49 protein-coding genes and 2 pseudogenes (2 of these 51 only partly in view) are annotated in these 57177 nt (G+C 65.1%); 37 read left to right on the plus strand and 14 right to left on the minus strand.

The genetic code is table 11. The annotated features are described in order from the left end of the window. The 15 genes from ACSX1D_RS11560 to nuoN form a co-directional block, all read left to right on the plus strand. Positions 1–133: the final stretch of an isocitrate lyase gene (locus ACSX1D_RS11560; RefSeq protein WP_439858662.1), read on the plus strand. Its footprint begins 1463 nt before the window's first position; 133 of the gene's 1596 nt are visible here — the last part of the coding sequence; its start codon lies off the left edge, out of view; the stop codon is at positions 131–133. Between the two features lie 219 nt (positions 134–352). Next, positions 353–2359 carry a PhoX family protein gene (locus ACSX1D_RS11565; RefSeq protein ID WP_439858663.1) on the plus strand — a complete coding sequence of 669 codons (2007 nt, stop codon included), beginning with the start codon at positions 353–355 and terminating at the stop codon, positions 2357–2359. Positions 2360–2603: 244 nt separating this feature from the next. Beyond that, positions 2604–3017 (plus strand): NADH-quinone oxidoreductase subunit A, encoded by a 414-nt coding sequence (locus tag ACSX1D_RS11570; protein ID WP_439858664.1) that lies wholly within the window; start codon positions 2604–2606, stop codon positions 3015–3017. A 10-nt stretch (positions 3018–3027) separates the two neighbouring features. Further along, a complete protein-coding gene (locus ACSX1D_RS11575; protein ID WP_439858665.1) occupies positions 3028–3705 on the plus strand; it encodes an NADH-quinone oxidoreductase subunit B in 678 nt (225 codons plus the stop codon). Between the two features lie 64 nt (positions 3706–3769). Continuing rightward, positions 3770–5551, plus strand: coding sequence for an NADH-quinone oxidoreductase subunit C/D (gene nuoC / locus ACSX1D_RS11580; protein WP_439858666.1), 1782 nt, complete (start codon positions 3770–3772; stop codon positions 5549–5551). 1 nt (position 5552) lies between these two features. Continuing rightward, a complete protein-coding gene (gene nuoE / locus ACSX1D_RS11585) occupies positions 5553–6053 on the plus strand; it encodes an NADH-quinone oxidoreductase subunit NuoE (RefSeq protein ID WP_439858667.1) in 501 nt (166 codons plus the stop codon). Further along, positions 6050–7405 carry an NADH-quinone oxidoreductase subunit NuoF gene (gene nuoF / locus ACSX1D_RS11590; RefSeq protein WP_439858668.1) on the plus strand — a complete coding sequence of 452 codons (1356 nt, stop codon included), beginning with the start codon at positions 6050–6052 and terminating at the stop codon, positions 7403–7405. Before nuoE ends, nuoF begins: the two co-directional genes overlap by 4 nt. Positions 7406–7499: 94 nt before the next feature. Next, positions 7500–10229 carry an NADH-quinone oxidoreductase subunit NuoG gene (gene nuoG, locus ACSX1D_RS11595; protein ID WP_439858669.1) on the plus strand — a complete coding sequence of 910 codons (2730 nt, stop codon included), beginning with the start codon at positions 7500–7502 and terminating at the stop codon, positions 10227–10229. Continuing rightward, complete coding sequence (nuoH, locus tag ACSX1D_RS11600) at positions 10226–11218, plus strand: NADH-quinone oxidoreductase subunit NuoH (protein WP_439858670.1); 993 nt, start codon at positions 10226–10228, stop codon at positions 11216–11218. Before nuoG ends, nuoH begins: the two co-directional genes overlap by 4 nt. A gap of 11 nt (positions 11219–11229) precedes the next feature. Next, positions 11230–11778: an NADH-quinone oxidoreductase subunit NuoI gene (gene nuoI, locus ACSX1D_RS11605; protein WP_439858671.1), complete on the plus strand. Its 549-nt coding sequence runs from the start codon at positions 11230–11232 to the stop codon at positions 11776–11778. 10 nt (positions 11779–11788) lie between these two features. After that, on the plus strand, positions 11789–12298 hold the full coding sequence (gene nuoJ / locus ACSX1D_RS11610) for an NADH-quinone oxidoreductase subunit J (protein ID WP_439858672.1): 510 nt from the start codon (positions 11789–11791) through the stop codon (positions 12296–12298). Further along, on the plus strand, positions 12295–12603 hold the full coding sequence (gene nuoK, locus ACSX1D_RS11615) for an NADH-quinone oxidoreductase subunit NuoK (protein ID WP_439858673.1): 309 nt from the start codon (positions 12295–12297) through the stop codon (positions 12601–12603). The genes nuoJ and nuoK overlap by 4 nt, the downstream gene beginning before the upstream one ends. Further along, positions 12600–14447, plus strand: coding sequence for an NADH-quinone oxidoreductase subunit L (gene nuoL, locus ACSX1D_RS11620; RefSeq protein ID WP_439858674.1), 1848 nt, complete (start codon positions 12600–12602; stop codon positions 14445–14447). Before nuoK ends, nuoL begins: the two co-directional genes overlap by 4 nt. 39 nt (positions 14448–14486) lie before the next feature. Continuing rightward, a complete protein-coding gene (gene nuoM / locus ACSX1D_RS11625) occupies positions 14487–16016 on the plus strand; it encodes an NADH-quinone oxidoreductase subunit M (RefSeq protein WP_439858675.1) in 1530 nt (509 codons plus the stop codon). Between the two features lie 22 nt (positions 16017–16038). Then, positions 16039–17517, plus strand: a complete 1479-nt coding sequence (gene nuoN, locus ACSX1D_RS11630; RefSeq protein ID WP_439858676.1) for an NADH-quinone oxidoreductase subunit NuoN — start codon at positions 16039–16041, stop codon at positions 17515–17517. A gap of 66 nt (positions 17518–17583) precedes the next feature. Here the strand turns inward: nuoN and ACSX1D_RS11635 are convergent, their stop codons facing one another. Next, the gene (locus ACSX1D_RS11635) at positions 17584–18903 is read right to left on the minus strand and encodes a Na+/H+ antiporter family protein (protein ID WP_208706938.1); all 1320 of its coding nucleotides are present in this window, start codon (positions 18901–18903) and stop codon (positions 17584–17586) included. 490 nt (positions 18904–19393) lie between these two features. Between ACSX1D_RS11635 and ACSX1D_RS11640 the strand changes: the two are divergent. The 4 genes and pseudogenes from ACSX1D_RS11640 to ACSX1D_RS11655 all read left to right on the plus strand — a co-directional run. Then, positions 19394–20413, plus strand: a pseudogene (locus tag ACSX1D_RS11640) (cache domain-containing protein); the annotation flags it as partial. A 393-nt stretch (positions 20414–20806) separates the two neighbouring features. Next, positions 20807–21319 (plus strand): annotated as a pseudogene (locus ACSX1D_RS11645) (methyl-accepting chemotaxis protein); the annotation flags it as partial. A gap of 239 nt (positions 21320–21558) precedes the next feature. Then, positions 21559–22638, plus strand: a complete 1080-nt coding sequence (locus ACSX1D_RS11650; protein ID WP_439858677.1) for a patatin-like phospholipase family protein — start codon at positions 21559–21561, stop codon at positions 22636–22638. Between the two features lie 72 nt (positions 22639–22710). After that, on the plus strand, positions 22711–23556 hold the full coding sequence (locus ACSX1D_RS11655) for a hypothetical protein (protein ID WP_439858678.1): 846 nt from the start codon (positions 22711–22713) through the stop codon (positions 23554–23556). A gap of 127 nt (positions 23557–23683) precedes the next feature. Here ACSX1D_RS11655 and ACSX1D_RS11660 read toward each other — a convergent pair whose 3' ends face one another. After that, positions 23684–24355: a hypothetical protein gene (locus tag ACSX1D_RS11660; protein ID WP_208706942.1), complete on the minus strand. Its 672-nt coding sequence runs from the start codon at positions 24353–24355 to the stop codon at positions 23684–23686. A 569-nt stretch (positions 24356–24924) separates the two neighbouring features. On the opposite strand from ACSX1D_RS11660, the gene ACSX1D_RS11665 reads away from it, so the two are divergent. The 3 genes from ACSX1D_RS11665 to ACSX1D_RS11675 all read left to right on the plus strand — a co-directional run bounded on the left by ACSX1D_RS11665 (position 24925) and on the right by ACSX1D_RS11675 (position 26919). Beyond that, positions 24925–25194: a hypothetical protein gene (locus tag ACSX1D_RS11665; protein ID WP_208706943.1), complete on the plus strand. Its 270-nt coding sequence runs from the start codon at positions 24925–24927 to the stop codon at positions 25192–25194. Positions 25195–25370: 176 nt separating this feature from the next. Continuing rightward, positions 25371–26366: a GlxA family transcriptional regulator gene (locus tag ACSX1D_RS11670; RefSeq protein WP_439858679.1), complete on the plus strand. Its 996-nt coding sequence runs from the start codon at positions 25371–25373 to the stop codon at positions 26364–26366. A gap of 43 nt (positions 26367–26409) precedes the next feature. Continuing rightward, entirely contained in the window at positions 26410–26919 is a 510-nt protein-coding gene (locus tag ACSX1D_RS11675) for an HPP family protein (protein ID WP_439858680.1), read from the plus strand. Between the two features lie 72 nt (positions 26920–26991). Here ACSX1D_RS11675 and ACSX1D_RS11680 read toward each other — a convergent pair whose 3' ends face one another. The 3 genes from ACSX1D_RS11680 to nfuA form a co-directional block, all read right to left on the minus strand. After that, entirely contained in the window at positions 26992–27954 is a 963-nt protein-coding gene (locus tag ACSX1D_RS11680; RefSeq protein ID WP_208706946.1) for a sensor domain-containing diguanylate cyclase, read from the minus strand. Between the two features lie 2 nt (positions 27955–27956). Then, positions 27957–28958: a response regulator gene (locus ACSX1D_RS11685; RefSeq protein WP_208706947.1), complete on the minus strand. Its 1002-nt coding sequence runs from the start codon at positions 28956–28958 to the stop codon at positions 27957–27959. A gap of 140 nt (positions 28959–29098) precedes the next feature. Further along, positions 29099–29683, minus strand: a complete 585-nt coding sequence (gene nfuA / locus ACSX1D_RS11690) for a Fe-S biogenesis protein NfuA (RefSeq protein WP_208706948.1) — start codon at positions 29681–29683, stop codon at positions 29099–29101. Between the two features lie 143 nt (positions 29684–29826). On the opposite strand from nfuA, the gene ACSX1D_RS11695 reads away from it, so the two are divergent. Together ACSX1D_RS11695 and ACSX1D_RS11700 are read left to right on the plus strand one after the other, a co-directional pair. Then, complete coding sequence (locus tag ACSX1D_RS11695) at positions 29827–30582, plus strand: DUF1223 domain-containing protein (protein ID WP_439858681.1); 756 nt, start codon at positions 29827–29829, stop codon at positions 30580–30582. A 122-nt stretch (positions 30583–30704) separates the two neighbouring features. Then, on the plus strand, positions 30705–31121 hold the full coding sequence (locus tag ACSX1D_RS11700; protein WP_208706950.1) for a universal stress protein: 417 nt from the start codon (positions 30705–30707) through the stop codon (positions 31119–31121). 16 nt (positions 31122–31137) lie between these two features. On the opposite strand, the gene ACSX1D_RS11705 is transcribed toward ACSX1D_RS11700, so the two are convergent. Beyond that, positions 31138–33417, minus strand: a complete 2280-nt coding sequence (locus ACSX1D_RS11705) for a fatty acid cis/trans isomerase (protein ID WP_439858682.1) — start codon at positions 33415–33417, stop codon at positions 31138–31140. A gap of 123 nt (positions 33418–33540) precedes the next feature. On the opposite strand from ACSX1D_RS11705, the gene metH reads away from it, so the two are divergent. After that, positions 33541–37302, plus strand: coding sequence for a methionine synthase (metH, locus tag ACSX1D_RS11710; protein ID WP_439858683.1), 3762 nt, complete (start codon positions 33541–33543; stop codon positions 37300–37302). Positions 37303–37463: 161 nt separating this feature from the next. After that, entirely contained in the window at positions 37464–37829 is a 366-nt protein-coding gene (locus ACSX1D_RS11715; protein WP_439858684.1) for a RidA family protein, read from the plus strand. Between the two features lie 242 nt (positions 37830–38071). Here ACSX1D_RS11715 and ACSX1D_RS11720 read toward each other — a convergent pair whose 3' ends face one another. Further along, complete coding sequence (locus tag ACSX1D_RS11720; protein ID WP_439858685.1) at positions 38072–38374, minus strand: DUF1883 domain-containing protein; 303 nt, start codon at positions 38372–38374, stop codon at positions 38072–38074. A 196-nt stretch (positions 38375–38570) separates the two neighbouring features. Here ACSX1D_RS11720 and ACSX1D_RS11725 point away from each other — a divergent pair, with 196 nt between their 5' ends. Together ACSX1D_RS11725 and ACSX1D_RS11730 are read left to right on the plus strand one after the other, a co-directional pair. Then, on the plus strand, positions 38571–39461 hold the full coding sequence (locus ACSX1D_RS11725) for an alpha/beta fold hydrolase (RefSeq protein ID WP_439858686.1): 891 nt from the start codon (positions 38571–38573) through the stop codon (positions 39459–39461). Positions 39462–39704: 243 nt separating this feature from the next. Continuing rightward, a complete protein-coding gene (locus ACSX1D_RS11730; protein ID WP_439858687.1) occupies positions 39705–40736 on the plus strand; it encodes an RNA methyltransferase in 1032 nt (343 codons plus the stop codon). 54 nt (positions 40737–40790) lie between these two features. On the opposite strand, the gene ACSX1D_RS11735 is transcribed toward ACSX1D_RS11730, so the two are convergent. After that, the gene (locus ACSX1D_RS11735) at positions 40791–44033 is read right to left on the minus strand and encodes a DUF1631 family protein (protein ID WP_439858688.1); all 3243 of its coding nucleotides are present in this window, start codon (positions 44031–44033) and stop codon (positions 40791–40793) included. Between the two features lie 201 nt (positions 44034–44234). On the opposite strand from ACSX1D_RS11735, the gene ACSX1D_RS11740 reads away from it, so the two are divergent. Both ACSX1D_RS11740 and ACSX1D_RS11745 read left to right on the plus strand, forming a co-directional pair. After that, positions 44235–44702, plus strand: coding sequence for an OsmC family protein (locus tag ACSX1D_RS11740; RefSeq protein ID WP_439858689.1), 468 nt, complete (start codon positions 44235–44237; stop codon positions 44700–44702). Between the two features lie 111 nt (positions 44703–44813). Further along, positions 44814–45038, plus strand: coding sequence for a DUF2970 domain-containing protein (locus ACSX1D_RS11745; RefSeq protein ID WP_439858690.1), 225 nt, complete (start codon positions 44814–44816; stop codon positions 45036–45038). On the opposite strand, the gene ACSX1D_RS11750 is transcribed toward ACSX1D_RS11745, so the two are convergent. After that, on the minus strand, positions 45039–46148 hold the full coding sequence (locus ACSX1D_RS11750; RefSeq protein ID WP_439858691.1) for an ABC transporter substrate-binding protein: 1110 nt from the start codon (positions 46146–46148) through the stop codon (positions 45039–45041). Positions 46149–46624: 476 nt separating this feature from the next. Between ACSX1D_RS11750 and ACSX1D_RS11755 the strand changes: the two genes are divergently transcribed. Both ACSX1D_RS11755 and ACSX1D_RS11760 read left to right on the plus strand, forming a co-directional pair. Further along, a complete protein-coding gene (locus tag ACSX1D_RS11755) occupies positions 46625–48283 on the plus strand; it encodes a nitrite/sulfite reductase (protein ID WP_439858692.1) in 1659 nt (552 codons plus the stop codon). Next, entirely contained in the window at positions 48267–48764 is a 498-nt protein-coding gene (locus ACSX1D_RS11760; RefSeq protein ID WP_208706971.1) for a DUF934 domain-containing protein, read from the plus strand. The genes ACSX1D_RS11755 and ACSX1D_RS11760 overlap by 17 nt, the downstream gene beginning before the upstream one ends. Before the next feature lie 253 nt (positions 48765–49017). On the opposite strand, the gene ACSX1D_RS11765 is transcribed toward ACSX1D_RS11760, so the two are convergent. Together ACSX1D_RS11765 and sohB are read right to left on the minus strand one after the other, a co-directional pair. Further along, on the minus strand, positions 49018–50010 hold the full coding sequence (locus ACSX1D_RS11765) for a YhdH/YhfP family quinone oxidoreductase (RefSeq protein WP_208706972.1): 993 nt from the start codon (positions 50008–50010) through the stop codon (positions 49018–49020). Between the two features lie 27 nt (positions 50011–50037). Then, positions 50038–51057, minus strand: a complete 1020-nt coding sequence (gene sohB / locus ACSX1D_RS11770; protein WP_208710015.1) for a protease SohB — start codon at positions 51055–51057, stop codon at positions 50038–50040. Between the two features lie 212 nt (positions 51058–51269). Here sohB and ACSX1D_RS11775 point away from each other — a divergent pair, with 212 nt between their 5' ends. The 4 genes from ACSX1D_RS11775 (at position 51270) to ACSX1D_RS11790 (ending at position 54428) form a co-directional block, all read left to right on the plus strand. Next, positions 51270–51980: a histidine phosphatase family protein gene (locus ACSX1D_RS11775; RefSeq protein WP_439858693.1), complete on the plus strand. Its 711-nt coding sequence runs from the start codon at positions 51270–51272 to the stop codon at positions 51978–51980. Positions 51981–52039: 59 nt separating this feature from the next. Further along, a complete protein-coding gene (locus ACSX1D_RS11780; protein WP_208706974.1) occupies positions 52040–52351 on the plus strand; it encodes an SCP2 sterol-binding domain-containing protein in 312 nt (103 codons plus the stop codon). A 207-nt stretch (positions 52352–52558) separates the two neighbouring features. After that, the gene (locus ACSX1D_RS11785; protein WP_439858694.1) at positions 52559–53626 is read left to right on the plus strand and encodes a phosphotransferase family protein; all 1068 of its coding nucleotides are present in this window, start codon (positions 52559–52561) and stop codon (positions 53624–53626) included. 34 nt (positions 53627–53660) lie between these two features. After that, positions 53661–54428: an SDR family oxidoreductase gene (locus ACSX1D_RS11790; protein ID WP_439858695.1), complete on the plus strand. Its 768-nt coding sequence runs from the start codon at positions 53661–53663 to the stop codon at positions 54426–54428. A 62-nt stretch (positions 54429–54490) separates the two neighbouring features. Here the strand turns inward: ACSX1D_RS11790 and ACSX1D_RS11795 are convergent, their stop codons facing one another. Continuing rightward, the gene (locus ACSX1D_RS11795) at positions 54491–55138 is read right to left on the minus strand and encodes a hypothetical protein (RefSeq protein WP_439858696.1); all 648 of its coding nucleotides are present in this window, start codon (positions 55136–55138) and stop codon (positions 54491–54493) included. A 100-nt stretch (positions 55139–55238) separates the two neighbouring features. Between ACSX1D_RS11795 and ACSX1D_RS11800 the strand changes: the two genes are divergently transcribed. Then, complete coding sequence (locus tag ACSX1D_RS11800; RefSeq protein WP_439858697.1) at positions 55239–56024, plus strand: TSUP family transporter; 786 nt, start codon at positions 55239–55241, stop codon at positions 56022–56024. On the opposite strand, the gene nudC is transcribed toward ACSX1D_RS11800, so the two are convergent. Both nudC and ACSX1D_RS11810 read right to left on the minus strand, forming a co-directional pair. Beyond that, on the minus strand, positions 55992–56822 hold the full coding sequence (gene nudC, locus ACSX1D_RS11805) for an NAD(+) diphosphatase (RefSeq protein ID WP_439858698.1): 831 nt from the start codon (positions 56820–56822) through the stop codon (positions 55992–55994). The two genes, ACSX1D_RS11800 and nudC, sit on opposite strands and share 33 nt — an antisense overlap. After that, positions 56823–57177, minus strand: partial view of a ferrous iron transporter B gene (locus ACSX1D_RS11810; RefSeq protein WP_439858699.1) — the 3' end only. It continues 1325 nt past the right edge of the window; only the last 355 of its 1680 coding nucleotides appear in the window; the start codon falls outside the window, past its right edge; it ends in the stop codon at positions 56823–56825.

The following is a 57177-nucleotide window of genomic DNA, read 5'->3' on the forward strand; positions in this document are numbered from 1 at the left end:
TCAGGGCATCGCCTGCGTCAAGCACCAGAACATGGCTGGCTCCGACATCGGCGACAACCACAAGGAGTACTTCGCTGGCGAAGCCGCTCTGAAGGCCGGTGGCAAAGACAACACCATGAACCAGTTCCACTAAGCGGAACCGGTGCAGACAGCGGGAACCCCGCATTCCCACTGAGCACGGTGTAAGGAAACCCCAGCAGAAATGCTGGGGTTTTTCTTTTTCCGCCGCTTGGCGCTCGCCCGGGTGACTGCAGAAGCCTGGTTTTGTCGACCGGGCCACAAGGGCTGTCATCGTTCCGTCGTTTTCCTTGGTTAGCTTCTTGGCTCCGTCGATTAGCCCCAAGGAGCCTCCATGCGCCAGGAAGATGACAACAGCGTGCTGTTCGGTAATGGCGATGAGCTGCCCAGCAACCACTCCAGCAACCCGCACTTCAACCAACTGATCGAGACGCGTCTCGCGCGCCGGCAGGTCCTCGCCGGTGGCGCAGCGCTCGGTGCCCTGGCCTTCTTCGGCGCCGCCGTGCCGGGCATCAGTAGCGCCGCACCAGCGGCCGGCCAGCCACAATCGACGCCGCCATTCAGGCGGCGCAGCAAGCTGCCGTTCAGCGCCGTGGCCGTCAGCCGCGGCGATGACATCAGCGTTCCGGATGGCTACAAGGCCAGCCCGTTCATTCCCTGGGGCACCCCCATCACCGGCAGTTACCCGGCATTTCTCGAGGATGCCAGCAACAGCGCCGAAGATCAGGCGCAGCAGACCGGCATGCACCACGATGGCATGCACTTCTTTCCTATCGATGCCCAGCGCGGCCCCGGTCGCGACAGCGAGCACGGCCTGCTGGTGCTCAACCACGAATACATCGACGTCGGGCTGATCCACCCCAAGGGCCCGACCGTCGTCGACGGCAAGCGGATCAGCGCCGAAGAGGTGCGCAAGGAAATCAACGCCCATGGCGTCTCTGTCGTGGAAATCCGCCGCAACCCGCAAGGCGACTGGGAGGTCCTGCCGAGCGCGCGCAACCGGCGTATCACCGCCGCCACGCCGATGCAGATCCACGGTCCCGCCCGTGGCCACGCCCTGTTGCGGACCCGCTACAGCCCGGACGGCACGGCCACCCGTGGCACCCAGAACAACTGCGCCAACGGCTACACCCCCTGGGGCACCTACCTCACATGCGAGGAGAACTGGGCCGGCTACTTCGCCTCCAGCGACACCGAACTGCCGCGTGAGCTGAGCCGCTACGGCTTGCGTGACAGCAGCCGCTACGGCTGGGAGACCCTGGCCGGCGATGAGTTCGAGCGCTTCGATGCAACCCGCAAGGCAGCTAGCGCCGAAGGCGACTACCGCAACGAACCGAATCACTTCGGCTGGATTGTCGAGATCGACCCCTTCGCGCCCGAGTCGGCGCCGGTCAAGCGCACCGCCCTGGGTCGCTTCGCCCACGAGGGCCTGGTGTTCGCCCCGGTCAAGCCGGGCCGGCCGGTGGTGTGCTACTCCGGCGACGACTCGCAGAACGAGTACATCTACAAGTACGTCAGCCGCCACAAGTACCGCCCCGGTCGCAGCGATGGCAGCCTGCTCGATGACGGCACACTCTACGTCGCCCGCTTCGATGGCAACGGCAAGGGCAAGTGGCTGGCCCTGGATATCCACGACAAGCACTTCCAGAGGGCCTGCCTGGCCGCCGGCGTAAGCTTCGCCGACCAGGGCGAGGTGCTGATCAACACGCGCCTGGCGGCCGACATCGTCGGCGCCACCAAGATGGACCGTCCCGAGTGGGGGGCGGTCAACCCGGACAACGGCGAGGTGTATTTCACCCTGACCAACAACAAGTCGCGCAGTGAAACGGACGCCGCCAACCCCCGCCCGGCCAATGCCTATGGCCATATCATCCGCTGGCGAGAGCGCAGCTGGAACTCGGCCGGACGGCGCTTCTCCTGGGACCTGTTCCTGCTCGCCGGTCCGGAAAACGACAGTGTCGGGCCCAACGGCCAGCCACTGGGCGCCGACAACCTGCTGGCCAGCCCGGACGGCCTGTGGTTCGACCCGGAAGGTCGCCTGTGGATCCAGACCGACATGAGCGGCAGCCAGTTGCACAGCGGTCCCTTCGGCAACAACCAGATGCTCGTCGCCGATCCGGAAAGCGGCGAAATGAAGCGCTTCCTGGTCGGCCCGCAGGGCGCCGAGGTCACCGGCATCAGCGCCACCCCGGACTTCCGCACGCTGTTCGTCAACATCCAGCACCCCGGCGAAGGCTCGACTGCCGACAAGCTGCTCAGCACCTGGCCGGACGGTCCCGGCAAGCGGCCGCGCTCGTCCACCCTGGTGATTACCCGCGAGGACGGCCGGCGCCTGCTCTGAGCCACCCTTCGCCACCCGCGATGACCGTCCGGTCATCGCACCCCGGAGTCCTCCTGCATCAGGGGCGATCGCCGCTCCGCCCACTCGCTGGATCGCCGCCAGCTATCAGCCAAGAAAATCCCCCTGGCAGGCAAAGCCGGCAGAAAGCAACTACCCTTGGCCCATTGGCTGGGATTTTTGACTGACAACAAGACCGCTGCTCAACCTGCGTATGAACGCCGTTCCTTTCTCTGGGGGTACCGGCATGTCGGAAGCAAGCATCATTTTGTCCCACAACTGGGCGCTGGGCGTGTTTCTCCTCGGCATCGCCGGCCTCTGCGCGTTCATGCTCGGCCTTTCCAGCCTGCTGGGCGGCAAGGCTTGGGGACGCAGCAAGAACGAACCCTTCGAAGCCGGCATGTTGCCCACCGGCAGCGCCCGCCTGCGTCTCTCGGCGAAGTTCTATCTGGTCGCGATGCTCTTCGTGATCTTCGACGTCGAAGCCCTCTTCCTCTTCGCCTGGGCCGTTTCCGTTCGCGAAAGCGGCTGGGCCGGTTTCATCGAAGCGACTGTTTTCATAGCGATTCTGTTGGCCGGCCTTGTCTATCTTTGGCGAATAGGGGCACTCGACTGGGCGCCCGCGGGACGTCGCGAACGGCAGGCAAAGCTAAGACGATGAGGTTTTGGCGATGCAGTACAAACTTACTCGGGTCGACCCGGATGCGCCCAACGAGCAGTATCCGATCGGTCAGCGGGGGAACGTCTCCGATCCGCTGCTGGACGACCAGGTTCACAAGAACATCTTCATGGGCAAGCTCGAAGAGGTGCTCAATGGGGCGGTGAACTGGGGGCGCAAGAACTCCCTGTGGCCCTACAACTTCGGCCTGTCCTGCTGCTACGTGGAAATGACCACGGCCTTCACCGCCCCCCATGACATCGCCCGCTTCGGCGCCGAGGTCATTCGCGCCTCGCCCCGCCAGGCCGATTTCATGGTCATCGCCGGCACCTGCTTCATCAAGATGGCGCCCGTCATCCAGCGTCTGTATGAGCAGATGCTGGAGCCCAAGTGGGTCATTTCCATGGGCTCCTGTGCCAACTCCGGGGGCATGTACGACATCTATTCCGTGGTCCAGGGCGTGGACAAGTTCCTCCCGGTCGACGTCTATGTGCCCGGCTGCCCGCCCCGTCCCGAGGCCTTTCTGCAGGGCCTGATGCTGCTGCAGGAGTCCATCGGCCAGGAGCGCCGGCCGCTGTCCTGGGTAGTCGGCGACCAGGGCGTGTACCGAGCCGAGATGCCCTCGCAGAGAGAGCAGCGACGTGCCCAGCGCATCGCCGTGACCAATCTGCGCAGCCCCGACGACGTTTGAATCCGGCGGGCCTGTGCCCGCCGAACCGGCTCTTTCCTTGGCTTGACCGATAGCGACCGAGACCATGACTGCAGACAGCGCCCTGTCACCTCCGCCCTACCAGGCCGACATTCAAGACGTCGTCGCCGAGCTGCAAGCGCGCTTCGGCGTCGATGACCTGACGCTGCAGGCGACTCGCACCGGCATGCCGGTGGTGTGGGTGCCGCGCGACAAGCTGATCGAGGTGCTCGGCTTTCTGCGCAAGCTGCCGCGCCCCTACGTCATGCTCTACGACCTGCACGCCGTCGACGAACGCCTGCGTACCCAGCGCCGCGGCTTGCCACAGGCGGACTTCACGGTGTTCTACCAGCTGCTGTCGATCGAGCGGAACAGTGACCTGATGGTCAAGGTGGCGCTGGCCGAGGACGATCTCGACCTGCCGACCGCCACCTCGATCTGGCCGAACGCCAACTGGTACGAGCGGGAAGTCTGGGACCTGTTCGGCATCAGCTTCCGTGGCCACCCCCATCTCAGCCGCATCATGATGCCGCCGACCTGGGAAGGTCATCCGTTGCGCAAGGACTACCCGGCGCGCGCCACCGAGTTCGACCCCTTCAGTCTCACCCAGGCGAAACAACAGCTAGAGGAGGAAGCCGCGCGCTTCAGGCCCGAGGACTGGGGCATGCAGCGCCATGGCGAGCACGAGGACTACATGTTCCTCAACCTCGGGCCCAATCACCCCTCGGCCCATGGCGCCTTCCGCATCATCCTGCAGCTCGACGGCGAGGAAATCGTCGATTGCGTGCCGGATATCGGATATCACCACCGCGGCGCGGAAAAGATGGCCGAACGCCAGTCCTGGCACAGCTTCATTCCCTACACCGACCGTATCGACTACCTCGGTGGGGTGATGAACAACCTGCCCTACGTCCTCGCCGTGGAGAAGCTGGCCGGGATCAAGGTGCCGGACCGGGTCGACTTCATCCGGGTGATGCTGGCCGAGTTCTTCCGCATCACCAGCCACCTGCTGTTCCTCGGCACCTATATCCAGGACGTCGGCGCCATGACGCCGGTGTTCTTCACCTTCACCGACCGCCAGCGTGCCTACAGGGTGATCGAGGCCATCACCGGCTTCCGCATGCACCCGGCCTGGTACCGCATCGGCGGCGTCGCCCACGACCTGCCCAGGGGCTGGGACGGCCTGGTCAGGGAATTCGTCGACTGGCTGCCCAAGCGCCTGGACGAGTACGAGAAGGCCGCCCTGCACAACAGCATCCTGCGCGGCCGGACCATTGGCGTGGCCCAGTACAACACCCGGGAGGCCCTCGAATGGGGCGTCACCGGCGCCGGGCTGCGCTCCACCGGGCTCGACTTCGACCTGCGCAAGGCCCGCCCCTACTCGGGCTACGAGCACTTCGAGTTCGAGATCCCGCTGGCCCAGAACGGCGACGCCTATGACCGCTGCATCGTGCGGGTCGAAGAGATGCGCCAGAGCGTGCGGATCATCGAGCAGTGCCTGAAGAACATGCCGGCTGGGCCCTACAAGGCCGATCACCCGCTGACCACGCCGCCGCCGAAGGAGCGCACCCTGCAGCACATCGAGACGCTGATCACCCACTTCCTGCAGGTCTCCTGGGGGCCGGTGATGCCGGCCGGCGAGTCCCTGCAGATGATCGAGGCGACCAAGGGCGTCAACAGCTACTACCTGACCAGCGACGGCAGCACCATGAGCTACCGCACGCGGATTCGCACCCCGAGCTTCCCCCACCTGCAGCAGATTCCCGCGGTGATCCGCGGCAGCATGGTGGCGGACCTGATCGCCTACCTGGGCAGTATCGACTTCGTCATGGCCGATGTGGACCGCTGATATGAGCCAGAGCGACCTGATCCAAACCGACCGTTTCGCCCTCAGCGCCAGCGAGCGCGCGGCCATCGAGCAGGAGATGCACCACTACGAGGACCCGCGGGCGGCCTCCATCGAGGCGCTGAAGATCGTGCAGAAAGCGCGCGGCTGGGTGCCCGACGGCGCGGCCGAGGCCATAGGCGCGGTCCTCGGCATTCCGGCCAGCGACGTGGAAGGCGTGGCCACCTTCTACAGCCAGATTTTCCGCCAGCCGGTGGGGCGGCACATCATTCGTGTGTGCGACAGCATGACCTGCTTTATCGGCGGCCATGAGTCGCTGCTGTCTAGTATTCAACAACAACTGGGCATCGGCCTCGGCCAGACCAGCGCCGACGGCCGCTTCACCCTGCTGCCGGTGTGCTGCCTGGGCAACTGCGACAAGGCGCCGACGCTGATGATCGACGACGACACCTTCGGCGATGTGCAGCCCGAGTCCGTCGCCAAACTGCTGGAGGGCTATGCATGAACGCCAAGCTGCTGGCCTCGACCGGCCCGGCCAATCGCATCGCCCGCCCTGAAGCGAGCCACCCGCTGACCTGGCGCCTGCGCGACGACGCCCAGCCGGTGTGGCTCGACGAGTATCAGCGCAAGAACGGCTACGCCGCCGCGCGCAAGGCGCTGGGCGAGATGGCCCCGGCCGACATCGTACAGACGGTCAAGGAGTCCGGGCTCAAGGGCCGCGGCGGCGCCGGCTTCCCCACCGGGGTGAAGTGGGGGCTGATGCCCACCGACGAGTCGCTGAACATCCGCTACCTGCTGTGCAACGCGGACGAGATGGAACCCAACACCTGGAAGGACCGCCTGCTCATGGAGCAGCTGCCGCACCTGCTGATCGAGGGCATGCTGATCAGCGCGCGCGCGCTCAAGGCCTACCGCGGCTACATCTTCCTGCGCGGCGAGTATGTCGACGCGGCGCACATCCTCGAGCGCGCCGTGGCCGAAGCCAAGGCCGCCGGCCTGCTGGGCCGGAACATCCTGGGCAGCGATTTCTCCTTCGAGCTGTTCGTGCACACCGGCGCCGGGCGCTACATCTGCGGCGAGGAAACCGCGCTGATCAACTCCCTGGAGGGGCGTCGCGCCAACCCGCGCGCCAAGCCGCCCTTCCCGGCCGCGGTCGGCGTCTGGGGCAAGCCCACCTGCGTCAATAACGTCGAGACCCTGTGCAACGTGCCGGCGATCATCGGCAACGGCGTCGACTGGTACAAGGGCCTGGCCCGCCCGGGCAGCGAGGACCACGGCAGCAAGCTAATGGGCTTCTCCGGCAAGGTGAAGCATCCGGGGGTGTGGGAACTGCCCTTCGGCATCAGCGCCCGCGAGCTGTTCGAGGACTACGCCGGCGGCATGCGTGACGGCTACCGCATGAAATGCTGGCAACCCGGCGGCGCCGGCACCGGCTTCCTGCTGCCGGAACACCTGGATGCGGCGATGTACGCCGGCGGCATCGCCAAGGTCGGTACCCGCATGGGCACCGGGCTGGCACTGGCGGTGGACGACAGCGTGAGCATGCTGTCGCTGCTGCGCAATCTGGAGGAGTTCTTCTCCCGCGAGTCCTGCGGCTGGTGCACCCCCTGCCGCGACGGCCTGCCCTGGAGCGTCAAGCTGCTGCGCGCCCTGGAGCGCGGCGAGGGGCAACCGGGCGACCTCGAGACCCTGGAGCAGCTGTGCAACTTCCTCGGCCCCGGCAAGACCTTCTGTGCCCACGCGCCGGGAGCCGTCGAGCCGCTGGCCAGTGCCCTGAAGTATTTCCGTACTGAGTTCGAGGCCGGCATTGCCGGCCAGAACACGCCGGCAGGCAGCGCGCAGCTTGCCCCGGCATGAAGCTATTGCGTCGCGCCGGCCACTCACCTGGCCCCGCGACAAACCGTGACGTCCTTAGCCAAGCCCGCTGCGGTGGGTGAGAAGACACGAGACCATGGCCACTATCCACGTAGACGGCAAAGATCTGCAAGTCGACGGCGCTGACAACCTGCTGCAGGCCTGCCTGTCCCTGGGGCTCGACATCCCGTACTTCTGCTGGCATCCCGCCCTCGGCAGCGTCGGCGCCTGCCGCCAGTGCGCGGTCAAGCAGTACAACGACGAGAACGACAGCCGCGGCCGCCTGGTGATGTCGTGCATGACCCCGGCCAGCGACAACACCTGGATTTCCATTGAGGATGAAGAAGCGCGGCAGTTCCGCGCCAGCGTCGTGGAGTGGCTGATGACCAACCACCCCCACGACTGCCCGGTATGCGAGGAAGGCGGCCACTGCCACCTGCAGGACATGACGGTGATGACCGGGCACAGCGCACGGCGCTATCGTTTCACCAAGCGCACCCACCACAATCAGGAACTGGGTCCCTTCATCGCCCACGAGATGAACCGCTGCATCGCCTGCTACCGCTGCGTGCGCTACTACAAGGACTATGCCGGCGGCACCGACCTGGGCGTCTACGGCGCCCACGACAACGTCTATTTCGGGCGGGTCGAGGACGGTACCCTGGAAAGCGAGTTCGCCGGCAACCTGGTCGAGGTCTGCCCGACCGGCGTGTTCACCGACAAGACCCACTCCGAGCGCTACAACCGCAAGTGGGACATGCAGTTCGCCCCGAGCATCTGCCACGGCTGCGCCGCCGGCTGCAACATCAGCCCCGGCGAGCGCTACGGCGAGATCCGCCGCATCGAGAACCGCTTCAACGGCTCGGTGAACCAGTACTTCCTCTGCGACCGCGGCCGTTTCGGCTACGGTTACGTCAACCGCCAGGACCGCCCGCGCCAGCCGCTGATGGTGCTGAGCCAGATGAAGATGAGCCTGGACTCGGCCCTCGACCAGGCCGCCGCGCTGCTGAAGAAGCGCAGGGTGATCGGCATCGGCTCGCCCCGCGCCAGCCTGGAGAGCAACTTCGCCCTGCGCCAGCTGGTCGGCGCCGAGCAGTTCTACGCCGGCGTGGACGCTGGCGAACTGCAACTGCTGCAGCTGATCCGCGAGGTGCTGCAGAACGGCCCGTTGCCGGTGCCGACCCTGCGCGAGGTGGAAGCCCACGACGCGGTATTCGTCCTCGGCGAGGACCTGACTCAGACCTCCGCACGCCTGGCCCTGGCGCTGCGCCAGACGGTCAGGGGCCGGGCCAGGCAGATGGCCGCCACGATGAAGATCCAGGACTGGCACATGGCCGCGGTGCAGAACGTCGCGCAGGATGCGCTGAGCCCGCTGTTCATCGCCAACGTCTGCAGCACGCGACTGGATGATGTCGCCCGCGAATGTGTGCAGGCCGCACCGGCCGACCTGGCCCGCCTCGGCTTCGCCGTGGCGCACGCCATCGACCCGAGCGCCCCGGCCGTGGCCGGCCTAGACGCCGAAGCCGCCGCACTGGCCCGGCGCATCGCCGAGGCCCTGCTGGCGGCCGAGCGCCCGCTGATCGTTGCCGGCGCCTCGCTGGGCAGCCGGGCGCTGATCGAGGCCGCCGCCAATATCGCCAGCGCCCTGAAGAACCGCGAGAAAAACGGCTCCATCAGCCTGGTGGTGCCGGAAGCCAACAGCATGGGCCTGGCCCTGCTGCAGGGCGAGGCCCTGTGCAGCCAGTCGCTGGACGCCGCGCTGCAGGCCCTGACCAGCGGCGAGGCCGACGCCCTGGTGGTGCTGGAGAACGACCTCTACCGCCGCGCCGACGCCGCCCGGGTCGACGCCGCCCTGGCCGCCGCCCGGGTGGTGATAGTCGCCGATCACCAGTGGACGCCGACCGCCGCCAAGGCCCACCTGCTGCTGCCCGCCGCCAGCTTCGCCGAGGGCGACGGCACCCTGGTCAGCCAGGAGGGCCGCGCCCAGCGCTTCTTCCAGGTCTTCGATCCCACCTACCACGACGGCGACAACCTGGTGCGCGAAGGCTGGCGCTGGCTGCATGCCCTGCACAGCACCCTGCAGGGCCAGGCAGTCGACTGGACCTTGCTCGATCAGGTCACCGCGGCCTGCGCCGCCAGCGTCCCGGCACTGGCCGGCATTCGCGACGCCGCGCCGGACGCCAGCTTTCGCATCAAGGGGCTCAAGCTGTCGCGCGAACCCCATCGCTACAGTGGCCGCACGGCGATGCGCGCCAATATCAGCGTGCACGAGCCGCGCCAGCCCCAGGACCAGGATTCCGCCTTCGCCTTCTCCATGGAGGGCTACTCCGGCTCCGCCGAGACCCGCCAGCAGATTCCCTTCGCCTGGTCGCCCGGCTGGAACTCGCCCCAGGCCTGGAACAAGTTCCAGGACGAGGTCGGTGGTCACTTGCGCGCCGGCGATCCGGGCGTGCGCCTGGTCGAGGCCGCCGGCGTTGCCCTGCCCTGGTTCCTCCCCTGCAGCGCCTTCGCCCCGGCCCAGGGCACGCTGCAGGCGGTGCCCCTGCACCACCTGTTCGGCAGCGAGGAGACGTCCGCCCTCGCCGCGCCGATTCAGGCCCGCGCCCCGGCCCCCTACATGGCCCTGGCCCGCGAGGAGGCCACGCGCCTGGGCCTGGCGGACGGCGCCCTGCTCAGCCTGAGCCTCGACGGTCGGCCCCTGCGCCTGCCGCTGCAGCTGCGCAACGACCTGGCGCTCGGCCTGGTCGGCCTGCCAGCGGGGCTGCCCGGAATTCCGCCATCGATCGCTGGCGCGGTGGTGACGGCAATTCAGGAGGCCGGGCAATGAACTGGCTGACGCCCGAGTCGACTGAGATCCTGGTGGCGGTGCTCAAGGCCGTGGTCATCCTGCTCGTGGTGGTGGTCAGCGGCGCCCTGCTGAGCTTCGTCGAACGCCGCCTGCTCGGCTGGTGGCAGGACCGCTACGGGCCCAACCGCGTCGGGCCATTCGGCATGTTCCAGATCGCCGCGGACATGCTCAAGATGTTCTTCAAGGAAGACTGGACGCCGCCCTTCGCCGACAAGGTGATCTTCACCCTGGCCCCGCTGATCGCCATGAGCGCCATGCTGATGGCCTTCGCCATCATCCCGATCACCACGACCTGGGGCGTGGCGGATCTGAACATCGGCATCCTGTTCTTCTTCGCCATGGCCGGTCTGTCGGTCTACGCCGTGCTGTTCGCCGGCTGGTCGAGCAGCAACAAGTACGCCCTGCTCGGCGCCCTGCGCGCCTCGGCGCAGACGGTGTCCTACGAGGTGTTCCTGGCCCTGGCGCTGATGGGCGTGGTGGCCCAGGTAGGCTCCTTCAACCTGCGCGATATCGTCGACTATCAGGCCCAGCACCTGTGGTTCATCATTCCGCAGTTCTTCGGCTTCTGTACCTTCTTCATCGCCGGCGTCGCGGTCACCCACCGCCATCCCTTCGACCAGCCGGAAGCCGAGCAGGAACTGGCCGACGGTTACCACATCGAGTACGCCGGGATGAAATGGGGCATGTTCTTCGTCGGCGAATACATCGGCATCATCACCATCTCGGCGCTGCTGGTGACCCTGTTCTTCGGCGGCTGGCACGGCCCGCTCGGCCTCCTGCCGCAGATCCCGTTCTTCTGGTTCGCCGCCAAGACCTGCTTCTTCATCATGCTCTTCATCCTGCTGCGCGCCTCGATTCCACGGCCGCGCTACGACCAGGTCATGGCGTTCAGCTGGAAGTTCTGCCTGCCGCTGACCCTGCTCAACCTGCTGGTGACCGGCGCCCTGGTGCTGGCCGCGGCCCAGTAAGGAGGACCACCATGTTCCACTACATCAGGCATGTGATCCACGGCACCTTCACCCAGCTGCGCAGCCTGGCGATGATCTTCGCCCACGGCTTTCGCCGGCGCGACACCCTGCAGTACCCGGAGGAGGCGGTGTACCTGCCGCCGCGCTACCGCGGGCGCATCGTCCTGACCCGCGACCCGGACGGCGAGGAACGCTGCGTGGCGTGCAACCTGTGCGCGGTGGCCTGCCCGGTCGGCTGCATCTCCCTGCAGAAGGCCGAGGCCCAGGACGGCCGCTGGTATCCGGAGTTCTTTCGCATCAACTTCTCGCGCTGCATCTTCTGCGGCCTGTGCGAGGAGGCCTGCCCGACCACCGCCATCCAGCTGACCCCGGACTTCGAGATGGGCGAGTTCAAGCGCCAGGACCTGGTGTACGAGAAGGAGGACCTGCTGATCTCCGGCCCAGGCAAGTACCCCGACTACAACTTCTACCGTGTCGCCGGCATGGCCATCGCCGGCAAGCCGAAGGGCGCCGCGCAGAACGAGGCCGAGCCGATCAACGTGAAAAACCTGCTGCCTTAAGGACGGAAAGATGGAACTGGCTTTCTACTTCGCCGCCGGGGTCGCCGTGATGGCGACCTTGCGGGTGATCACCAGCAGCAACCCGGTACATGCCCTGCTGTACCTGATCATCTCGCTGCTGGCGGTTGCCATGGTGTTCTTCAGCCTCGGTGCGCCCTTCGCCGGCGCCCTGGAGATCATCGTCTACGCCGGCGCCATCATGGTGCTGTTCGTCTTCGTGGTGATGATGCTCAACCTCGGCGCCGCCGCCGTCGAGCAGGAAAGACGCTGGCTCACCCCCGGCATCTGGCTGGGCCCGGCCCTGCTTTGCGCCCTGCTGCTCGGCCAGCTGCTCTACGTGCTGCTCGCCGCGCCGAGCGGCGCCGCCATCGGCCAGGTCACGGTGGATGCCAAGACCGTCGGCATCAGCCTGTTCGGGCCCTACCTGCTGGCCGTCGAGCTGGCCTCGATGCTGCTGCTGGCGGCGCTGGTGGCCGCCTATCACCTCGGCCGCCACGAAGCCAAGGATGCGACCCCATGAACGCGATTCCGATGGAACATGGCCTGGCCCTGGCCGGCGTGCTGTTCAGCCTCGGCCTGGTCGGCCTGCTGGTGCGCCGCAACATCCTCTTCGTGCTGATGAGCCTGGAAGTGATGATGAACGCCGCTGCCCTGGCCTTCGTGGTCGCCGGCGCGCGCTGGGGACAACCCGACGGCCAGGTGATGTTCATTCTGGTGATCAGCCTGGCGGCGGCCGAGGCCAGCATCGGCCTGGCGATCCTGCTGCAGCTGTACCGCCGCTTCAACACCCTGGATATCGACGCTGCCAGCGAGATGCGCGGATGAACCTACTCTTCCTGACCTGCCTGTTCCCGTTGCTCGGCTGGCTGACGCTGGCCTTCAGCCGAGGCCGTTGCTCGGAGAATACCGCGGCGCTGATCGGTGTCGGCTCGGTCGGCCTCTCGGCCCTGACCGCCGCCTGGATCATCTGGCAGTTCGCCAGCGCGCCGCCGCCGGGCGGTGTCTACAGCCAGTTGCTCTGGCAATGGATGGCGGTGGACGGCTTCACGCCCAGCTTCACCCTGTACCTGGACGGCCTGTCGCTGACCATGCTCGGCGTGGTCACCGGGGTCGGCTTTCTCATCCACCTGTTCGCCAGCTGGTACATGCGCGGCGAGGAAGGCTATTCGCGCTTCTTCGCCTACACCAACCTGTTCATCGCCAGCATGCTGTTCCTGGTGCTCGGCGATAACCTGCTGTTCCTTTATCTGGGCTGGGAAGGTGTGGGCCTGTGCTCGTACCTGCTGATCGGCTTCTACTTCAAGCACAGGGCCAACGGCAATGCGGCGCTCAAGGCCTTTATCGTCACCCGCGTGGGCGATGTGTTCATGGCCATCGGCCTGTTCATCCTGTTCTTCCAGCTCGGCACCCTGAACATCCAGGAACTGATGGTACTGGCGCCACAGAAATACGTCGCCGGCGACACCTGGCTGTGGCTCGCCACCCTGATGCTGCTCGGCGGCGCGGTGGGCAAGTCGGCGCAGCTGCCGCTGCAGACCTGGCTGGCCGACGCCATGGCCGGCCCGACCCCGGTCTCCGCGCTGATCCACGCCGCCACCATGGTCACCGCGGGGGTCTACCTGATCGCCCGCACCCATGGCCTGTTCCTGCTGACCCCGGAAGTTCTCCAACTGGTCGGCATCGTCGGCGGCGCGACCCTGGTGCTGGCGGGCTTTGCCGCCCTGGTGCAGACCGACATCAAGCGCATCCTCGCCTACTCGACCATGAGCCAGATCGGCTACATGTTCCTCGCCCTGGGCGTCGGCGCCTGGAGCGCCGCGATCTTCCACCTGATGACCCACGCCTTCTTCAAGGCCCTGCTGTTCCTCGCCTCCGGAGCCGTGATCAACGCCTGCCATCATGAGCAGAACATCTTCAGGATGGGCGGCCTGTGGCGGAAGTTGCCGCTGGCCTACGCCAGCTTCCTCGTCGGCGGCGCCGCCCTGGCCGCCCTGCCGCTGATCACCGCCGGCTTCTACTCCAAGGACGAGATCCTCTGGGAGGCCTTCGCCAGTGGCCATCGCGGCTTGCTCCTGGCGGGGCTTGGCGGCGCCTTCCTCACCTCGCTGTACACCTTCCGCCTGATCTTCATCGCCTTCCACGGCGAGGCCAAGGTCGAGGCCCACGCCGGCCATGGCGTCGCCCACTGGTTGCCCTTGTCGGTGCTGATCCTGCTCTCGACATTCATCGGCGCGCTGATCAGCCCACCGCTGGCCGGGGTGTTGCCGCAGAGCGTCGGCCACGCCGGTGGCGAGGCCAAGCACAGCCTGGAGCTGGCCTCGGGCCTTATCGCCCTGTCCGGCATCGTGCTGGCTGCCCTGCTGTTTCTTGGCCAGCGGCGCCTGGTCGGCGCCCTTGCCACCAGCGCGCCGGGGCGCCTGCTCGGCGCCTGGTGGTTCGCCGCCTGGGGCTTCGACTGGCTCTACGACAAGCTGTTCGTGCGCCCCTATCTGCTGGCCTGCCGGCTGCTCGGGCGCGACCCGATCGACGCCAGCATCGGCGTGCTGCCGCGCCTGGCCCGTGGTGGACATGGCGTCTTGAGCCGCAGCGAAACCGGACAGCTGCGCTGGTACGCGGCATCCATCGTCGGCGGTGCCGTGCTGGTACTCACCGTCGTGTTGCTGGCCTGACCCGAGCATGCAACTACTGCGAAAGGAACCCCGCCCATCATGATTCTGCCCTGGCTAGTCCTGATCCCCTTCATCGGCGGCCTGCTGTGCTGGCTGGGTGAGCGTTTCGGCAACACGCTGCCGCGCTGGGTCGCCCTGCTGACCATGGCCCTGCTGTTCGGCCTGAGCCTGTGGCTGTGGTCCAGCGCCGATTTCAGCCTGGCCCCGGCGCCCGGCGTCGAGCCGCGCTGGGCCTACGAGTTCCAGCTGCCTTGGATCGAGCGCCTGGGCATCAGCCTGCACCTGGCGCTCGATGGCCTCTCGGTGCTGATGATCAGCCTCACCGGGCTGCTGGGCGTACTCTCGGTGCTCTGTTCCTGGCATGAGATCCAGAACCGCGTCGGCTTCTTCCACCTCAACCTGATGTGGATTCTCGGCGGCGTGGTCGGGGTCTTCCTGGCCATGGACCTGTTCCTGTTCTTCTTCTTCTGGGAAATGATGCTGGTGCCGATGTACTTCCTCATCGCGCTCTGGGGTCACAGCGGCAGCGCCGGCAAGACCCGCATCACCGCCGCCACCAAGTTCTTCATCTACACCCAGGCCAGCGGCCTGATCATGCTGGTGGCGATCCTCGCCCTGGTGTTCGTCCACTTCAACGGCACCGGCGTGCTGACCTTCAACTACGCCGACCTGCTGAAGACCGAACTGGAACCGGGCACCGAGTTCCTGCTGATGCTCGGCTTCTTCATCGCCTTCGCCGTGAAATTCCCGGTGGTGCCCTTCCACTCCTGGCTGCCGGATGCCCACGCTCAGGCGCCGACCGCCGGTTCCGTGGACCTGGCCGGCATCCTGCTGAAGACCGCCGCCTACGGCATGATCCGCTTCGCCCTGCCGCTGTTTCCCAACGCCTCGGCGGAGTTCGCCCCGGTGGCCATGGGCCTGGGCGTGTTCGCCATCGTCTATGGCGCCCTGCTGTCCTTCGCCCAGACCGACATCAAGCGCCTGGTGGCCTACTCCAGCGTGTCGCACATGGGCTTCGTGCTGATCGCCATCTACTCGGGCAGCCAGATCGCCCTGCAGGGCGCGGTGGTGCAGATGCTCGCCCACGGCCTGTCCGCCGCCGCGCTGTTCATTCTCTGCGGCCAGCTCTACGAGCGCCTGCATACCCGCGACATGCGCGAGATGGGCGGCATCTGGGCGCGTATGCCCTGGCTGCCCGCGCTGAGCCTGTTCTTCGCCGCGGCGGCGCTGGGCCTGCCCGGTACCGGCAACTTCGTCGGCGAGTTCCTCATCCTCGTCGGCACCTTCCCCGCCGCCCCCTGGGTCACCGTCCTCGCCGCCAGCGGCCTGGTGTTCGGCTCGGTCTATTCGCTGATCATGATCCACCGCGCCTACTTCGGCCCGGCCAAGGCGCAAGGCGCGCTGCTCGGACTCAAGCCCCGCGAGCTGGGCATGGTGCTGGGCCTGGCCGGGCTGTTGACGCTGCTCGGCATCTACCCGCAGCCGGTGCTCGACACCTCGGCGGCCAGCATGCAGGGCGTGCAGCAGTGGTTCAGCACCAGCCTCAGCCAATTCGCCTCGGTTCGGTAAGCGATCTATGGGAAGCAGCGACATGCCCTTTACCCTGCAACACCTCATCGCCCTGCTGCCACTGCTGGTGACCAGCGCCACGCTCATCGTGGTGATGCTGGCCATTGCCTGGAGACGCAACCACAGCCTGACCTTCGTCCTGTCGGTAATCGGCCTGAACCTAGCCCTGCTGGCGATCATCCCGGCGCTGGAGGTTGCACCACTGCAGGTGACGCCGCTGCTGCTGGTGGACCGCTTCGCCTGCTACTACATGGCCCTGATACTGGCTGCCACCCTGGCCTGCGTGACCCTGACCCACGCCTACCTGGGCGAGGCCACCCTGGGCGCCGGACAAACCAGCCGCCAGGGCTACCCGGGCAATCGCGAGGAGATGTACCTGCTGATGCTGCTGTCGGCCGCGGGCGGCCTGGTGCTGGCCGGCGCACAGCACCTGGCGGGGCTGTTCATCGGCCTGGAGCTGCTCTCGGTGCCGATCTACGGCCTGGTCGCCTACGCCTTCTTCGACAAGCGTTCGCTGGAGGCCGGCATCAAGTACATGGTGCTGTCGGCGGCCGGCAGCGCCTTCCTGCTGTTCGGCATGGCCCTGCTCTATGCCGATTCCGGCAGCCTCGGTTTCGCCCAGATCGGCGCCAGCCTCGCCGCCGGCGGTAGCCAGCTGGTGCAGATCGGCATCGGCATGATGCTGGTCGGCCTGGCCTTCAAACTGTCGCTGGTGCCCTTCCACCTGTGGACGCCGGATGTCTACGAGGGTGCGCCGGCCCCGGTGGCGGCGTTTCTCGCGACCGCCAGCAAGGTCGCAGTATTCGCCGTGCTGCTGCGCCTGTACCAGATATCCCCGGCCACCGCCGGCGGCTGGCTGAATGACCTGCTGACGCTGATCGCCATCGCCTCGATCCTGGTCGGCAACCTGCTGGCGCTGCTGCAGAGCAACCTCAAACGCCTGCTGGGCTATTCCTCGATTGCCCATTTCGGCTACCTGCTGGTGGCCCTGGTGGCCAGCAAGGGCCTGGCGGTGGAGGCCATCGGCGTCTACCTGGCCACCTACGTGCTGACCACCCTGGGCGCCTTCGGCGTGATCACCCTGATGTCGACCCCCTACAACGGCCGCGATGCCGACGCCCTGTATGAGTACCGCGGGTTGTTCTGGCGCCGGCCCTACCTCACCGCGGTGCTCACGGTGATGATGCTGTCGCTGGCCGGCATTCCGCTCACGGCCGGCTTCATCGGCAAGTTCTACATCATCGCCGCCGGCGTGCAGGCGCAGCTGTGGTGGCTGCTCGGCGCCCTGGTGCTGGGCAGCGCCATCGCGGTGTTCTACTACCTGCGGGTGATGGTCACCCTGTTCCTCAACGAACCCAACCTGCACCGCCACGACGCGCCCTTCAACTGGGGCCAGCGCGCCGGCGGAATCATGTTGCTGTTCGTGGCGCTGCTGGCGTTCGCCATCGGCATCTACCCGCAGCCGCTGCTGGCCATGCTCAGCGGCATCAGCCTGGGCTGAAACGCAGGCGGGGTTGCCGAATGACCGGCAACCCCGCTGATGAGCCCTCTCCCCGCACCGTTGGCGCTACAGCACCATCGCCGCCAGCCAGCCAAACGCCAGCAGCGGCAGGTTGTAGTGCAGGAAGGTCGGCACCACGCTGTCCCAGATGTGATTGTGCTGGCCATCGACGTTCAGGCCCGCGGTCGGCCCGAGGGTCGAATCGGAAGCCGGCGAGCCGGCATCGCCCAGGGCCCCGGCGGTGCCGACGATGCTGACGATGGCCAGCGGGCTGAAACCCAGTTGCAGCCCCAGCGGCACGAAGATCGCAGCGATGATCGGCACGGTCGAGAAAGACGAGCCGATGCCCATGGTCACCAGCAGGCCGACCAGCAGCATCAGCAGCGCGCCGATGGCCTTGTCGTGGCCGATCAGCTGCGCAGCGCCGTCGACCAGGGTGCTCACCTCGCCGGTGGCCTTCATGACCTCGGCGAAGCCGCCGGCGGCGATCATGATGAAGCCGATCATCGCCATCATCTTCATGCCTTCGGTGAACAGGCCGTCGGCCTCCTTCCAGCGCACCACCCCGGACAGCGAGAAGATCACGAAGCCCACCAGGGCGCCGATGATCATCGAGTCCAACCACAACTGCACGACAAAGGCGGCGGCGATGGCCACACCGGCCACCAGCAGGCTCAAGGGGTTGTAGCTCACGTCCACGCGCTCGACCCGCTCGATCTTCGCCAGGTCGTAGACGCGCTTGCCGCGGTAGCTCAGCAGCACCGCCACCAGCAGCCCCAGCAGCATGCCCAGCGCCGGAATCGCCATCGCCTGGCTCACGCTGATGCCACTGGTATCCACCCCGGCCTTGGCCACGTTGGCCAGCAGGATCTCATGCAGGAAGATCCCGCCGAAGCCCACCGGCAGGAACATGTAGGGGGTGATCAGGCCGAAGGTCAGCACACAGGCGATCAAGCGGCGATCCAGTTGCAGCCTGCTCAGGACATAGAGCAGCGGCGGCACCAGCAGGGGAATGAAGGCGATATGGATCGGCAGGATGTTCTGCGAGGCGATGGCCACGGCCAGCAGCAGGCCCAGCAGCAGCCACTTGAGCCAGGCCCCGCCCGCGTCCTGCTGCCGACCGACCATGGCCAGGGCCTTGTCGGACAGGGCATGGGCCAGTCCGGACTTGGCGATGGCCACGGCGAAGGCGCCGAGCAGGGCATAGGACAGGGCCACGGTAGCGCCGCCGCCCAGGCCCTGGTTGAAGGCATCCAGCGTGCCCTCCACCCCCAGGCCACCGAGCAGGCCGCCGAGCAATGCACCGATGATCAGGGCGATCACCACATGCACCCGGCACAGGCTGAGGATCAGCATGACGCCGACCGCTGCGATTACTGCATTCATGAAGCACTCCTCGATGTTTGCGCACGTCTGGCGATGGCCACAGGGGGCGTGGCTGGCGCAAAAAGCCGCGCACTCTGCCGCAACCCAGCACTGCTGTCAAAAATAGCCGTGCGAAATAATGATCGAGGCGTGCATAATTTCACCGCACCCTATGGCCGAGCGTCCGAAGTTGCCGGCGAATCCAGCGCGCCAGCCGATTAGCGTTCAAGAAAAGTCGACGCCCGCCGATGGTCAACGAATAAGCCGTTTTACGAATAATAAGGAGCGCCGCATGTCGCCCAGCCGCCTGTCCATTCAGCTGAAGATCACCCTATTGGCGGGACTCTGCCTGGTTCTCATCGTCACCCTGCTGGTGGGCGCCTCGCTCTACCAGTCGACCAGCACCGCCGAGCTGGTGCGCAGCTCCAGCAGTGACATGCTCAAGAACAGCGCCAAGTTGCGCCTGCAGGCCCGCGGCGAACTGCAGGCGATCCGCATCCAGCGCTACTTCATGGACGCCTATCAATACGGCACGGGCTTTTCCCGGCAGATCCTGTTCCTGCGCGACCAGGCGAAGAAACGCTTCCTCGACGCCTTCGACCTGCGCGAGGACCTGACCCGGCAGGTACGCAGCAGCCTGGAGGCCAACCCCGACCTGCTCGGCCTGTATCTGGTGTTCGAACCCAATGCCCTGGACGGCAAGGACGAGCTGTTCGTCGACCAGCCCGCGCTGGGCAGCAACGAGCAGGGGCGTTTCTCGCTCTACTGGTCGCAACCCTCGCCGGGCACGCTGGAATCCGAGTCGATGAGCGAGGAGATGCTCGGCGATACCAAGGTCGGCCCCAGCGGCGATCCCTACAACGCCTGGTACACCTGCCCGCGCGACAGCCGCAAGGCCTGCGTGCTGGAGCCCTACTACGACGAGGTCGGTGGCCGCCAGGTGCTGATGACCAGCATCGCCTTTCCCCTCGAGCTTGAGGGCAAGGTGATCGGTGTCATGGGTGTGGACATCAGCCTGGACAGCCTTCAGCAGTTGAGCCTGCAGGCTAATCAGGAGCTCTACGCCGGCGAAGGCCATATCAGCATCTTCAGCCCGGCGGCCCTGCTCGCCGGCCACAGCCGCGACGCCAAGCTGCTCAGCGCCGCCGTCGACAAGGCCTACGGCGAGCATTCCGGCGAGTTGCGTCCGCTGATCAGCAATGGCCAGGCCGCCGAGTTGCAACACGGCGAGATGATGCGCGTGCTGCAACCCTTCAAGCCGATTCCCGAGGCCAAGAACTGGAGCGTGCTGCTGGAAGTGCCCGAGCAGGTCCTGCTCGGCCCGGCCCGGCAGCTGGAGAACCAGCTCGACAGCCGCCGCACCGCGGACAGCAGCCTGAGCCTGCTGATCGGCCTGGTCGCGGTTCTCGCCGGCCTGCTGCTGATGTGGCTGACGGCACGCGGGGTGACCCGGCCCATCCTCGGAGTGGCCGCCATGCTCAAGGACATCGCCAGCGGCGAAGGCGACCTGACCCGCCGCCTGGCATACGCCAAACAGGACGAACTGGGCGAGCTGGCCGGCTGGTTCAACCGCTTCCTCGACAAGTTGCAGCCGGTCATCGCCGACGTCAAACGCAGCGTGCAGGACGCCCGCAGCACCGCCGACCAGTCCGCGGCCATCGCCAGCCAGACCAGCGCCGGCATGCAGCAGCAGTTCCGCGAGGTCGACCATGTGGCCACCGCCTTCCAGGAAATGAGCGCCACCGCCCAGGATGTCGCGCATAACGCCGCCCAGGCCGCCGAGGCGGCGCGCACGGCCGACCAGGCCAGCCACGAAGGGCTCGGGGTGATCGGCCAGACCACCTCCTCCATCGAGCTGCTGGCCAACGAGATGAACGTGGCCATGCAGGAGGTCGAGGGCCTGGCCAGCAGCAGCGAACAGATCGGCTCGGTGCTGGAGGTGATCCGCTCGATCGCCGAACAGACCAACCTGCTGGCACTCAACGCCGCCATCGAGGCGGCCCGCGCCGGCGAGGCCGGGCGCGGCTTCGCCGTGGTCGCCGATGAGGTGCGCAACCTGGCCAAGCGCACCCAGGACTCGGTGGAAGAGATCCGCCAGGTGATCGAAGGCCTGCAGAGCGGCACCCGCGAGGTGGTCAGCACCATGCACAGCAGCCACCGCCAGGCCCAGGGCAGCGTTGCCCAGGTCGAACAGGCGGTCGCCGCGCTGCAGCGCATCAGCCAGGCGGTCAGCGTGATCACCGAGATGAACCTGCAGATCGCCAGCGCCGCCGAGGAACAGAGCTCGGTCGCCGAAGAGATCAACCGCAACGTCGCCTCGATACGCGACGTCACCGAAGCCATCTCCAACCAAGCCGACGAGTCCGCCCAGGTCAGCCAGAACCTCAACCGCCTGGCCAACCATCAACAGAGCCTGATGGATCAGTTCCGCGTCTGAGACCCGCCGGAAGGCGTCGCGCCGCCGGCCCCGGTGTCCGAGGGGCGCGACAGCTTCCAGGTTCCGCCACGCCGGATTGACGCACGAGGCCGCTGCCGCTCTGCGTCAGCGTGCATCGCCAGGACGACCGGACCCTCGCCAACGCCATGCGACGCTGGGTCCCGTCATTCACCCGGTGAAGTGCCCGGGGATCGACCGCTACTAGCCGTATAATCACGCCCCCGACGACGGAGGCGAGCATGAGCGCGATTCACATCAAGTCCCCTGCCCTGACGATCAAGGCCGGTTCCCGGGCCATGGCGCGCATTCGCCAGCATGGCCTGCAACCGGCGGACGTCGGCATCCTGCCCGGCGCCGCCGGTGGCCCCAAGGCCCTGGGCATTCAGGGCCTGGACCTGGCGCTGTTCGGTGACTGGCTGCCCCGCGCCCCGCGCGAGCGCGCGCTGATCGGCGCCTCGATCGGCTCCTGGCGCTTCGCCAGCGCCTGCCTGGACGATGCCGGCGCCGGCATTCGCCGTCTTGGCGAGCTGTATACCCAGCAGCAGTTCGCCAAAGGCGTGAGCATGGCCGAGGTCTCGAACAGCTGCCGGCTGATGCTCGAGCAGCTGCTCGAGGGTCGCGACGCCCAGGTGCTGAACAATCCCCACTATCGCCTGAACATCGTACTGGTGCGCAGCCAGGGCCTGCTGCAACACGATCACCGTGCCGCACTGGGCCTCGGCCTGTCGGCGGTCATCGGCAACAACCTGCTCGGCAGGCCACGCCTGGCCCGGCATTTCGAACGGATCATCCTGCATGACGACCGCCAGGCCCCGCCCTTGGCGCCGCTACGGGACTTTCCTTCGCGCTGCCTGCCACTGGGCCCGCACAACCTGCGCCACGCCCTGCTCGCCTCCGGCTCGATCCCCATGATCATGCAGGGCGTGCGCGACATACCCGGGGTCGGCCCCGGCACCTACCGCGACGGCGGCCTGCTCGACTACCACCTCGACCTGCCGTACAGCGGCAACGATATCGTGCTCTACCCGCACTTCACCGATCGGATCATCCCCGGCTGGTTCGACAAGGGCATGTCCTGGCGGCGTGGCGACGGCGGGCGCCTGCAGGACGTGCTGCTGCTCGCTCCATCGGCGGACTACCTCGCCCGCCTGCCCCATGGCAAGCTGCCAGACCGCAAGGATTTCAGCCGTTACCTGGGCGACGACGGTGGTCGCCGACGCTACTGGCGCCAGGCCATGGACGAAAGCCGCCGGCTTGGTGACGAGTTCCTCGAACTGGTGGAGGGCGGCACACTGGCCGAGCGCATGGTGGCGCTCTAAGCCGCGCCGCGATTGCCAGGGAGGGCCGCGGGCGGCTAGTTTTACGCGCCACGCAACCAAGGACGGATCTGTATGAAACTGGCGGTCGCCATCATCCACGGCATCGGCACCCAACCCGACATTCGCGACGGCGACGGCCAGCACGCCTTCGCCCAGGAGCTGATCGCCGGCCTGCGCCAGCGCCTGGGCGTCGACGCCGACCAGGTGGCCTTCCAGAGCCTGTACTGGGCGAGCGTGCTGGACAAACGCCAGCTGGCCTACCTCGACCAACTGCGCGGGCAGCCAGTGCGCTGGCGCTGGTTGCGGCGCATCGTCACCCTGTTCCTCGGTGATGCCAGCGGCTATCGCCAGGTCAGCCAGGCCTATGACACCACCTACGAGGAGGTCCACCAATGCCTGCGCAACGGTCTCAACCGTCTGCGCGCCCGGGTCGATTCCCATACCCCGCTGGTGGTGCTTGCCCACTCCCTGGGCGGGCACATCTTCTCCAATTTCGTCTGGGATCAGCAGCGCATCAACCGCACCGCGTCCTGCCCCCACGACCCCTTCCTGGGCCTGGAAACCCTGGCCGGCCTGGTCACCTTCGGCTGCAACATCCCGCTGTTCACCTTCGCCTACGACCCGGTGGTACCGATCCGCTTCCCCGGCCACTGCCTGAGCGAACCCGTGCGCGATCGGGCGCGCTGGCTCAATCTCTACGCGCCAGCGGACATCCTCGGCTATCCGTTACGGCCGATACCGGGCTATGCGAGCGTGGTCCACGAAGATCGCGCCATGCCCGTCGGGCCCTGGTACAAACGCCACACGCCGCTGAGCCACCTCGCCTATTGGCAGGATCGGCGCTTTCAGCGCTATGTCGCGCAGTACCTGCAGCGGGTCCTGAACGCCTGCACTGCGCCGAAAGCCTCCGGCGGCTGAGCGGCCAAACAAAACGCCCCGGAACCCATGGCAACCCTCGAGGGTTGCCTGTGTTCCGGGGCGTCCTTCCCGCACGCTTCAATCAGCGCGGGGAGCGGCCAAACCTGCGAGGTTCAGCGATCAGCGATTACCACGCCGCCAGCGCCGGGTTGCGCACCACCTCGCTGCCAGCTGCCTGAGCCGCGCCGGCTTCCTCGCGCTTCTTCGCCCACTGGGTGAGCAGCACCATCGCGATGAAGCCACCGACGATCATCACCGGATAGGCGGCGAGAATCTCGGTCAGCGAATACTTCCAGGACAGCGGACGACCGATGCCCAGCATCGCCGCGTAGAACCAGGACACACCCGACAGCGCGCCGGCAAACAGTGCAAACATGCGCATGCTGAACTTCAGCTTGAGCAGCGAGCCGGCCTTCTGCAGCGCCGGCAATACCAGGCCGTGCAGCAGCATGCCGTTGAAGGTCAGCAGCATGACGATGGCGATCTTCGCCTGCAGCTTGGGGTTGAGCAGGTAGGACAAGCCACTGGCACTGATATCCAGCCAGATGATCGCCACGCCACTGACCCAGAGCACCGCCAGGGCAATGGAAACGGACTTCTGCAGGCTTTCCATATGCTGGCTGTCCTGCAGATGGGAGTTTCCGCCCTTGAACAACTCTTTGATCATGGCGAAGTCGCTGGTCAGTACCATGCCGATGGCGACACAGCAGGCGATCAGGTGCGCGTACACAATCCCTAGGCGCATAAACTCCATGGTTGCTTGCTGCTCAAAGAACGCGGCGATAGTGCTCAGATCCATGGGATACCTCTACTTCTTGCTGGGTGAACCAAACAGATCGATTGACTTGGTTCAGCGAGTTTCTACATTTGCAGTGAAGAAATGACTCCAGTGCTGCTTTGCGGTTTCTGTGGCGAAACATCAAATGCACTACTACTTGGCGAATGAACTGCTCATCATTCGATTTCCTCTTTCAAAGGTAAAAAGCTCCCCCGCACCTGATGTCGTGCATCCGAGAAAGAGCTCCTGATTGGGTGAGGTCGACGCTAAGTCGGCCGTCCTCAAATGGCTACTCTCTGAGCGAGCGAAGTTGAAATCGTTCACTTTTCATACAGCAACGCCGACGAACGGCAGCCTTCCGAAACACGCACAAACGCTAGCGATTGGCCATCTTCCGGGCTCGAAGCCGGGAGAATATTGGTGATTTCCGACATTGCCGAACAGTTGAGCGACAGCTTCCGTGAACCAGTTGAACTTTTCGCTTCGGCCATGTGACTTATTAGTCAGGGTCGGTCATCAACAGCTATGACCGGCCAGCGCGCACTCATGCCGCTGTCCCTACACACTTTGGGATCACCTCGGAGAACCCCATGGATGCCCCGCTGCGTTTCAACGAAGCACTGCTCATCGCCGATCGCGCCTTCAAGCCCTTCCAATGCGTTGCCTGGTCGCCGCAAGACGGCACCGGCGAGCTGAGTCTGACGGTCATCGACCGCACCAGCACTCGCCTGCTCGGTAGAACCCAGCTGCCCAGCAGCATCTACAGCGACCCGGACAAGCTGGCCAAGGTGCTGGAACAGTCCCGCCAGGAGCTCAGTAAGCAGGGTTTCAACCTCGCGCCCTGGAGCATGCCGGAGTAAATCGCCCGGCGACAGGCTCCCCGGTCCGCGCGGCGCCCAACGCCGCGCGGACGGATCACTGCTGGCACCTCGTGCTCGGGCCAGCCCACGAACTGGCATTATCCGTGGGCTTAGTGTCCTTGTTGCCATCCCCTCGCTGAGCGCAGACTGCATCCATTGCTCACCGAGACCTCCCCATGGATGCACCGAAAACCATCGCCTGCCTGATCTACCCGGACGTCATGAGCCTCGACGTGACCGGCCCGCTACAGGTATTCGCCTCCTCCAACGACGAACGCCGACGCCAGGGGTTGCCGCCCAGCTACAGATTGCTGGTGCTCGGCCCCCAGGCGGGCGCGATCGCCACCTCGGCCGGCGTGCAGCTACTCGCCGAACAGGCCTGGGAGCAGACCGACGCGACCCACATCGATACTCTGCTGATTCCCGGCGGCGCCGGCGAACGGCAGCAGTGCCAGAACCCGCAACTGCTGAGCTGGCTGCGCGCGGCGGAACCTCGGGTACGCCGTCTCGGCTCGGTCTGCTCCGGCGCCCTGATCCTGGCGGCCGCCGGACTGCTCGATGGCCGCCGCGCCACCACCCACTGGGCCGATGTGGGCAGGCTGCGCGAGGCTCATCCGCAGGTCGAGGTGCAGGGCGATTGCCTGCACACCTACTCAGCCGATGACCCGGGCGGCGATGCGCACATATTCACCTCAGCCGGCGTAACCGCCGGTATCGACCTGGCCCTGGCGCTGGTGGAGGCCGATCTCGGCCGCCCCATGGCCCTGGCCGTGGCCCGTCGGCTGGTGATGTTCCTGCGCCGACCCGGCGGCCAGGCCCAGTTCAGTGCTCTGCTTGCCCCCGACCCCAGTCGCATACCGCGCCTGGCCGCCCTGCTCGACTGGATTCCCGCTCACCTGGCCGATGACCTTTCGGTGGAGGCGCTGGCCGCCCAGGCCTGTATGGCACCGCGCACCCTGTCGCGGGTATTCGTCGAGGAGCTGGGCATGGGACCCGGTCGCTATGTCGAACGCATCCGCCTGGAGACTGCCCGTCAACTGTTGCAGAACGCCAACGCCTCGATCTCCACGGTGGCACGCCTCACCGGCTTCGGCCACCCGGAGAACCTGCGTCGGGCCTTCCACAAGCATCTATCCGTCAGCCCCCAGGCCTACGCCGAGCGATTCGCCTGATGCCAACGAGCACAATCTGCAACCCCAACACCGAGAGCCCCCGATGACGCCTTACCTTCACAAACTCCGCAGCCAAGCCAGCGCCCTGCCACCCCGCGCACCAGCCCGGCAGATAGCGCTGGCTTGGCTCGGCGGCGCTCTGGCCATAGCCTGCGTGGCCAACGTCGCCGAGGTGCTATCACTGGGTCTACTGCTGGGATCCTTCGGCGCATCCTGCGTGCTGGTATTCGGCTACCCCGAATTGCCCTTCTCGCAGCCACGCAATGTGCTGGTCGGGCACCTGTTGAGTAGCCTGACCGGTCTGCTGTTTCTGCATCTGCTTGGCCCGCAGTGGTGGTCGCTTTCGCTCGCAGTAGGCAGCGCCATCGCCCTGATGATGCTGACTCGCAGCGTCCACCCGCCGGCGGGCTCGAATCCGGTGATCATCTTTCTCGCCCTGCCGGGCTGGGACTTCCTGCTGTTCCCCACGCTGTTCGGAGGGCTACTGCTGATCGCAGTGGCGCTGCTGTACAACAACGCCACGCGCGGCGGTCGCTATCCGCAGTACTGGTAACGACGGAGTGCTGACGGCCCTTTAGGCGGGCCGGGGTCAGCGCCTGAGGCCGACCCGCAGGTGTAACCGAGCCTAGACGGGAACCTGGTGAAGGCTGGTGCGGTTGCGCCCGCCTTTCTTGGAAGCATAGAGGGCGTGATCGGCCCACTCGATAAGTTGCTCGTGGCCAGTGCTGGGCGGAGCAAGGTCGGCAACCCCAAGACTGATGGTCACCGGGATGACCACGCCATCGTGCTCCACCCGCATGGCCTCGACGGCCAGACGCAAGCGCTCGGCGAACAGCTGTGCACCCTTGGCATCGGTGTCCGGCAGCAGCACGGCGAACTCTTCGCCACCGTATCGGCCGGCGATGTCGTTGGTGCGCACATGCGCCAACACCAGGTTGGCAACGCCCTGAATCACCTTGTCGCCGGCCTGATGGCCATAGGTGTCGTTGACCTTCTTGAAGTGATCGATATCGAACATCACCAGGGAAGCCATGGTCCGGTAACGCTGGTGGCGGGCATATTCGAGGCGCAGGGCTTCTTCCCAGTGCCCGCGGTTGTTCAGGCCGGTGAGCCGATCGGTGCTGGACAGGCGTTTGAGTTCCAGGTTGGCGGCCTGCAGCTGACGCTTGTTGGTCGCCACCTCGGTGACGTCGTAGATGATCACGCAGATGTGTGCGACCTCGCTGTTGGTGGCCCGCAGCGGTATCAGGGTGACGTTCTGATACATGTGGTCTTCCTGCCCGGTGATCGGCTGGTAGTTCTTGAAGCGCACCAGGTAGGGTCGCTGCTCCCAGATGGTGAAGGCAGGCGTTCCCAGCAGCGCGACGGTCTCCAGCTTGTTGCGGAACCAGTCCTCGTCCACTTCGGGGAAGACCTCGAAGAAGGACTGCTGATGAACCTCGCTGGGCGGGCGCCCGGAGTGGTTCTCCATGAAGCTGTTCCAGATCTCGACCCGGTATTCGCGATCGAGCATGATCACGCCGACGTCGATGCTCTGCACGGTCGCCATCAGCCAGTGAAACTCGTTGAGATCCAGCAGTGCGCTCATGATCAGCTCATCAGATAGGCGGTTTTAAGGGAAAGTCGGGCCACCGAGTCCTCGGTGAAGAGCAGCAGCAGGTCGAAATGAATGTCGTGCCCTTCCAGGCTGTAGCTGAGCTCGACCGCCAGGGTCTTCCTCCAGCGGCGCTGGTTGACGCGAATCAGTTCCTCGATGGGCGAATGCTGGCCGAGTACCACCGGATGGCCCTGGGAGAAGCTCACATCGAGCTGCGCGGCGATGCCGCTCAAGCAGGCGCCGATCAGGATGCTGGCCAGGTCCAGCAGCATCTCCAGCTCGCCAGCCTGATTGACCGGCTTCCAGCGCATCAGCTTGGCCATGTCACGCACTTCGGAGTCGTGGAAGATCAGCAGCGCCTCGCCGGCGATGCCGCTGCCGATATAGCCCTGACACACCGCCGACAGCTTGTCGCTCTGCTGCGCGTTGGCCAGGGCCATGTGCAGTTCGCCGACTTCGAGGATATTGACGTTGGGGATCGGCAAGCGGACGAACACATCCAGCTGCCTGGCCAACAAGGCGGCCGCCTGGCCCATCGCCACGTTCACCACTTCGCGGAAAGCATCGCGAAACTGCACATTGGGCTCATCGGCGTCGATCTCGGCAGCCGACTCGGGCGAAGGCTCGCCGAGCAGGCCGAAATCGAGCAGGGTGCGCCGCAACAGCTCGGGGTCGACGGGTTTCTTCAGGAAGGCCAGGGCGCCGAGTTCGGCCACCCGCTTGATCGCCTCGTCCTGAACGTCACCGGACACCACGATGACCTGGGTATCGAGCGCCTCGTCGCGGATGGCGGCCAGGACCTCATAACCGTCCAGCTCCGGCATCGTCAGATCGAGCAGCACCAAGCCTATGCCGCCGCGGCGCAGGGCTTCGAGCCCTTCTCGGCCGTTGACGGCCTGGACCACGGCGACCGGCCAATCCGCGGGCAAGGCTCGGATCAGCTGCTTACGCGCCATATTGGAGTCATCACACACCAGCAGCGAGGAAATCGACAAGGTCGCAGACTCTTTTTGGGAAAACATATTGTTATTTTCGGCCAGCATAGCAGCACCTTGCCCCAAGATGCACAGCCCAGGTGTGTGCGGGCCATAAACGAAAAAGGCGACCCGTAGGTCGCCTTTCTTGCTCTGCTGCCTCAGTAGTAGGCATTTTCCTTGTTGCTGTGGTCAGTCACGTCGCGCACCCCTTTGAGTTCGGGGATGCGCTCGAGCAAGGTCCTCTCGATGCCTTCCTTGAGGGTCACGTCCGCCTGGCCGCAGCCCTGGCAGCCGCCGCCGAACTGCAGTACGGCGATGCCGTCATCGACCACATCGATCAGGCTGACCTGGCCGCCATGGCTGGCCAGGCCCGGATTGATCTCGGTCTGCAGGTAGTAGTTGATACGCTCGTTGATCGGGCTGTCTTCATTGACCATAGGCACCTTGGCGTTCGGCGCCTTGATGGTCAGCTGGCCGCCCATGCGGTCGGTGGCGTAGTCGACCACGGCATCTTCCAGGAACGGCTCGCTGACCGCATCGATCCAGGCGGTGAAGCTGGCCAGGGCCAGGGCAGTATCCTCGGCCTTCTGCTCGCCCGGCTTGCAATAGGCAATGCAGGTTTCCGCATATTGGGTGCCCGGCTGGGTGATGAAGATGCGGATGCCGATGCCGGTGGTGTTCTGCTTGCTCAGCAGATCGGCGAGATAATCGTGTGCGGCGTCAGTAATGGTGATGGTGCTCATGGCAACTCCTCGCAAACATGGGCGCAGTGTACGCCAACCAACGCGCTTGGTTAAAGCCTGAGCGTTTCTGTCGGATAAGCAGCCGTGTAACGATCGCCGGCGCCGCGGGTCCACTGACTAGGTCACCGCGTGAGCGCTCCACCATGAACCTGCTGCTGCCTGCCCTTTCGCTCGCCTTGCTGCTGTCGGCCCCCATCGCCCAGGGGGCCGAGCTACTGCGTTTCAGCAGCGGCGCGGCGCCCACACCGGTGCTGGAACTGTTCACCTCGCAGGGCTGCAGTTCCTGTCCGCCCGCCGACCGCTGGTTGTCCCGGCTGCGCGAGCATCCGCAGCTGTGGCAGGGCCTGATTCCCCTGGCCTTCCATGTCGATTACTGGGATCGACTGGGATGGCCCGACCCCTTCGCCAATCCGGCTCACAGTGCGCGGCAGCGTGGCTATGCACGCAGCAGCGCCAGTCGAAGTGTCTACACCCCGGGTTTCATCCTGGCGGGACGCGAGTGGCGTGGCTGGTTCCGGGGCGAGCCACTCGACCTGCCCAGCGGCGCCGAGGTTGGCACACTGACGTTACGGCTGGACGGCGACAGCCTGCGGCTGGCCTTCGACGCCAGCGCAACTGCGCCGGCGGGGCTCATCGCCCACGTCGCGCGCCTGGGGTTCGGCCTGCACACCCGAGTCAGCCGGGGCGAAAACGCCGGCAGCCTGCTGACCCATGATTTCGTGGTGCTGAGCCTGCAACAGATCGCCGCCAGCACACCGAACCGCTGGCTCACTCGCCTGCCACACGAGCCGCGCGGTGAGCGCCAGGCCATAGTCGCCTGGCTCAGTGCCCCCGGGGATTTGGCCCCCTATCAGGCTGTCGGCGGCTGGCTACCCAGGCAACGCCCCGGTGCCCGCTGAAGCATCGGGCCAACCGGCAAGATCCGCACTCGACCGCGCCCAGGCCATTCATCTGCAATACTTGCTGGAGAGTCGCGGCTTTAGCAGGTGAAGCCACCCGCCATCAGCAAGGAGTGTCCCTGATGTATCGCCAAATCATGATTCCGGTCGACCTAGACCATGTCGAGCGCCTGGAAAAGGCCCTGAATACCGGTGCCGACCTGGCCAAACTCTACGATGTGCCCGTGTGCTACGTCGGCGTATCGGGCAACACCCCCAGTGCCATCGCACACAACCCTACCGAGTTCGCGGCCAAGATGCAGGCCTTCGGCGAGGCTCAGGCGCAGAAGTACGGACTGAGCAAAGTCGGCACCGCCACCTATATCAGCCATGACCCGGCCGTAGACCTGGACAAGACCCTGTTGAAGGCGGCCAAGGAACAGGGCGCCGACCTGGTGGTCATGGCCTCCCACGTGCCGGGGTTGGCGGAACACCTGTTCGCCTCCAACGCCGGGTATTTCGCCTCCTACTCCGACGCCTCGGTGCTGGTCGTGCGATAGACCCGAGCGGCGCCCGCTACAGGTTTTCGTAGCGATTCATATCCAGCACCGCCGCCTCGATGGGCTCGGTCTCGCGGATATAGGCCGCGAGATCGTGGAAGTAGCGCCAGAATTCGGGATGGCTGCGGCGGATGCCCCAGCGTTCTACCACAGGCTCGAACGCCGTGGGATCACTCGCCCGCTCCAGCGCCGCAACGAACGCGGGGACCTCTGCGGCCCTCAGACTGAACATGAAGTTGGGATAACTGCTCAGCACGCCGGGATAGAGGGTCAGGGTGTCGCGCTCAGGCTGATAGCGCAGCGCCTCGCCGAGCATAAAGGCCACGTTGCTGTGCGCCCGATTGCGCAGCAGGCTGTAGACCTCGCGCCGCCCGTTTGCCTGCTCGACCCGCAGCAGGGTGGTTTCCGGGAGCTGGTTGATCACCTTGAGCTCGGCGGCCGGCCTGCTCGCCAGGCGGCTCAGCGCCTGCTCGACGCCCTGCAGCTCACTGCCGATTCCCTCGCGGAAGCAGCGCGAGCCGCTGCAGCGATTGATCGGGTCCGGTCGCGCATTCAAGTCGGCGTAGCGCAGCAGGAGCGACTCGGCGAAGCCGCCCTTGGGGTCCTCAAGCGGCAGCAACAGGCCACTGGCCGAGCGGCTGTCGATCCCCGGGTAGTCCAGCCACAGCTTCAGCTTGCCACTCTTCTGGTACCAGTCGTCCAACAACCCCAGGCGTGATTCGGCCGGCATCAGACGCAGGAAGTTCTGCTCGGCACCATTGCGGATCAGGTCGAAGTACAGGCGGGTCTGCGCCTGGTGGGAGACGTTGCCATACACGTCGAAATTCACCACCAACTGGTAATAGGTGCGCTCCAGCAGCGGGAAGTCCATCCACCACAGGGTCTGCGGAACCGCGCCGATCAGGCCCTTGCGCACCGAGGCGCTGTCGTGCTGGCGGAAGATCGACAGCAGCGCGTTGTCGTTGCCGCTCCAGATGTGCGACCAGTCCGGTGCCGGCGCCGTGGCATAGGCCTGCATGCGTAGCCTTTCATATTCATTGCGCTTGTCGCGGTAGTCGAGCCAGAGCCCGAGCAGGTCGCCGATGGCATCGAACTGGCCGGGCATGGCCAAAAGCGGGGTGGCCCTGGCCCGGTAGACGGCATCGGTCAGATAGAGGTCGTGACGCGGGTCCTGGAACAGGGTCCAGAAGTTGTCGCGGATCACGTCGGTGGCGATCTGCCCGCGGCAGACCGGGCCGCGGATAAAGGTGCGCACGAAGTACTCGGCGTCATCGAGCATGAACTGGTAACGCGCCTGCGGCGGAATCGCCGCGAAGGTCGCGAAGGGGTTGGCGCGGCGCTGGGCGCCATAACCCGGCAGGCTGTCCACCTGCCAGTCATCGGCGAAGAACAGCGCCTTGACCCGGGCCAGCTTGGCAGCGCTCAGGCCATAGGTGATGTGGGTCTTGTGCACAATCACGCCCTGCACCGGCGCCAGACGGTAATAGAAGGCGGTGCCCGGGTCCTCGTTGGGGCGGCGCGTGGCGATCGGATCGACCGACTGGCCGCTCGGTGTCCGGGAGCGCAGCAGCTGAAAGAAGTGCCCCGGCTCGCCGCCGGCAAAATGCAGGTGGGCGAGGAACAGATGCTCGTACAGCCAGCGCGCGACCAGCGTCTCACGGTCGCCTTCGGCATTGAGCAGGCCTTCCCACGCGGCTATCTGCCGGGCTTCGGCGGTGCTCGGCCGCAACACCTGCTGGTCGATCGCCGCGCCTTCGGCCAGCCAGCGTTGCAGGGTCCGGTAGTCGTCCGAGGCCAGGCCGGTCACGGCAAAGGGCATGCCGGCTTGCGGGTTCTCCCGGGCGTAGGTCGAAAACTCATCCGGCAGCGGACACCGGTTGCTGCGCTTGATGCCGATCTCCAGACTCTCCGGCAGCCTGGCATTGGCCGGCAGCGGCGTCTGGTGCCCCAGTTCGAGCAGGCGCGCCATCAATGCGGCCTGGCTGTCCTGGCCCTCCACCACCGAGAAGAAGCCCTTGCGCCGCCAGGCCTGCGCTCCCTGGGCGTCGAGAAACAGCCGGGTGGTGGCCTGCGCCTCGGTACGCACGCCGTCGTACACCGGCAGCTTGTGGGCGCCGCGGGCGGAGCCTTCGCCGCTGCCCAGGTTGAGCTGGCAGGGCGAGTCGTAGCACGCGTGGCAAGCGACGCAGTAGCGGCTGAAGATCGGCTGCACATCGCGGCCATAGGACACCGGCTCCGTCGCCCAGGCCGGGCAGATGAACAGCAGGCAGGCGCTCAGCAGTGCACGGTACGGCATATCCCTGTTCCCTCTGTGGCCATCCCCGGATTCTACGCGTCGCGACTGCACCCAGGGGGCCAGGCCAACATGAGCATCATTCATGCAAATGACCGACCTGCTCCAAAAGCGCACAGCTTTGCTATGATCGCCGCCCACAGTTTCCGCTTTGCTCAGGTAGTACCGTCCATGCCCTCGTCCGATCGCAGCGCCCGCCTCCAAGCCCTCCAGAACGCCCTGAAGGAGCGCATCCTGATCCTCGATGGCGGCATGGGCACCATGATCCAGAGCTACAAGCTGGAGGAAGAAGACTACCGCGGCGAGCGTTTCGCCGACTGGCCCCAGGACGTCAAAGGCAACAACGACCTGCTGATCCTCAGCCGTCCGGACGTCATCAGTGCCATCGAGAAGGCCTACCTGGACGCCGGCGCCGACATCCTCGAGACCAACACCTTCAACGCCACCCAGATCTCCCAGGCCGATTACGGCATGGAGGCGCTGGTCTACGAGCTGAACGTACAAGGCGCGCGCCTGGCCAGAGCGGTGGCCGACGCCAAGACCGCCGAGACCCCGCACCGCCCGCGCTTCGTCGCCGGCGTGCTCGGCCCGACCAGCCGTACCTGCTCGATCTCCCCGGACGTCAATGACCCCGGCTACCGCAACGTCACCTTCGACGAGCTGGTGGACAACTACACCGAGGCCACTCGCGGCCTGATCGAGGGCGGCGCCGACCTGATCCTGATCGAGACCATCTTCGATACCCTCAACGCCAAGGCGGCGATCTTCGCCGTGCAGCAGGTGTTCGAGGAGGACGGCGTCGAACTGCCGATCATGATTTCCGGCACCATCACCGATGCCTCCGGCCGCACCCTGTCCGGGCAGACCACCGAGGCCTTCTGGAACTCGGTGCGCCATGCCCAGCCGATCTCCGTGGGCCTGAACTGCGCCCTGGGGGCCAAGGAACTGCGCCCCTACCTGGAAGAGCTGTCGACCAAGGCCGAGACCCATGTCTCCGCCCACCCCAACGCCGGCCTGCCCAACGCCTTCGGCGAGTACGACGAGAGCCCGGCGGAAATGGCCGCGGTGGTCGAGGAGTTCGCCGCCTCGGGCTTCCTCAACATCATCGGTGGCTGCTGCGGCACCACACCGGCGCATATCCAGGCCATCGCCGAGGCCGTGGCCAAGTACCCGCCGCGCGCCCTGCCGGACATCCCCAAGGCCTGCCGCCTGTCGGGCCTGGAGCCCTTCACCATCGATCGCAACTCGCTGTTCGTCAACGTCGGCGAGCGCACCAACATCACCGGCAGCGCCAAGTTCGCCCGGCTGATCCGCGAGGAAAACTACAGCGAAGCCCTGGAGGTGGCCCTGCAGCAGGTGGAAGCCGGCGCCCAGGTGATCGACATCAACATGGACGAGGGCATGCTCGACTCCAAGGCGGCGATGGTGAAGTTCCTCAACCTGATCGCCGGCGAGCCGGACATCTCCCGCGTGCCGATCATGATCGACTCCTCCAAGTGGGAGGTGATCGAGGCGGGCCTGAAGTGCATCCAGGGCAAGGGCATCGTCAACTCGATCTCCATGAAGGAAGGCGTCGAGCAGTTCAAGCACCACGCCAAGCTGTGCAAGCGCTACGGCGCCGCCGTGGTGGTGATGGCCTTCGACGAAGCCGGCCAGGCCGACACCCAGGCGCGCAAGGAAGAGATCTGCCAGCGCAGCTACGACATCCTGGTCAATGAAGTGGGCTTCCCCCCGGAAGACATCATCTTCGACCCGAACATCTTCGCCGTGGCCACCGGCATCGAGGAACACAACAACTACGCGGTCGACTTCATCAACGCCTGCGCCTATATCCGCGACAAGCTGCCCTATGCGCTGAGCTCGGGCGGGGTGTCCAACGTGTCGTTCTCGTTCCGCGGCAACAACCCGGTGCGCGAGGCGATCCACTCGGTGTTCCTCTACTACGCGATCCAGAACGGCCTGACCATGGGCATCGTCAACGCCGGCCAGCTGGAAATCTACGACGAGATTCCCAAGCAGCTGCGCGACGCCGTGGAGGATGTCGTGCTCAACCGCAACGCCGGCGCCACCGAGGCGCTGCTGGCCATCGCCGACCAGTACAAGGGCGACGGCAGCGTCAAGGAAGTGGAAAACGAGGAGTGGCGTTCGCTGCCGGTCAACCAGCGCCTGGAGCACGCCCTGGTCAAGGGCATCACCGCCTTCATCGTCGAGGACACCGAGAAATGCCGCCAGCAGTGCGCGCGGCCCATCGAGGTGATCGAGGGGCCGCTGATGAGCGGCATGAACATCGTTGGCGACCTGTTCGGCTCGGGCAAAATGTTCCTGCCCCAGGTGGTCAAGTCGGCGCGGGTGATGAAGCAGGCGGTGGCCCATCTGATCCCCTTCATCGAGGCGGAGAAAGGCGACAAGCCGGAGGCCAAGGGCAAGATCCTCATGGCCACGGTCAAGGGCGACGTGCACGACATCGGCAAGAACATCGTCGGCGTGGTGCTGGGCTGCAACGGCTACGACATCGTCGACCTCGGCGTGATGGTGCCGGCGGAGAAGATCCTCCAGGTGGCCAAGGAGGAGAAGTGCGACATCATCGGCCTGTCCGGGCTGATCACACCCTCGCTCGACGAGATGGTGCACGTCGCCCGCGAAATGCAGCGCCAGGGCTTCAACCTGCCCCTGATGATCGGTGGCGCCACCACCTCCAAGGCCCACACCGCGGTGAAGATCGAGCCCAAGTACCAGAACGATGCGGTGGTCTACGTCACCGACGCTTCCCGCGCGGTGGGCGTGGCCACCCAGTTGCTGTCCAAGGAACTGAAGGCCGGCTTCGTCGAGAAGACCCGCGCCGACTACGTCGAGGTGCGCGAGCGCACCGCCAATCGCAGCGCCCGCACCGAGCGCCTGCCCTACGCCAAGGCCATCGAGAACAAGCCGAAGTTCGACTGGGCCGGCTACCAGCCGCCGGTGCCGAGCTTCACCGGGGTCAAGCTGCTGGACGACATCGACCTGGCGACCCTGGCCGAGTACATCGACTGGACGCCCTTCTTCATCGCCTGGGACCTGGCCGGCAAGTACCCGCGCATCCTCACCGACGAGGTGGTCGGCGAGGCTGCCACCGCCTTGTTCGACGACGCCCAGGCGATGCTGAAAAAACTGATCGACGAGAAGCTGATCAAGGCCCGCGCGGTATTCGGCTTCTGGCCGGCCAACCAGGTCAACGACGACGACCTGGAGGTCTACGGCGACGATGGCCAGCCCCTGGCCACCCTGCACCACCTGCGCCAGCAGACCATCAAGCCGGACGGCAAGCCGAACCTGTCGCTGGCCGATTTCGTCGCCCCGAAGGACAGCGGCGTTCGTGACTATGTGGGCGGCTTCATCACCACCGCCGGCATCGGCGCCGAGGAAGTGGCCAAGGCCTACCAAGACAAGGGCGACGACTACAACTCGATCATGGTCAAGGCCCTGGCCGACCGCCTCGCCGAGGCCTGCGCCGAGTGGCTGCACGCCGAGGTGCGCAAGCACTGGTGGGGCTACCAGCCGGACGAGCAGCTGGACAACGAGGCGTTGATCAAGGAGCAGTACGTCGGCATCCGCCCGGCCCCCGGCTACCCGGCCTGCCCGGATCACACCGAGAAGGGCACCCTGTTCGACCTGCTCGACCCGACTGCCGAGGAAGGCAAGCCGGGCCGCAGCGGCGTGTTCCTCACCGACCACTACGCCATGTTCCCCGCCGCTGCCGTCAGCGGCTGGTACTTCGCCCACCCGCAGGCGCAGTACTTCGCCGTCGGCAAGGTGGACAGGGATCAGGTGCAGAGCTACACCGCGCGCAAGGGCCAGGAACTGGCGATCAGCGAGCGCTGGCTGGCACCGAACCTGGGCTATGACAGCTGAGTAAAGCAGGTAGAAAACAAGGCCCGCCCCTGCGCGGGCCTTGTCGTTTAATCGCGGCTTGAAACCAGCGCGAGGCAAAGGCACCCTGCCCGGCCAGTGCCATCAGGCCCTTTGCCGCGCTTCAAGGCGGGCCGGCATTTCCGTATCAGAGGAGAGCATTCATGAAGATCCACCGCATCAACCCAACCAAGCGCTGGTCGGACATCACCGTGTTCAATGGCATCGCCCACTTCGTCGAGATAGCGGACACCGACACCAAGGCCGATATCCGCGGGCAGGTCGAGCAGATTTTCGCGCAAGCCGAACAGTCGCTGGCAAAGATCAACAGCGACAAGTCCCGCATTCTGTCGACAACCATCTATCTCACGGACTTCGCCAATCTCGCGGCGCTGAACGAACTGTGGGACGCCTGGTTCGAGGGCGGCACGGCGCCGAGTCGAGCCTGCGTAAAGGCGGAACTGGCAAACCCCGACTATCTGGTCGAGATGACGTTCGTCGCGGCGGCGGGGGAAGGCTTTACGCAATAACAGCGGCCGCCAAACAGCGGCCCCAAGCTGATTCGAAGCACACCTTCTGCCCTGGTGACTCGAATTAGGCCTCACTCAAAACACTGTCGATCGAATCGTTGGCAAGGGCCAAAAGCCGACGCAGCCTTATCAACTTCATTGAGATCGACAGTCTTTGAGCAGAAGCAAATGCATAATTACAGACAGTTCTGGCGGACCCCATCCCCTCAAGGACCAACGCGGGTGAGTCGGCGCTCCATCCCTCAGCTCAGGCGCGAGTCCGAGCGGCGAATGATCCTGATCGAATGTTTCAGCGTCGGCTTGCGTGTCACGCTGATGGCCTTGCGCGTCACCGTGTCGATGGTGATGTTCCAGAATCCGCTGCTGGGCACGGTGATCTTGGCCGGAAACTTCTCGAACGCACCGCCGTGATAGGTGTGCCGGCCGCCGTTCTTGAAGCTGCGAAAATTCGCGTCGTTCATCAGGCGGATGTTGCAGGTCTGCGAGCACTCGATGACGACGATGTCGTCCTCGTTGAGGTGTTCGCGCTGGTGTATGAATTTCATCTACCGCTCCACGCAGTGTGTAAGCCAAAACAAAACGACAGCTGACATCGGCAGGGTCGCAGTGACTGAAGGTTGTTCGCTTGGATCTGGCCTGAGCCATGCAGCTGTGTGCGGCTCGCCGCTCATTGCCACTGGCAAATGCACTAAGTGGCGCATTATAAACTGATCCCTCGCGCCCCCAGGAACGCCCGGCACCATGTTCGCAGAAGATTTCCAGACGCTTTCCCTGCAAACCAGCGGCACCACCATTCACCTTACCCATGGTGGCGCGGGCGAACCCCTGCTGCTTCTGCATGGATATCCGCAGACCCATGTCATCTGGCACGCCATGGCCGAACGCCTGGCGCGCCACTACCACATCATCTGTCCGGACCTGCGGGGTTACGGCGACAGTGGCAAACCGCCAAGCGCGGCGGACCATTCGCCCTACGCGAAGCGAGCGATGGCCCTGGACATGGTCGAGATCATGGAGCAGCTGGGCCACCGGGACTTCTTCGTGGCCGGACACGACCGCGGCGCCCGCGTGGCGCATCGCCTGGCCCTGGACCACCCACAGCGGGTCAGGAAACTCTGCGTGATGGACATCGTGCCGACCCTGCACATGTTCGCCACGACCGACCAGCACTTCGCCAGCGGCTATTACCACTGGTTCTTCCTCATCCAGCCCGACGGCCTGCCGGAGCGCATGATCGGCGCCGATCCAGGCTACTACCTCAGGGAAAAGCTCAAGCGCTGGAGCGCCCCCGGCGCGCGATTCGCCGAGGACGCGGTAGCGCAGTACCTGCGCTGCTTCAGCCGTCCGGAAACCATTCACGCCACCTGCGAAGACTACCGCGCGGCGGCAAGCATCGACCTGCAGCACGATGAAGCCGATCGCGACCGTAAGGTCATCTGCCCACTGCTGGCCTTATGGGGCAGCAAGGGCTTCGTTCACCGCACCTACGACGTGCTTGGGGTATGGCGTGACTATGCCGAGCAGGTTGAAGGCGGGCCCATCGATTGCGGCCACTTCCTTCCCGAAGAGGCTCCGGAGCAAGTCGCCGAGCAGTTGCTGCGGTTCTTTGACACTCGGCAGAAGCTGGCCTGAACACGATCAGGGCCTCGCACGCGCCGACAGGTTTTGCGCTGCCGATCATCGGCAGCGCCATGGATGCACTGGCCACGGTCGCAACCCTGGCCGCCGTCCTGCACCTCCATGGCCATTGCGCCTCATACCGCCAAGGTACAGCCGCGGCCGGCCTGGTAGCCCGGACCTTGCGGCCAATCCGTGGCAAGCCTGGCGATAAACAACCTACGCGCCGGCGCTGCCCGGTGGTAGCATTCGCGCGCCATGCATATCCACGACCTCAGCCAACAGCTCGCCGACCTCGGCGCCAAGCCCCAGCATTCCGGGCGGATCATTCGTGCCTGGCTGCAGGGCAAGCCGCTGGACAGCGGTACGCGTAATCAGCCCAGCGAGAACTTCCTGCCACTCAGCGTGCGCCAAGGCTTGCCGGAGCTGACTCAGCGGCTCGCAGCGCTGGCCCGGCTGAGTTCCGAGCATCCGGGCGGCGACGGCTCGGCGCGGCTGCTGGTGGAGCTGGGCGACGGCCAGATGGTGGAAAGCGTGCTGTTGCCCCGCGATGGCCTGTGCGTCTCGAGCCAGGTCGGTTGCGCGGTTGGTTGCGTGTTCTGCATGACCGGCAAGAGCGGCTTGTTGCGCCAACTGAGCAGCGCCGAGATCGTCGCCCAGGTGGCGCTGGCCAGGCGCTTTCGCAGCGTCAAGAAGGTGGTGTTCATGGGCATGGGCGAGCCGGCGCACAACCTCGACAACGTGCTGGAGGCCATCGACCTGCTCGGCAGCGAAGGCGGCATCGGCCACAAGAACCTGGTGTTTTCCACGGTCGGCGACATGCGAGTATTCGAGCGCCTGCCCCAGCAGCGGATCAAACCGGCGCTGGCGCTTTCCCTGCACACCACCGACGCCGAGCTGCGCCGACAGTTGTTGCCGCGGGCGCCGCAGATCGCTCCTGAGGAGCTGGTCGAGCTGGGCGAGGCTTATGCCCGCAAGGTCGACTATCCGATCCAGTACCAATGGACCCTGCTCAAGGGCATCAATGACAGCCAGGAGGAAATGGACGGCATCCTGCGCCTGTTCAAAGGCAAGTTCGCCGTGCTCAATCTGATCCCCTACAACAGCCTGGAAGCCGACGAGTTCCAGCGCCCCGAAGGGGATCGCATCGTACAGATCGTCCGCTACCTGCACAGCCGGGGCGTGCTGACCAAGGTGCGCAACTCGGCCGGTCAGGATATCGACGGCGGCTGCGGCCAACTTCGCGCCCGGGCCGCAGCGCTGCTTCCCCGCCAGCGACGCCCAGGCTGAGTCGAACCGCCAGCAACGCGGAACGACTCAAGGCGCCTGGAGCTCTTGCTTCGCTCAACAGGGGGCGAGTACCCGCGCCTCCTCCTCCAGCCAGTCATGCAACTGCCTCGGCATCTGCACACCGTAGCCCTGCACGTAATCCACGCCCATCTCCGCCAATCGAGCACGTATCGAAGGGGTCTCGACGTACTCGGCGACCGTTCGCCGCCCAAGGGCATGGGCGATCTCGTTGATCGAGCGGACCATGGCCAGGTCGCTCGGCGAGCGCTCGATTTCCTTGACGAAGCTGCCGTCGATCTTCACGTAATCGACCGGCAGGCGCTTGAGGTAGTCGAAGGAGGAGAACCCGACGCCGAAGTCGTCGATCGAGAATGTGCAGCCGGAGCGCTGCAGATGGCGTACCAGGTCGGCGGTCTTGGCAAGGTTGGCGACGGCGGCCGTCTCGGTCAGCTCGAAACAGATGCGCCGCGGGTCGACGGCGTAGCGCTCGAACAGGCTTTCGATAAACCCCAGCAACCTGTCGTCGTTCAAGCTGCTGCCAGACAGGTTAATCGACAATCCGGAGCAGCGCTCCCACAGCTGCGGATGACGCTCCAGCTCGATGAAAATGCGCCTGAGCACCCAGCGATCGACCTTGGTCATGCGATGGTAGCGTTCGGCCGCCGCAATGAAATCCTGCAGGGACAGCTCGTTCTGCATCACCAGCAGCAACTCGTAATGCGGCAGCTCGTGGGAGTCGGGCGACGCCGGGGCAATCTGCTGCACGCGCAGCGAGAGGTCCTCGCGCTCGACGATATCATCGACCCGCGCAGCAATCGCCAGCAGGCCGGCATGACCATCGTCTTGCGCCGAATTGAAACAATGCACACGGTTGCGTCCGCCCTCCTTGGCACTGTTGCAAGCGCTCTGCAGGTCGAAGAACAGATTGGCGACATCGTGCCGCTCGGCGGCTTCGACTACACCGACGCTCAGCGTCAAACCATGCTTGTGCCCCTGCCACTCGAAGCCCTCGGCTTCGATACCCAGCCGTAGCGCCTCGCCAAGCTCAGCGGCGCGTTTCGCACCGCAAGCCGGCAAGACCGCGGCGAACTCCACCCCGCCGACACGCGCCATGCAGCTGGCAGCGGGCAGATATTCACTCAGTCGGCTGGCGATCTGCCGCAGGCAGGCGTCCCCAGCCACAGGCCCGGCATGGCCATTGATCAGGCTGAACTGGTCGATATGCGCCATCAGGAAGGACGGTGCCACGCTGGCGGACAGGCTTTCCGCCAGCGCCCCTTCGAAGCTGCGCCGATTGAGCAGACCGGTGAGTTCGTCATGACTGCGGGCATGGGCTATCTCGCGGTAGAGCTTGCCCACCATGTCCTGCAGGGTACGCTGGACCAGGCCCTCATCCGCCCCACCCTTGTCGCCGACCAGCAGCACACCTTCGGCGAGCTCCCTGGCCAGGCCGGCCAGGCCATAGCTGCCCTTCTCGCTTCCCTGAGCGTCGACGAGTACATAGTGATCCATCTGCGCATTGCGCCAGATCAGCTGCAGAGGCTGGCCGTCAGCGGTGCGCAGCCAATCGCCCTGCTTCAACCCCTCGATCTGCTCGCGCCAACGCTGCAAGGCGCCAGGCACTGCCGGTTTCGGCTTGGACAAGCGAGGGGGCGCAACCAGCCCCACCGGCTTCAGACCCAAGAGCTGCTCACGCATCCGCACCAGTACCGAGGCGTGCTGAAAATGCCCGATGCTGAATTCGTCCATGCGCCGACGTAGCACCTTCAGCAAGTGCTCGATCTCATAGGCCCAGCCCGCCTGACTGGCATCACCTTGCGCAGCCTCAGCTTCGCGCAAGCGCTGCATGAGCAACTCCGTGAGGGCTGAATCCCCCCGCCAGGTGTCCTTGTCACTGTCTGCGCTGAGTTCTTCGTGAACCAGCAGGTCGCGCCAGCCGACGTCCAGCCACTCCAACATGACTTTCGGTACCCGTTTGCCGCAAAGCCGGGCCAGCTTGATGGCCACCTTACGCTGCGCAGTCTCCAGGATGTCGCGTCCGCGATGCGACTGCATCACGCGCTCGGCGCTGCGGCGATAGGCACGCTGCTGCATGTTCAGCAGCTCATCCAGCTCGGCATCGCAGGCGGTGAATGCCGCTAAATCTCCGCGATATTCGCCTGCGATGCGTTCCACCAACTGTTCCAGCCGGGCCTCGAGCACCTTGTTCGGCGGCTCGCAGTAATCACACAGGCGTAAAATGCGATCAAGTGACGCCCGCACGGGATGCCCCGCATCGGCGATGGCCCCAGGCTCCTGCAAGGTGGCCGCCAGGACCGGCAACAGCAGTCGCTGCAACACCGGCTGCAATGTCGGCGCCACTTCGGCCTGTCGACTCAGCGCCTGGAATACCTCACTCACCAGATGGGCATCTTCATGCTGGCGAGGGCTCAACGAGCAGCCCTGTTGGTCGAGCCGCGCCAACAGCGCCTCGGCCGCCCAGCCACCTTTCGGGGCTCGCTGACTGAGCAACCCCGTCAGCGCTTCAACGACCGGAACGGGGCTCACCTCTTGCTCCAGCCCCATAGCGCTCGACAGCCCTGTCGTGACCGCACGGCGCAGGTGCCGAATGGCTCGGTAGGTGGCCTCGGAATCGGCCACGGAGAACGGCCGTGGCGTCTGACTTACAGGCGTCAATCGCCTTGCTTGCGCGAGCGGCTGCACCTTTGAAGCGTCGAACTCGGCGACCAGGGCCTGCAGGTATGGCAACAGAGCCGTGGCCAGCACGCGACTGGCCTCTGCCTGGAACAGGACCCGAACTGGAATGGGCTGTGTGCGCATCTGGAGACCGGCCTGCAACTGACGCAGCAGAAATTCCAGCGACAAGGGGTGATCGGCATCCGCGACATAATGGCCGAGCAGGCGATTGAAGCAACCACAGATGCGCCCCTCGAGCTCACCGACACGCTCCCGCAAGCGGCTCACTATGCGGCGCGCCATCAACAGATCCTCGACCTCCTCATCGTCCACCAGGCGCCATGCGCTGAGATTGCCCGGCGTGGTCGGATGATCCGCCATTTCCGGCGACAGACCGAGAAGAACCGACGAGCAGGTGCGCGCCAGCACTTGTTTACCCTGGACCTTGCAGTAACGAAGAAAATCCTCGCAAGCCTGCACGTCCTGATGGGAAAGCTCCCTGCAATCTTGATCGGCCAAGGCCTGACCAAGCGCCTGAAGCAACTCGCGCAACGCCTCGGGAAGATGGCGGCGAATGATCGACTCAAGCGCTGACGCTAGCGGAGTGGAAATCAAGCGCACGCCCCCTGCATGTCATAGCGTTCCGGCTGAGACTATAGCTGCTTCCAAGCGTCTAGCAGAGCCGTCAGCGCAAGCATAGACGTGCCTCGACCTACTGGCGACCAGCTTTCCTTAGCATCAGCCAGCAGATGATCGACGACTGGAAAAGCCATCGATCACTGGCAATAATGACCGCCCGCAATGCTCAAGAAGGTACAGGGAATGACCGAATACAGTGCCCGAGTCGTATGGGAACGTGCCGAGCAAGGCTTCCTCGACAACCGCTACAGCCGCGCCCACCGCTGGCACTTCGATGGTGGCCTGGAAGTGCCGGCATCCTCTTCGCCTCACATCGTGCCGCTGCCCTGGTCTGATGACCAGGCAGTTGACCCGGAAGAGGCCTTCGTTGCGTCGCTATCGAGCTGCCACATGCTGTGGTTCCTCTCATTGGCCGCCGCCCAGGGGTTCCAGGTAGATAACTACGAAGACCAGGCCCTCGGGATCATGGCCAGAAACGCCGAGGGTCTACTGGCCATGACCGAGGTCGAGTTGCGCCCACGCACCACCTTCGGAGGTGAAAACCAGCCGAGCATCGAGCAACTGCTCGCCCTGCATCACAAGGCCCATGACGAATGCTTTATCGCCAACTCGGTGAGGAGCGAAGTACGCTGTAATCCGGTGATTGGTTAGAGCCCACGCAGTTGACGGGAACTGCGCCCGGCCCGACCATGCGGGCTGGCTGCGCAAGGGCTCGACGAAGGCTCAGGACTCGTTACCTATGCTGAATGCGGGGAGGGAACCATGACCGACAAGCATGATCAGGACGAACGACCTCTGACCTTGCGGGAAATGCTGCGCAGCGTACTAGCCGCCGCCTTTGGCGTTCAGAGCAGCAAGCAGCGCGCCCGGGACTTCAGTCGCGGCAAACCGAGCCACTTCATCATCCTCGGCGTGCTCTTCACTCTGGCATTCGTACTGGTGCTGGTTGCCGTCACCAAGCTGGTGTTGCACTTCGCCGCCCCATGATCACTCCAGCAACGGCTGCACCGAGAAGCTGTAGTTGGTCATGCCGGGCTGGTCGAGGGCACTGAACTTGCGAAAATCGAGTCCGTAGCCTGGTACCTGCAATCGCTTCGACAAGATCCTCGCCTGCTCGGCGTCGAGCAGGCTGAACACCGGATCGACACGGTCCTTGCCGCCTCGCTGCGCGAAATCCTCTCCGGCATGGTAGTCATGCAGCAGCACCATGGCCCAGCCGCCCAGGGTGAAATGCCCGCCCACCAGCGCCGCCAACTGGCCCGAAGCCCGCGCCTGGAGCACCTCCTGCGAGTTGTTCAACGCGGAGAAATGCAGGTCCTTGCCTGGCTCCCGGCCAAGCTCCTGCGCCGCGCGCATTGCCCCGAACGCCATCTCATCATTTGCCGCCCATACCAACTGCGTATCGGCGTAACGCGGCAACAACAACAACGCCTGCTGGTAAGCACGCTGACGGGCCCACTCGCCATAGACCAGCTGCCGCAGCTTGACCTCGGGATGCTCCGCCAGGGCCCGGTGCAACCCTTCCTCCCGCAGGGTGGCGGAAGGTGTATGGCGAACACCGGAAAACGCCAGCATCTGCGCGGGACGACCATCGAGCTTGGCGATCAACGCCTTACCCATGAGGTAGCCGGCCTCCCGATCATTGGGGATCAGGCTGCCGATCCAGTGCCGGTAACGTTCTCGCGTACCGCCCATAAGCGCCTGTTGCTCAGGCGTCAGGGTACTGTGCAAGGAAAACAGCCTGACGGGGCTGTCTGCGAACAACCGCAGCAACTCCGGGCCGGTATACATCTCGTTGACGAAGATCACGTAGTCCGGCTGCTCGGACTCGGCCAGCACCTGCCGTGCATTGTTCAGCAGTCGCTCGCGATCCCGTTCGCCATAGACCACGCGCAGGCGCATGCCGAGGCTGTCGGCAGCCGCCTGCATGAAGTCGCTATAGCCGACCCAGAACGGTTCCTTGGAATAGCCCGGATTGAGGAACACGACAGACGCATCGGATCGCCCGGAGCCGCCCTTCTCGATTGCAGCCTGCGCCATGCCCAGCACAGCGGCCAACGCAATGACAAAGAAAACCTTCAGCCCTGATGTGACCATACTGCGCGCCCCAAAAATTACCGCGCCCAGTATAGAGGCAGCCTAAGTGGCAGCGTGCCACCACCCGTCAGACGCCTCAAACTAGGCTGGTTACCCCCCTCGGAAACCAGCCCTGCCTCTCGACAACTACTGCTGACTGACCCAGAAAACCGCGGTACCGACGACGATCAGGATCAGGACGAAAATGGCCCTGGCGTCGACGACACTGTCACGATTGTCCGGCTGGGTGTGTTCGGTCATTGGCTAGCCCCTTTTTGTGCTTATGGTCGGTTTGCCATTGCAGTTAAGACCAGCGCAACGCCATGCTCAAGCAGTGGGGTTATGCTCCCCCTTCTACTTAGCGTTAAAGGTTCTTTCCATATACTCAAACATCACTTTTGCGCATAACCCTGAGCTGGTATCTTCCCTCGACTCCTTACGGAGAGCGCGGCCGTGCGCGCTGATTTGCTGCAAGCAGCCTGATAACAGGACCCTTCATGTACGTATACGACCAGTACGACCAAACCATCATCGAGGACCGCGTCAAGCAGTTCCGTGATCAAACCCGCCGTTATCTGGCTGGCGAGCTGAGCGGCGAAGAGTTCCGCCCGCTGCGCCTGCAAAATGGCCTGTACATTCAGCGCTATGCGCCGATGTTGCGCGTCGCCGTGCCCTACGGCCTGCTGTCCTCGGCGCAGGTGCGCATGATGGCCAAGATCGCGCGCGACTACGACAAGGGCTACGCCCATATCAGCACCCGGCAGAACGTCCAGTTCAACTGGCCGGAACTGGAAGATGTGCCGGAGATTCTCGCCGAGCTGGCCACCGTGCAGATGCACGCGATCCAGACCAGTGGCAACTGCATCCGCAACACCACCACCGACCAGTTCGCCGGCGTGGCCAAGGACGAGATCGTCGATCCGCGCCCCTGGTGCGAGATCATTCGCCAGTGGTCGACCTTCCACCCCGAATTCACCCACCTGCCACGCAAGTTCAAGATCGCAGTGAACGGCGCCGTCAGCGACCGCGCCGCGATTGAAGTGCATGACATCGGCCTGGAAGCGGTGAAGAACGACGCCGGCGAGCTGGGCTTCCGCGTGTCGGTCGGCGGCGGCCTGGGCCGTACCCCGGTGGTCGGCAGCTTCATCAACGAATTCCTGCCCTGGCAGCACCTGATCAGCTATCTCGATGCCGTCCTGCGGGTCTACAACCGCTACGGTCGCCGGGACAACAAGTACAAGGCGCGCATCAAGATATTGGTCAAGGCCTTGACGCCCGAGGTGTTCGCCGAGCGCGTCAACGCCGAGTGGGCGCACCTGAAGGACGGCCCCACCACCCTGACCGAAGCCGAAGTGGCCCGCGTCGCCGCCCATTTCGTCGACCCGGACTACCGGGACCTGCAGGACCAGGAGGCCAGCCTGGCACAGCTCGACAGCGAGCACCCGGGCTTCGCCCGCTGGCGCCAGCGCAATACCTTCGCCCACAAGAAGCCCGGCTATGTCGCCGTGACCCTGTCACTCAAGCCAACCGGGGTCGCTCCGGGCGACGTCACCGACAAGCAGCTGGACGCCATCGCCGACCTGGCCGATCGCTACAGCTTCGGCGAGGTGCGCAACAGCCATAACCAGAACATCATCCTCGCCGATGTCGAACAGGCGCAGCTGTTCACCCTATGGGGCGAACTGCGCGAGCAGGGCTTCGCCACGCCGAACGTCGGCCTGCTGACCGACATCATCTGCTGCCCGGGTGGCGACTTCTGCTCCCTGGCCAACGCCAAGTCGATCCCGGTGGCCGAAGCCATCCAGCGCCGCTTCGACGACCTCGACTACCTGTTCGACATCGGCAATATCGACCTGAACATCTCCGGCTGCATGAACGCCTGCGGCCATCACCATGTCGGCCATATCGGCATCCTCGGCGTGGACAAGAAGGGCCAGGAGTTCTACCAGGTCTCCCTCGGCGGCAGCTCCGGTCGCGACGCCAGCCTGGCGCAGATTCTCGGCCCGGCCTTCGCCCAGGACGACATGCCGGACGTGATCGACAAGATCATCAAGGTCTATGTCGAGCAACGCAACGAAGAAGAAAGTTTCCTCGACACCTTCCGCCGTGTCGGTGTCGCACCGTTCAAGGAGCGCGTATATGCAGCGAATCATTAAGAACGGCCAGATAGTCGACGAAACCTGGCACCTGCTGCCCAAGGACGCCAGCTTCGACGAACTGCCCAACTGCGACGACCTGATCGTGCCCCTGGCCATGTGGGTCGATCATGGCCATGCCCTGAAGGCCCGCGACGGCGGCCTGGGCGTATGGCTGGAAGCTGGCGAGGAGATCGAGGAGATCGCCGATCAGCTGGACAACTTCCAGGTGATCGCCCTGAACTTTCCGGCGTTCACCGATGGCCGTCACTGTTCCACCGCCTACCTGCTGCGCACCCGCTATGGCTACAAGGGCGAAGTGCGTGCCATCGGCGACATCCTGCGTGACCAGCTGTTCGCCCTCAAGCGCTGCGGTTTCGACGCCTTCGCCTTGCGTGAAGACAAAGACCCGCAGGATGCCCTGAAGGCGTTCGAGGAGTTCAGCGAGGTGTATCAGGCCTCCAGCGATCAGCCGCTGCCGCTGTTCCGCCGTCGCGCCTGATCGATCCGCCTTACGAAGAAGCCCCGCCTCGCGGGGCTTCTTCGTTTCAGGCCTTGACGCTGCCCGGCATCGCGTCGCAATTGATCGACTTTCGCCCTGGCGACACCATAGTCCCGCGCGGCCCGGCAAAGGCACTGGGCACTGCCTATGCCGGCGACAGAACGGTATCTCGCGGCGACATCACCCTGCACATCAGCCAGGCCTGAAACGCAGAGGCCCGGTCGAACCGGGCCTCCTTTCTTCACGGCATCAGTCAGTCGAGCTTGACCAGCACACGGCCAACCTGCTGGCCGCCGAGTATCCGCCCGATGGCTTCCGGCAGTTGCGCCAGGCTGACCTCGGTGACCAGTTGCTCCAGGCCCTCGAGCTTCCATTGCAGCGACAGCTTGTCCCACATGGATGCCTTAACCACCAGGGGCAGCTCCACCGAGTCGACACCGAGCAGGTTGACCCCGCGCAGGATGAACGGCAGCACGTTGCCCTTGAAGGCGACGCCGGCCGTCAGGCCGCAACAGGCCACACTGCCGCCGTAGCGCAAGGCCTTGACCACATTGAACAGGATGTCGCCGCCCACGGTATCCACCGCACCGGCCCACTGTTCCTTGAGCATCGGCCGCTCGCCGCCCTCCTGCAGCTCGCTGCGCAGCACGATGCGCTCGGCGCCCAGCTTCTTCAGGAACTCACCTTGCTCCGCCTTGCCGGTGGATGCCGCCACCTGGAAGCCCAGCTTGGCCAGCAGGGCCACCGCGACGCTGCCCACGCCCCCAGTGGCGCCGGTGACCAGAATGGGCCCGGCATCCGGGCTGACGCCTGCCTGCTCCAGCTTGTCGACACACAGCGCCGCGGTCAGGCCGGCGGTACCGAGCACCATGGCCTCGCGCAGAGACAGACCCTTGGGACGCTTGAGCGCCCAGGCCGCGGGAATGCGGATGTACTGGCCGAAGCCTCCCGCCGTATTCATACCCAGGTCGTAGCCGGTGACAATCACCTCATCGCCAGCACCGAACTCGGCGACGCTGGATTCCTCGACCACGCCGGCGGCATCAATGCCCGGCGTATGGGGGAACTGCTTGGTCACCCCGCGATTGCCGCTGGCGGACAACGCATCCTTGTAGTTCAACGAAGAGTACTGGACCCGAATCAGCAGCTCTCCGGCGGGTAACTCGCTGGTGTCACGCTCGACTATCGCCTGCTCGAACTCACCCGCCAGGCCTTCGCAAGCCTGCAATGCCAAGAACTTACCCATGTCGATACTCCTGTGACAGAAAATGGATTACCAGAACCGCTGCTGGTTGAGGCGACTGAGCCAGTTCAGCAGGAAACGATCCAGGGCCATGCCGGCCGCCAGGCCGATGCGCTCCTGCAGGCTCTTTCTGGCGACGAAGTGCAGGTGGTACAGCTCGGCCTCCCTGGCCCGTGCGGCGAGGTATTCATCGCTGGTCTTGAGCTCATCGACCAGTTCCTTCTCGAGAGCCGCCAAACCCAGCCAGACTTCGCCCGTGGCGACTTCGTCGATCCGCAGTTGCGGGCGATAACGGGAAACGAAGCCCTTGAACAGCTCGTGGATGCTTTCCAGGTCGTCCTGGAACTTCTCCCGCCCCTTCTCGGTGTTCTCACCGAAGACCGTCAGGGTGCGCTTGTACTCACCAGCGGTAAGCACCTCGAAGTCGATGTTGTGCTTCTTCAGCAGGCGGTGCACGTTGGGCAGCTGCGCCACCACGCCGATCGAGCCGAGAATGGCGAAGGGCGCGGAGATGATCTTCTCCCCGACGCAGGCCATCATGTAGCCGCCGCTGGCCGCGACCTTGTCGATGCACACGGTCAGGGGCACCCGCGCCTCGCGAATCCGCGCCAGTTGCGAGGCGGCCAGGCCGTAGCTGTGCACCATGCCCCCGCCACTCTCCAGGCGAACGACCACCTCGTCCTGCGGCTTGGCCATGCTCAGCACGGCGGTGACCTCATGCCGCAGTTGGTCGACGGCAGAAGCCTTGAGGTCTCCATGGAAGTCCAGCACGAAGACCCGCGACTTGTGCCCGGCGGATTTCTTCGCCAGTTTCTCCGCCTTGGCCTCGGCCTTGTGCAGGCTCTTGAGCTGGTCCTTGTCCAGCACCGCCTGCTCCAGGCGCTGGCGAAGCTCCTTGTAGAAGTCGTTGAGCTTGTCCACCTGCAGCTGCCCGGGAGCCTTGCGCCCTTTGCCGCGCAACGCGACGCCTGCCGCCAGCAACACCAGCACGGCGACCACCAGGGTCACCACCTTAGCCAGAAAGCCCGCGTAATCAGCCAGAAACTCCACGTCCATCCCCCTCGTTGTCCATTCCAGCGCTTGGCCTCGCGCCGCGCCCTTGACGCTCAAGCATACCGACGCCGCCAGCCGCCGGCCACCTGCCTCGCCCATGCCTCGACGCCGCAGCGGACAATTCAAACAAGCGTATGTTTTTTCGTTGACAGCCCCCTGCGTTCCCCATAACCTCGCGAGACTTTCACCGCACCGGGACAGCAGCGGACGTGGGCAGCATCTACCTGATCCGACATGGTCAAGCCTCGTTTGGCGCCGACGATTACGACGTGCTGTCGCCCATCGGCATCCGCCAGGCCGAAGTGCTGGGCGCGCACCTTGCCGAGCTTGGTCTGCGCCTGGACCGCAGCGTCAGCGGTGACCTGCGCCGGCAACAGCATACCGCCAACGCCGCCATGAGCCGATTGAGCGAAGCGGGAATCGCCGTGCCGCCGCTGGAAATCGATGCGGCATTCAACGAATTCGATGCCGATGCAGTGATCCGCGCCCTGCTCCCCGACTTGCTCCCCGAACAACCCGAAGCCCTGCAGGTGATGCGCAACGCCGCGCAGAACCGCGCCGAGTTCCAACGCCTGTTCGCCCTGCTGATCGGCCGCTGGCTCTCCGGTGACTACGACCAGCCCGGCCTGCAAAGCTGGCAGGGCTTTGTCGAACAGGTGCAGGCAGGCTTTGCCCGCCTGCTGGAAAAGGCCGAGCGCGGACAGCACATCGCCCTGTTTACCTCCGGCGGTACCATTACCGCGCTGCTGCACCTGGTTACCGGCGTGGCGCCGGACAAGGCCTTCGAGCTGAACTGGCAGATCGTCAACACCTCCCTGAGTTGCCTGAAGTTTCGCGGCAGCCAGGTGAGCCTGGCTTCCTTCAACAGCCATGTGCACTTGCAGCTGTTGAAGGCGCCGGAACTCATCACCTTTCGCTGAGTACCGGCCCACTGCGCCCGACAGGGCGCGAGAAAAAACTGAAAATAAAGGAAGAAACCATGAGCGTTGCAGACATCGTCCAAACCATGCAGTCCAAGTTCAACGCCGGTGCCGCCGCGGGCCTGGACCTGGTATTCCAGTTCAACATCGAAGACGGCGAGAACCACTACCTGGTGGTCAAGGACGGCACCTGCGACGTGCAGCAAGGTGACGCCGAGAACCCCAACGTGACCCTGATCATGGATACCGAGACCCTGAAGGGCATCACCAGCGGCGAGACCGATGGCATGCAGGCCTTCATGGCCGGCAAGCTGCGCGCCGAAGGCGACATGATGCTGGCGATGAAGCTGGGCGAGCTGTTCCCGGTCTAAGCCTGGGCACTCAACCAGTCGCACGAGAAACCGGAGTCCATGGCTCCGGTTTTTTTGCCTGGCGTCCAGCCGCTTGCCGCGAATCAGGCAGCTTGATTGCCCGGCAACACGCCCGCCTATAAAGGCGTGTCGCGCTTGAGGCGGCCGAGGCACAGCATTAGATTAGCCAATGATCCAGGCCAACGATTATAAGCAGAAGGGATGAACATGGCGCTTACTGACCAGTCGACCGGTATCCGTGAGGGCGAAGAGCTCGACACCGGCATCATCGACCCTTACCTCAAGGCGCAGATTCCTGGCCTGAGCGGCACGCCACGGATCAGCCAGTTTCCCGGCGGCGCCTCGAACCTCACCTACCTGCTCGAATACCCGGAAAAGGAACTGGTCCTGCGTCGCCCGCCATTCGGTCACAAGGCCAAGTCGGCCCACGACATGGGCCGCGAATACCGTATCCTCAATCGTCTCAATGCCGGCTTCCCTTATTGCCCGAAGGCCTACCTGCACTGCACCGACGAATCGCTGATCGGCGCCGAGTTCTACGTGATGGAGCGGGTCAACGGCATCATCCTGCGCTCGGACATGCCGGCCGAGCTGAACCTCGACGCCGACAAGACCCGCACCCTGTGCAAGAGCTTCATCGACAAGCTGGTCGAACTGCACAACGTCGATTACCAGGCCTGCGGCCTGGCGGACCTGGGCAAGCCCGAAGGTTACGTGGAACGCCAGATCCGCGGCTGGAGCGAGCGCTACGAGAAAGCCCTGACCCCCGATGCCCCGCTGTGGCAGCCGGTCATGGCCTGGCTTAGGGAAAAGCTGCCTGCCGACCATCACAAGCCGGGCATCGTGCATAACGACTACCGCTTCGACAACGTGATTCTCGACCCGCGCAACCCCATGCAGATCATCGGCGTGCTGGACTGGGAGCTCACCACCATCGGCGATCCGCTGATGGACCTGGGCAATACCCTGGCCTACTGGATTGAGGCCGACGATCCAGCCCCCGTTCAGTTGATGCGCCGCCAGCCGAGCAACGCCCCCGGCATGCTCACCCGCCGGGAGTTCGTCGAGTACTACGCCGAACGCGCCGGCATAAAGATCGACTGCATCGACTTCTACTACACCTACGGGCTGTTCCGCCTGGCCGGCATCGTCCAGCAGATCTACTACCGCTATTACCACGGCCAGACCAGGGACCCCCGCTTCGCCCAGTTCGTTCAGATGAACAAACTGCTGGAGCAAATGAGCCTGCAAGTCATCAACCAGTCGCAGCTGTAATCCGCCTCGGCACCTTTAGAAGAAGGGAAAGCGCATGTCCAAGACCCAACTGTTCGACCTCGACGGCAAGATCGCCTTCGTCTCCGGCGCCAGCCGCGGCATAGGCGAGGCCATCGCCAAGCTGCTGGCCCAGCAAGGCGCCCACGTGATCGTCTCCAGCCGCAAGCTCGAGGGCTGCCAGGCGGTCGCCGACGCGATCATCGCCGACGGCGGCCAGGCCACCGCCATCCCCTGCCATATCGGCGAGATGGAGCAGATTCAAGGCGTCTTCGCGCAGATCCGCGAGCAATTCGGCCGCCTCGACATCCTGGTCAACAACGCGGCCACCAATCCGCAGTTCTGCAACGTGCTCGACACCGACCTGTCGGCCTTCCAGAAGACCGTCGACGTGAACATCCGCGGCTACTACTTCATGTCGATCGAAGGCGGCAAGCTGATGAAACAGAATGGAGGCGGCAGCATCATCAACGTCGCCTCGATCAACGGCGTGTCGCCCGGCGAGTTCCAGGGCATCTATTCGGTGACCAAGGCCGCGGTGATCAGCATGACCAAGGTGTTCGCCAAGGAATGCGCGCAGTTCGGCATCCGCTGCAACGCCTTGCTGCCTGGCCTGACCGATACCAAGTTCGCCTCGGCGCTGACCCAGAACGACGCCATTCTCAATATCGCCCTGCAACGCATCCCGCTCAAGCGCGTCGCCGCCCCCAGCGAGATGGCCGGCGCCGTTCTGTACCTGGCCAGCGATGCTTCCAGCTACACCACCGGGGTGGCGCTCAATGTCGATGGCGGCTTCCTCTCCTGAGCTGATTCCAAGCCACGAAAAAAGGGACCCTAGGGTCCCTTTTTCGATTCCTGCTCAGGAGTCTACTGCCAGTCCTGCAACGCCTGTTTGGCCGCCTGGTTCAGCGGCTCCGCCAGCAGACCGGTCGACGTCAGGCTGACGGCGTACACCGCGCCGTCAGCCACCGGCAGGTAGGTCACGCGCAGCGCCTGGGGATCGAACATGAACAGGTCATGTTGGCCCAGCCGCAGCCAACGCCACAGGTCCACCCCATAGGGGCTGCTCGCCAGCTCGACCCGGGTATGTTGAGCCTGCGACTGCTGCTCGATGGTAAGGAAACGTCCCGACAGCTTTTCCAGGCGGTAGCCCGGGTGCAGGCCGATCAACGCAGCCAGCCCCTTCCACTGCAGGAGCCGCGTATCCAGCTGCCACAGATCGCCCTGGAAAGTGAAGCTGCGCTCGCGACGGCCCTCCAGCAGGCTGGCCCGATAGGCCGAGCCATCGACCTGGAATGTCAGCGTCACCAGGGGTTTGCCTTCCGCAATCGGCTCGTAGCTGGACAGGTCATAAGCCACCAGGCCGACCACCCCGGCCAAGGCGACGAACGCCAGGCCGCAGGTGCCGCGCAACCAGCCGAGCAACCAGCGCCCGCCGAACAGGATGCGCACGGCCACCGCTATCGCCAGCAGCGCCAGTAATGCGGTCGCCCATGCCAGGCCGTCGTACTGCATAGATTCCATTCCTTCTACCGGGAAATGCCGGCATTATGCGCTGCCGGGCCGCGTCGCGAACAGCGCGCGCGCCGCACAATAGGACACAGGTCGTCTTTTTATGCCCCTTCCATTCGAGCTGGCCGTCGACCCGAGCGTACTGGCCATTCTCGCCCTGGTCGCCTTCACCGCCGGCTTTATCGACGCCATCGCCGGTGGCGGCGGCCTGCTGACCATCCCGGCCCTGCTGACCGCCGGCCTGCCGCCCCACCTGGTGCTCGGCACCAACAAGCTGTGCGCCACCTTCGGCGCGGCCACGGCCAGCTACACCTTCTACCGGCGCAAGCTGTTCGCCCCGGCGCAGTGGCGCAATGCGCTGATCGGCACGGCCATCGGCGCCCTGCTCGGCGCCGCCGTCGCCCACTGGATGCCGGCGGCCTGGCTGAATCAGCTACTGCCTGCAGTGGTGTTCGCCTGCGGACTCTATCTGCTGTTCGGCCGAGCGCCGGAGGCCTCGGGGGACGTCGCTACGCCACCGGCCCGCGGTCGTCAGTGGCCACAGGGCCTGGGACTGGGTTTCTACGATGGCATCGCCGGGCCGGGCACCGGCGCCTTCTGGACGGTCAGCAACCTGCTGCTCTACCCCCTGGACCTGCTGCGGGCCAGTGGCGTGGCGCGCAGCATGAACTTCGTCAGCAATGCCTGCGCGCTGGTGGTCTTTGTCGGCACCGGACAGGTCGCCTGGGTGCTCGGGCTGAGCATGGGCGTGGCGCTGATGGCCGGCGCCTATCTCGGCGCGCGCACGGCGATCGGCGGCGGCTCGAAGTTCATCCGCCCGGTGTTCATCCTGGTGGTGTTGGCGCTGACCGCGCGCCTAGCCTGGCAGCACTGGTTCGGGCAGGCCTAGACGTCGCGCGACGTAGAGGTCGATCAGGTAGCGGGCGATGGAGCGTGGCGCCGGCAGGGGTGGCAGGCTGTGCACACTGAACCACTGGGCGTCCTCGATCTCCTCCACCTGCATGACGATCTCACCGCCGGCGTACTCGGCGTGGAAACCCAGCATCAGCGAGTGCGGGAAAGGCCAGCCCTGGCTGCCCAGGTACTGCAGGTTGCGGACCTCGACACCGACCTCCTCGCGCACCTCGCGGGCAACGCACTGCTCGACCGACTCGCCAGCCTCGACGAACCCAGCCAGGGTGCTGTAGACGCCGCTGACGAAGCGTGGCGAACGGGCCAGAAGCACTTCGTCGCCGCGGGTGACCAACACGATCATGCTCGGCGACAGGCGCGGGTAGTGCCGCACCTCGCAGCGCGGGCAATGCATCGCCCGCTCCCCCGCCAACGCCTGCATGGCTCCGCCGCAGCTGCCGCAGAAGCGATGCTGACGGGCCCAGGTGCCGATCTGGGTGGCGTAGCTGAGCAGGCGGAAGATGTCCTCCTCGCCTTGCAGCATGACCTGGCGCAGGCTCTGCCAGGCACAACCGGGCAGTAACAGCGGCTGCTCCAGCTCCAGCAGGTAGACCGCCTCGCCATCGAAATGACCGATGCCATGTTCGGCAACAATGGGCAGTTCCTGCTGCTTCAGCCACTGACGGGGAAACAGCAGGCCGTTGCTGTCGCCAAGAAACTGCTGCTGACAGTGCAGCAGCGCCCAGCCGCCGGGCTGCCGGCTGTCGAGCAGGGCGGGCTGCCAGTGCCGGCTCATTTAGACCGCCACCTTCATGCCCAGGGCGCGAACGCTGTCGGCAGCCAGGTCGAGCACGCTCGGCTGGGTCTCCGGGCGCAACACCGCGCCGGCTTCCAGGTAGTACTCCAGGCTGCTCAGGGCGTCGGCCAGGGTTTCCAGCATCTGCTCGGATGGCATCTGCGGGGTGTCGAACATCTGCCGCTGAATGTACTCGGCGCAGGCGCCGACCAGTTCGGCCGCGCGCTCCTGACCGAGGAACCACAATCCCCCACGCACCGCTTGCAGGCTGAATGGCACATTGGACAGGTGCATGCGGTCGCCGCTCGACTCCAGGTAGGCGGTGATCGCGCGCTTGGCCAGGGCCAGGCCGGCG

Origin of the sequence: Pseudomonas sp. MBLB4136, from assembly GCF_051904765.1 — a bacterium.
Taxonomy (GTDB): Bacteria; Pseudomonadota; Gammaproteobacteria; order Pseudomonadales; family Pseudomonadaceae; genus Aquipseudomonas.

Excerpts from the sequence above, each read along its gene's own strand:
- ACSX1D_RS11730 (WP_439858687.1), top strand. The coding sequence starts at position 39,705 with ATGCATATCCACGACCTCAGCCAACAGCTCGCCGACCTCGGCGCCAAG.
- nuoI (WP_439858671.1), top strand. The coding sequence starts at position 11,230 with ATGTTCCACTACATCAGGCATGTGATCCACGGCACCTTCACCCAGCTG.
- nudC (WP_439858698.1), bottom strand. The coding sequence starts at position 56,822 with ATGAGCCGGCACTGGCAGCCCGCCCTGCTCGACAGCCGGCAGCCCGGC.
- ACSX1D_RS11650 (WP_439858677.1), top strand. The coding sequence starts at position 21,559 with ATGAGCGCGATTCACATCAAGTCCCCTGCCCTGACGATCAAGGCCGGT.
- ACSX1D_RS11660 (WP_208706942.1), bottom strand. The coding sequence starts at position 24,355 with ATGGATCTGAGCACTATCGCCGCGTTCTTTGAGCAGCAAGCAACCATG.
- nuoC (WP_439858666.1), top strand. The coding sequence starts at position 3,770 with ATGACTGCAGACAGCGCCCTGTCACCTCCGCCCTACCAGGCCGACATT.
- ACSX1D_RS11665 (WP_208706943.1), top strand. The coding sequence starts at position 24,925 with ATGGATGCCCCGCTGCGTTTCAACGAAGCACTGCTCATCGCCGATCGC.
- ACSX1D_RS11740 (WP_439858689.1), top strand. The coding sequence starts at position 44,235 with ATGACCGAATACAGTGCCCGAGTCGTATGGGAACGTGCCGAGCAAGGC.
- ACSX1D_RS11670 (WP_439858679.1), top strand. The coding sequence starts at position 25,371 with ATGGATGCACCGAAAACCATCGCCTGCCTGATCTACCCGGACGTCATG.
- nuoK (WP_439858673.1), top strand. The coding sequence starts at position 12,295 with ATGAACGCGATTCCGATGGAACATGGCCTGGCCCTGGCCGGCGTGCTG.
- ACSX1D_RS11700 (WP_208706950.1), top strand. The coding sequence starts at position 30,705 with ATGTATCGCCAAATCATGATTCCGGTCGACCTAGACCATGTCGAGCGC.
- ACSX1D_RS11765 (WP_208706972.1), bottom strand. The coding sequence starts at position 50,010 with ATGGGTAAGTTCTTGGCATTGCAGGCTTGCGAAGGCCTGGCGGGTGAG.
- ACSX1D_RS11800 (WP_439858697.1), top strand. The coding sequence starts at position 55,239 with ATGCCCCTTCCATTCGAGCTGGCCGTCGACCCGAGCGTACTGGCCATT.
- ACSX1D_RS11720 (WP_439858685.1), bottom strand. The coding sequence starts at position 38,374 with ATGAAATTCATACACCAGCGCGAACACCTCAACGAGGACGACATCGTC.
- ACSX1D_RS11705 (WP_439858682.1), bottom strand. The coding sequence starts at position 33,417 with ATGCCGTACCGTGCACTGCTGAGCGCCTGCCTGCTGTTCATCTGCCCG.
- ACSX1D_RS11780 (WP_208706974.1), top strand. The coding sequence starts at position 52,040 with ATGAGCGTTGCAGACATCGTCCAAACCATGCAGTCCAAGTTCAACGCC.
- ACSX1D_RS11790 (WP_439858695.1), top strand. The coding sequence starts at position 53,661 with ATGTCCAAGACCCAACTGTTCGACCTCGACGGCAAGATCGCCTTCGTC.
- ACSX1D_RS11745 (WP_439858690.1), top strand. The coding sequence starts at position 44,814 with ATGACCGACAAGCATGATCAGGACGAACGACCTCTGACCTTGCGGGAA.
- ACSX1D_RS11655 (WP_439858678.1), top strand. The coding sequence starts at position 22,711 with ATGAAACTGGCGGTCGCCATCATCCACGGCATCGGCACCCAACCCGAC.
- nuoM (WP_439858675.1), top strand. The coding sequence starts at position 14,487 with ATGATTCTGCCCTGGCTAGTCCTGATCCCCTTCATCGGCGGCCTGCTG.
- nuoF (WP_439858668.1), top strand. The coding sequence starts at position 6,050 with ATGAACGCCAAGCTGCTGGCCTCGACCGGCCCGGCCAATCGCATCGCC.
- ACSX1D_RS11755 (WP_439858692.1), top strand. The coding sequence starts at position 46,625 with ATGTACGTATACGACCAGTACGACCAAACCATCATCGAGGACCGCGTC.
- ACSX1D_RS11570 (WP_439858664.1), top strand. The coding sequence starts at position 2,604 with ATGTCGGAAGCAAGCATCATTTTGTCCCACAACTGGGCGCTGGGCGTG.
- ACSX1D_RS11695 (WP_439858681.1), top strand. The coding sequence starts at position 29,827 with ATGAACCTGCTGCTGCCTGCCCTTTCGCTCGCCTTGCTGCTGTCGGCC.
- ACSX1D_RS11785 (WP_439858694.1), top strand. The coding sequence starts at position 52,559 with ATGGCGCTTACTGACCAGTCGACCGGTATCCGTGAGGGCGAAGAGCTC.
- ACSX1D_RS11675 (WP_439858680.1), top strand. The coding sequence starts at position 26,410 with ATGACGCCTTACCTTCACAAACTCCGCAGCCAAGCCAGCGCCCTGCCA.
- ACSX1D_RS11565 (WP_439858663.1), top strand. The coding sequence starts at position 353 with ATGCGCCAGGAAGATGACAACAGCGTGCTGTTCGGTAATGGCGATGAG.
- nuoG (WP_439858669.1), top strand. The coding sequence starts at position 7,500 with ATGGCCACTATCCACGTAGACGGCAAAGATCTGCAAGTCGACGGCGCT.
- ACSX1D_RS11635 (WP_208706938.1), bottom strand. The coding sequence starts at position 18,903 with ATGAATGCAGTAATCGCAGCGGTCGGCGTCATGCTGATCCTCAGCCTG.
- nuoN (WP_439858676.1), top strand. The coding sequence starts at position 16,039 with ATGCCCTTTACCCTGCAACACCTCATCGCCCTGCTGCCACTGCTGGTG.
- metH (WP_439858683.1), top strand. The coding sequence starts at position 33,541 with ATGATCGCCGCCCACAGTTTCCGCTTTGCTCAGGTAGTACCGTCCATG.
- ACSX1D_RS11750 (WP_439858691.1), bottom strand. The coding sequence starts at position 46,148 with ATGGTCACATCAGGGCTGAAGGTTTTCTTTGTCATTGCGTTGGCCGCT.
- ACSX1D_RS11575 (WP_439858665.1), top strand. The coding sequence starts at position 3,028 with ATGCAGTACAAACTTACTCGGGTCGACCCGGATGCGCCCAACGAGCAG.
- ACSX1D_RS11760 (WP_208706971.1), top strand. The coding sequence starts at position 48,267 with ATGCAGCGAATCATTAAGAACGGCCAGATAGTCGACGAAACCTGGCAC.
- ACSX1D_RS11715 (WP_439858684.1), top strand. The coding sequence starts at position 37,464 with ATGAAGATCCACCGCATCAACCCAACCAAGCGCTGGTCGGACATCACC.
- nuoH (WP_439858670.1), top strand. The coding sequence starts at position 10,226 with ATGAACTGGCTGACGCCCGAGTCGACTGAGATCCTGGTGGCGGTGCTC.
- nuoL (WP_439858674.1), top strand. The coding sequence starts at position 12,600 with ATGAACCTACTCTTCCTGACCTGCCTGTTCCCGTTGCTCGGCTGGCTG.
- ACSX1D_RS11795 (WP_439858696.1), bottom strand. The coding sequence starts at position 55,138 with ATGCAGTACGACGGCCTGGCATGGGCGACCGCATTACTGGCGCTGCTG.
- nfuA (WP_208706948.1), bottom strand. The coding sequence starts at position 29,683 with ATGAGCACCATCACCATTACTGACGCCGCACACGATTATCTCGCCGAT.
- nuoE (WP_439858667.1), top strand. The coding sequence starts at position 5,553 with ATGAGCCAGAGCGACCTGATCCAAACCGACCGTTTCGCCCTCAGCGCC.
- ACSX1D_RS11680 (WP_208706946.1), bottom strand. The coding sequence starts at position 27,954 with ATGAGCGCACTGCTGGATCTCAACGAGTTTCACTGGCTGATGGCGACC.
- ACSX1D_RS11725 (WP_439858686.1), top strand. The coding sequence starts at position 38,571 with ATGTTCGCAGAAGATTTCCAGACGCTTTCCCTGCAAACCAGCGGCACC.
- nuoJ (WP_439858672.1), top strand. The coding sequence starts at position 11,789 with ATGGAACTGGCTTTCTACTTCGCCGCCGGGGTCGCCGTGATGGCGACC.